This window comes from Pseudoxanthomonas sp. J35 (genome assembly GCF_000513995.1).
In the GTDB taxonomy this organism is placed as follows: Bacteria; Pseudomonadota; Gammaproteobacteria; order Xanthomonadales; family Xanthomonadaceae; genus Pseudoxanthomonas.
The window spans coordinates 1-56,701 of record NZ_AZVB01000001.1 but is presented as its reverse complement, the minus strand read 5'-3'; the positions used below and the strand labels follow the sequence as shown (position 1 = coordinate 56,701).

The window sequence follows — 56,701 nt, the reverse complement described above, 5'->3', positions numbered from 1 at the left end:
CGAGAACATCGACGACTTCAAGGGCCTGAACGCGCGCAACCCGTGGATGGCTGGCCTGGTGCTGTGCATCATGGCCTCGCTGGCCGGCGTGCCGCCGTTCCTGGGCTTCTGGACCAAGCTGGCGGTGCTGGCCGCGGCGGTGCAGGGCGGGATGCTGTGGCTGGCCCTGCTGGGCGTGGTCTGCGCGGTGATCGGCGCGTTCTACTACCTGCGCGTGATCAAGGTCATGTACTTCGACGAGCCGGTCGGCGGCCCGCTGCCGGCGCACAACGACCGCGTGCTGGGCATCGTGCTGGGCGTCAACTCGCTGGCCCTGCTGGTCCTGCCGCTGGGCCTGAACCGCCTGCTCGAGTGGTGCCAGCAGGCCTTCATGTAAGGCCGCGCCGGCCACCGGTCGCATGGAAGCCCCCGCTTGCCGGGGGCTTCTCTTCTTCGGGCGGCGCCCGGCGGGCAGGGGGGCGCGGCGCCGTGCGGCCGGTCGCGTGCAACGGGCGAAGCACGCGGCACCGCATGGAACGGGTGCAGGCTTTCCGTGGCGGCGGTATACGCTGCATATCGTTCAGCGGGATTTGCATCGAGGGCTTGCAAAGATCCGCGCCGATCGCCATAATTCCGCCTCTGCTGCGGGGTGGAGCAGTCTGGCAGCTCGTCGGGCTCATAACCCGAAGGTCGCAGGTTCAAATCCTGCCCCCGCTACCACGTTTCGTGGTTCGGATGTCCCGGTTCCGCCGGGGTATCCGCAACCGCAAAGCCTGGGCCAGCAACGGCGCATGTTCCCGCCGTTGCGCCGATTCCAGCATCATTGGACGGGAAGCCCGGGAGGGCCACCCGTCGGACACGGGGCCCGAACGGGCCCTTTGTCGTTTCCGGGGGCCGGAAATTCCCGTCTTCCCGTTTCCTGCTTTCGAGTACCCGCCGCAATGAGCGAGAAGCACAGCGAAATCGCCGAGCTGCTGGGCCCGACCGTCGAGTCGCTGGGCCTGGAGCTGCTGGGCATCGAATACCTGCCCGCGCCGGGTGGTGCCACGCTGCGCCTTTACATCGACGTCCCGGCCGGCGAGGAATCGCGCACCGTGACCATCGAGGACTGCGAGGCGGTCAGCCGCGAGGTTTCCGCGCAGCTGGACGTGGCCGACCCGATCCCGGGCAACTACACCCTCGAGGTGTCGTCGCCGGGCCTGGACCGGCCGCTGTTCACCGCCGCGCAGTTCGCCCGCTTCGCCGGCGAACAGGCCAAGGTGGCGCTGAAGCTGCCGCAGGAAGGCCGCCGCCGCCTGCAGGGCCAGATCCTGCGGGTCGAGGCCGGCACCGTGGTGTTCGAGCTCGACGGCGCCGAATTCCCGGTCGCCGCGGACAACATCGACAAGGCGCGCCTGGTCCCCGACTGGGCCGCGCTGGGCCTGGCCCCGAACAAGTACGCGCCCGCCAACAAGGGCAAGCCCGCGCCGAAGCCCGGCAACGGCACGACTCCCAAGCACCCCTCCAACAAGCCGGCGGCCGGCAAGCCGCACGCGGAGTAACGAAGAGATGAGCAAGGAACTTCTTCTGGTAGTGGACGCGGTCGCCAACGAGAAGGGCGTGCCGCGTGACGTGATCTTCGAGGCGCTCGAAGCCGCGCTGGCTTCGGCCGCCAAGAAGCGCTACGTCGACCAGGACGTCGTCACCCGCGTCGCGATCGACCGCAAGGACGGCAGCTACGAGACCTTCCGCCGCTGGGAAGTGGTGGCCGACGACGTGGTCATGGAATCGCCCGACCGCCAGATCCGCCTGATGGACGCCATCGAGGAGGCCGACGGCGTCGAGGTCGGCGACTGGATCGAGGAGCAGATCGAGAACCCCGAGTTCGGCCGCATCGCCGCCCAGGCCGCCAAGCAGGTGATCGTCCAGCGCGTGCGCGAGGCCGAGCGCCAGCAGGTCGTGGACGCGTGGAAGGACCGCGTCGGCGAGCTGGTCACCGGCGTGGTCAAGCGCGTCGAGCGCGGCAACGTCTACGTGGACCTGGGCGGCAACGCCGAGGCCTTCATCCCGAAGGACAAGGGCATCCCGCGCGACGTGCTGCGCACCGGCGACCGCGTGCGCGGCTACCTGTACGAGGTCCGCAGCGAGCCCCGCGGCCCGCAGCTGTTCATGAGCCGTGCCGCCCCCGAATTCATGATCGAGCTGTTCAAGCTCGAGGTGCCGGAAGTCGGCCAGGGCCTGGTCGAGATCAAGGCCTGCGCCCGCGACCCGGGCGACCGCGCCAAGATCGCCGTCGTGGCCCACGACAACCGCACCGACCCGATCGGCGCCTGCATCGGCATGCGCGGTTCGCGCGTGCAGGCGGTGTCCAACGAGCTCAACGGCGAGCGCGTGGACATCGTGCTGTGGAACGAGAACCCGGCCAACTTCGTCATCAACGCGATGGCGCCGGCCGAGGTGCAGGCGATCATCGTCGACGAAGAGAAGCACTCGATGGACCTGGCCGTGGCCGAGGACCGCCTGGCCCAGGCGATCGGCAAGGGCGGCCAGAACGTGCGCCTGGCCAGCCGCCTGACCGGCTGGCAGCTCAACGTCATGACCCAGGACCAGGTCGCGGCCAAGTCCGAGGCCGAGCAGGCCGTGGCCCGCCAGCTGTTCATGGACAAGCTGGAGGTGGACGAGGAAATCGCCAGCATCCTGGTGTCCGAGGGCTTCAGCACGGTCGAGGAAATCGCCTACGTGCCGGTCGGCGAGCTGCTGGCGGTGGAGGGCTTCGACGAGGACATCGTCGAGGAACTGCGCTCCCGCGCCCGCGACGCCCTGCTCAACGAGGCCTTGGCGGTCGAGGAGCGGCTGGGCGACGAAGGCCCGGCCGAGGACCTGCTGGCGCTGGAAGGCATGGACGAGGACACTGCCTTCGCCCTGGCCAGCCATGGCGTCCGCACCGCCGAGGACCTGTCGGACCTGGCCGCCGACGAAGTGGCCGAGTTCGGCATCGAGGGCCTGGACGAGACTCGCGCCGCCGCCCTGATCCTGGCCGCCCGTGCCGAGGAGATCGCCCGCCTGGAGCGCGGCGAATGAGCCGGCGATGAACACCGCCCTGCATCGTCCAGGGCTTAGAATCCGCGTTTCCCTTGCTCTCGGCGAGGGGGCGCCAACAAGAGCATAGGATCCGAATGTCGCAGCAAACCACCATCCGCAAGCTCGCCGACCTGGTCAACACGCCGGTGGAGAAGTTGCTGGAGCAGCTGGCCGAGGCCGGCATGCACTTCAGCGACCCCGACCAGGTCGTGACCAGCGCCGAAAAGCTCAAGCTGCTCGGCTTCCTCAAGCGCGCCCACGGCAAGTCCGAGGCCCAGGCCGAGGACGTCGCCGCGCCGAAGAAGATCACCCTGGCCCGTCGCAAGGTGCAGGAACTGACCGTCGGCGGCGGCCGCAGCAAGACCACCGTCGCGGTCGAGGTCCGGCAGAAGCGCACCTACGTCAAGGCCACCGAGGCCCAGGCTTCGGCGCCGGCCCCGCAGGGTCCGGTCGACGACGAGCGCGCCGAGGTGCTGCGCAAGCTCGAGGAATCGCGCCAGCGCAACCTCGCCGAGCAGCAGCGCCTGGCCGAGCTTGACCGCCAGCGCGCCGAGGAGGCCGAGCGCAAGCGCCAGGAAGAAGAAGCGCGCCGCCGCGCCGAGGAAGAGGCGCGCAAGGCCGAGGAAGAGCGGCAGAAGGCCGCCGCCGCCCCGGCCCGCACCGAGGAGGCGCCTGCCGCCGCGGCGCGCCCGGCGCGCGCCCCGGCCCCGCCGCACCGCCCGGCCCCCGAGCGCGCGGCCGACGACGGCCGTGGCCACAAGCACAAGACCCGCGGCTCGCACGTGATGGTCGCCGGCATCGAGGACGACGACGCGGCCAGCCGCTTCGCCGGCCAGCTGCACCTGTCGGCCGCCGAGCGCGCGCGCCGTTCCAGCGCCCGTCCGGGCGGCAAGGCCAAGCCGCGCCGCCAGGAAGTCCGTGGCGGAGGATCCAGCGGCGCCGGTGGCTTCGAGCGCCCGACCGCCCCGATCGTGCGCGAAGTGGCGATCGGCGACTCGATCACCGTGGCCGACCTGGCGCAGAAGCTCGCGCTCAAGGGCGGCGACGTGGTCAAGGCGCTGTTCAAGATGGGCGTGATGGCCACCATCACCCAGACCATCGACCACGACACCGCCGCGCTGGTCACCGAGGAACTGGGCCACAAGCCGGTCCGCGCCGATTCCGACGACGCCGAGAGCGAACTGCTGGCGCACGTGGAGCAGGCCAAGGGCGAGGCGAAGCCGCGTCCGCCGGTGGTCACCATCATGGGCCACGTCGACCACGGCAAGACCTCGCTGCTGGACTACATCCGCCGCACCAAGGTCGCCCACGGCGAGGCCGGCGGCATCACCCAGCACATCGGCGCCTACCACGTGGAAACGCCCAAGGGCGTGATCAGCTTCCTGGATACCCCGGGCCACGCCGCGTTCACCTCGATGCGCGCCCGCGGCGCCAAGCTGACCGACATCGTGGTGCTGGTCGTGGCCGCCGACGACGGCGTCATGCCGCAGACCAAGGAAGCCATCCAGCACGCCAAGGCGGCCGGCGTGCCGATCATCGTGGCGATCAACAAGATCGACAAATCCGACGCCGACCCGCTGCGCGTGAAGAACGAGCTGCTGGCCGAGGAGGTCGTGGCCGAGGAGTTCGGCGGCGACACCCAGATGGTCGAGCTGTCGGCCAAGACCGGCCAGGGCGTGGACGACCTGCTTGACGCGATCTCGATCCAGGCCGAAGTGCTGGAGCTGAAGGCGGTGGCCGAAGGCAACGCCAGCGGCGTGGTCATCGAGTCGGCGCTGGACAAGGGCCGCGGCCCGGTTGCCACCGTGCTGGTCCAGCAGGGCCAGCTGAAGAAGGGCGACTACCTGGTCTGCGGTGTGCAGTACGGCCGCGTCCGCGCGCTGTTCGACGAGACCGGCGGCCAGCCGGCCTCGGCCGGTCCGTCGATCCCGGTGCAGGTCCTGGGCCTGTCCGGCGTGCCGGATGCCGGCGACGACTTCGTCGTGGTCAAGGACGAGCGCCTGGCCAAGGACGTGGCGCAGCAGCGCGACGCCAAGCGCCGCGAGTCGCGCCTGGTCCAGGCCGCGGGCAACCGCATGGAAGACATCATGGCCCAGATGGGCAAGGGCGAGGGCCAGCAGGTCCTCAACCTGCTGGTCAAGGCCGACGTGCAGGGCTCGGTGGAGGCGCTCAAGCAGTCGCTCACCGCGCTGTCCAACGACCAGATCCGGATCAACGTGATCAGCTCCGGCGTGGGCGGCATCACCGAGTCCGACGCCAACATCGCCGTGACCACCAAGGCCACCGTGATCGGCTTCAACGTGCGCGCCGACGCCTCGGCCCGCAAGATCATCGAGGCCAACGGCGTCGACCTGCGCTACTTCTCGATCATCTACGACGTGATCGACCAGGTGAAGCAGGTGGCTTCCGGCCTGCTGGGCGTGGAGATCCGCGAGGAGATCATCGGCATCGCCGAGGTGCGCGAGGTCTTCCGCAGCTCCAAGTTCGGCGCGGTCGCCGGCTGCATGGTCGTCGAGGGCGTGGTCAAGCGGAACAAGCCGATCCGCGTGCTGCGCGACAACACGGTCATCTTCGAGGGCGAGCTGGAATCGCTGCGCCGCTTCAAGGAGAACGTGGACGAGGTGCGCAACGGCACCGAGTGCGGCATCGGCGTCAAGGAGTACAACGACGTCAAGCCGGGCGACCAGATCGAGTGCTTCGAGCGCATCGAGGTCCAGCGCACGCTGTAAGCGCATGGCGCCGGCCCGCCCCGCGGGCGGCGCCGGCGCGTTGACGGGACGGCCCGCGCGGCCGTCCCGCCGTTTCCGGGGTGGGCCCCGCGCCGGCAGGCGCCCGGGGCGCGACCCGATCCATCGGGCCGCCACAGGCCCGGCAAGGAGTTGCACATGCCGACCAAATCCTTCCATCGCACCGACCGTGTTTCGGCGCAGCTGCGCCGCGAACTGGGCACGCTGGTCCACGAGGCCGTGCGCGAGCACGGGCTGCCGTCGGTGAGCGTGTCCGACGTGGAAGTCACCCGCGACCTGGCCCACGCCAAGGTTTTCGTCACCGCGCTGCTGCCGGAGCGTTCGGGCGAGGCGGTGAAGGCGCTGAAGGAAATGGCCCGCGACATCCGCATGGAGCTGGCCCGGCGGGTGAAGCTGCGTCACGTGCCGGAGCTGCACTTCCACTACGACGATTCGGTCGACCGCGGCGAGCGCATCGATACGCTGCTGCGCCAGAACCCGGTCGGCCCGACCGAGCCGGACGAGGCCTGAGGCGCCCGGGCCCGCCCGGCGCCACCGCCTGCCCGCGGCCCGCCACCCGACCGATGAACCGGCGACCGAAGATCCGCTTCCGCCCCCTCGACGGCATCCTCCTGCTCGACAAGCCGGGCGGGATGAGCTCCAACGCCGCCCTGCAGGCGGCGCGCCGCCTGTTCCGCGCCGAGAAGGGCGGCCATACCGGCAGCCTCGACCCGCTGGCCACCGGCCTGCTGCCGCTGTGCTTCGGCGAGGCGACCAAGCTGGCCGGCCTGCTGCTGGGCTCGGACAAGGCCTACGAGGCCGGCATCGTCCTGGGCACCACCACCGACACCGACGACGCCGACGGCCAGGTCCTGCGCCAGCGGCCGGTGCCGGCGCTGGACTGCGCCACCCTGGAGGCGGCGCTGGCCGGCTTCACCGGCGTGCTGCAGCAGCGCGCCCCGGTCTTTTCGGCGCTCAAGCAGGGCGGCGAGCCGCTGTACGCCCGCGCCCGCCGCGGCGAGGCGATCGAGGCGCCGGTGCGCGAGGTCGTGGTCCATGCCATCGAGCTGCTCGGGCACGAAGGCGGGCGCCTGCGCCTGCGGATAACCTGCGGCAGCGGCACCTACATCCGCAGCCTGGCCCGCGACCTGGGCGAGGCGCTGGGCTGCGGGGCGCACATCGCCAGCCTGCGCCGGCTGTGGGTGGATCCGTTCCGCGAACCGCTCATGTACACCCTCGAGCAGCTGGAGGCCCTGGCCGGCGACGAGGCGGCGCTGGACGCCTGCCTGCTGCCGCTGGCCGCCGGCCTGGCCGGTTTCCCCCGGGTCGAGCTGGACGCCGCCTTGGCGGTGCGTTTCGCCCAGGGCCAGCGCCTGCGCGGCGACTGGAGCCCGGCCGATCCGGTGGCCGTGTTCGGCCCCGGCGGCGCGCCGCTGGGCCTGGGCCGGGTCGGGGAGGGCGGGCGCCTGTCGCCGCAGCGCCTGTTCGTGCCCGCCGCGGCCTGAACCGGGTCAGGCCGGGCGGCGGTCCGGAACCTTGTCCCGGCTCTCTCCCGGGGGGTACAATTCGCGCGCCTTTTTTCCGGGCAAACCCTTTCCGTCCATCACCCCGCCAGCGCGGGGCGGGGCGGCCTTCCGCAAGCGGCGGGTCAGGCGGTGCGCACACGCGTTCCTGCAGGCCTCGCATCAAGAGAAAACACCATGTCCATCGATACCCAGAAAGTCATCGCCGAGCACGCCCGTGGCGCCAACGACACCGGCTCCCCGGAAGTCCAGGTCGCCCTGCTGACCGCCCGCATCGAGCAGCTGACCGAGCACTTCAAGACCCACAAGAAGGACCACCACAGCCGCCGCGGCCTGCTCCAGCTGGTCAACCGCCGCCGCAGCCTGCTGGACTACCTGAAGCGCAAGGACAACGAGCGCTACAAGGGCCTGATCGAGAAGCTCGGCCTGCGTCGCTGAAGCAAGACCCCGCCGCGGCGCAGAAATGCGCCGCGGTTTGCATTTCGGAACACGAATTCGCTGCACGTCGCCGGCCCCCGCCGGCACCGCAACACCCGCGGCCGGGCTCTCCGGCCACCCGCCTGTGGCAAGGGTCGCCGGCGGTCAATCGCAAGCAGAAACAGCATCCCCAAGGAACCGACGTGGCAAAAATCACCAAAACCTTCCAGTACGGCAAGCACACCGTGACCCTGGAGACGGGCGAGATCGCCCGCCAGGCCAGCGGTGCCGTCATCGTGAAGATGGACGACACCGTACTGCTGGTCAGCGCCGTCGCCGCCAAGAGCGCGCGCGAAGGCCAGGACTTCTTCCCGCTCACCGTGGACTACCAGGAGAAGTTCTACGCCGGCGGCCGCATCCCCGGCGGCTTCTTCAAGCGCGAAGGCCGTCCGACCGAGAAGGAAACGCTGATCTCGCGCCTGATCGACCGTCCGATCCGTCCCCTGTTCCCGGAGGACTACAAGAACGAGGTCCAGATCATCGCGACCGTCATGTCGCTGAACCCGGAAATCGACGGTGACATCCCGGCGATGATCGGCGCCTCGGCGGCGCTGGCCCTGGCCGGCACCCCGTTCAAGGGCCCGATCGGCGCGGCCAAGGTCGGCTACAAGGACGGCCAGTACATCCTCAACCCGACCACCAGCGAGCTGAAGGAATCGAAGCTCGAGCTGGTCGTCGCCGGTACCGCCAACGCGGTGCTGATGGTCGAGTCCGAGGCCCAGCTGCTGAGCGAGGAAGTGATGCTGGGCGCGGTCACCTTCGGCCATCGCGAGATGCAGAAGGTCATCAACGCGATCAACGAGCTGACCGTCGAAGCCGGCACCAAGCCGAGCGACTGGGTCGCCCCGCCGAAGAACGAGGCGCTGATCGCCGCGCTGAAGGAAGCGGTCGGCACCCGCCTGGCCGAGGCCTTCCAGGTCCGCGACAAGCTGCAGCGCCGCGACGCCATCGCCGCGATCAAGAAGGACGTGACCGAGCAGCTGGCCGGCCGCGTCGCCGAGGAAGGCTGGAACCCGGCCGAGCTGGCCAAGGAATTCGGCGAGCTGGAATACCGCACCATGCGCGACGCGGTCCTGGAGACCAAGGTCCGCATCGACGGCCGCGCCCTGGACACCGTGCGCCCGATCACCGTGAAGACCGGCGTGCTGCCGCGTACCCACGGCTCGGCGCTGTTCACCCGCGGCGAGACCCAGGCGATCGTGGTCACTACCCTGGGCACCGCCCGCGACGGCCAGATCATCGATGCCGTCTCCGGCGAGTACAAGGAAAACTTCCTGTTCCACTACAACTTTCCGCCGTATTCGGTGGGCGAGTGCGGCCGCTTCGGCGCGCCGAAGCGCCGCGAGATCGGCCACGGCCGCCTCGCCAAGCGCGGCGTGCTGGCGGTGATGCCGACCCTGGAAGAGTTCCCCTACACCATCCGCGTGGTCTCGGAGATCACCGAGTCCAACGGCTCCTCGTCGATGGCTTCGGTCTGCGGCAGCTCGCTGGCGCTGATGGACGCCGGCGTCCCGGTTAAGGCCCCGGTGGCGGGCATCGCCATGGGCCTGGTGAAGGAAGGCGACCGCTTCGTGGTCCTGTCCGACATCCTGGGCGACGAAGACCACCTGGGCGACATGGACTTCAAGGTCGCCGGTACCTCCGAAGGCGTGTCCGCGCTGCAGATGGACATCAAGATCGAGGGCATCACCGAGGAGATCATGAAGCAGGCGCTGGAACAGGCCAAGGCCGGCCGTCTGCACATCCTCGGCGAGATGGCCAAGGCCATCACCCAGCCGCGCGCCGAGCTGTCCGAGTTCGCGCCGCGCCTGCTGACGATCAAGATCCACCCGGACAAGATCCGCGAGGTGATCGGCAAGGGCGGCGCCACGATCCAGGGCATCACCAAGGAAACCGGCACCCAGATCGACATCCAGGACGACGGCACCATCGTCATCGCCTCGGTCAACGCCGCCGCTGCCCAGGCCGCCAAGGCCCGCATCGAGCAGATCACCTCGGACGTGGAGCCGGGCCGGATCTACGAGGGCAAGATCGCCAAGATCATGGACTTCGGCGCGTTCGTGACCATCCTGCCGGGCAAGGACGGCCTGGTCCACGTCTCGCAGATCTCCAGCGAGCGCGTGGAGAAGGTCTCCGACAAGCTGAAGGAAGGCGACCTGGTCAAGGTCAAGGTGCTGGAAGTCGACAAGCAGGGCCGCATCCGCCTGTCGATCAAGGCCGTCCAGGAAGGCGAGGGCGTCGCCGGCTGACAGCCGCGGCGTTCCAGCAGACCCAGGGAAAAGCGGGCTTCGGCCCGCTTTTCTTTTGCGCGCCAGCCAGCGTCCGGGCATCCGGTGCGGAGCACGCTCGACGGCAACGGCAACGGCAACGGCAACGGCAACGGCAACAGCAACAGCAACAGCGTTGGGTGCGTGGGCTCCGGACGGGGCCGCCGCTCCAAGGGGGTATGGCGCATCGCGCGGTTCCGCGTCCTGCTCCAACGCGCGACCGCGGCACATCCATGTGCCGCTTGCGCCATACCCCCTTGGGACGACGTCCTCGGGCGCGTTGAGGCCAGGGCTTCTATTGGCGGCGCGATACCAGAGCCTTCCCCCGGGAGAGGGGAGAAACCGGTCGTAGCCCGGGTAAGGCCGCAGGCCGCATCCGGGGGATGCGCTCGCCACGCTTTGGGGAGGCGCGGTCGGATGCCCGCCCCGGATGCTGAAGGCTAGTGGCGTCAGCAAACAGCCACAGCCACAGCCACAGCCACGGCAAAGGCAAAGGCAAAGGCGTTGGAGGCACGGGCTCCGGACGGGGCCGCCGCCCCACGGGGGTGCGGCGCATCGCGCGGTTCCGCCATCCATGGCTCCAACGCGCGACCGCAGGCCATCCATGGCCTGCTTGCGCCATACCCCCGTGGGACGACGTCCTCGGGCGCGTTGGGGTCATGGCTTCTTTCGACGTCGCGAAGAGCCCGTCATCCCGCAAGTCGCGCCGCCCTGTAGAGTCGGGCTTGCCCGACTCCCACGCCGGCTGGCCCAACGCCGGGGAAAGGCAGCGGGGCAAGCCCCGCTCTACCAGAAACGCGTCTAGCCCCTCGCTCACGGAGAGGGGTCGGGGGCATTCCAGCGCCGCGAGGACCCCGACCCTCACCCCCGGCCCCAAGGAGAGGGGAACAAGAACGAAGCCATGACCCGAACGCGCCCGAAGGCGCGGCAATGCGGGGGGATGCTGCAAGCGGCGCGTGGATGTTCCGCGGTCGCGAACGCAGTACGAGCGGTCAGGCTGCTGGCGCGTGGCGACGCGCCGGGCGTCACCAGCGCCCAGGCGCATTCCCGGCGCGGACGCGGAACCGCGCGATGCGGCATACCCCTCGCACTGCCGCGGCTCCGTCCGAAGCCGACGCGCCCACCGCCTTTGCTGTTGCTGTCATAGCCCAAGCCGAAGCCGAAGCTGGGAGGTACAGGGCGGTGAGTCCTTCAACGGCGCCGTCCCGGAGTCAGGCATGCGGCAGATTCACCGGAGGGTCGGCAGGGCGCGGGTGGCCGGAAGGTAGCAGCTGCGGCTTCCCGCGAAGCCAGACCGCAGGGCGATCCGGTTCGCCGGGATGGCAGCGGGGTCGTGCGAGGCGGGGAAGCGTCCCCGGCGGCTCAGGCCGCTTCGAGCGCCTTCAGCCCCGCCATGTCGAGGATCTCGACGCGGTAGGTGCCGGGCAGAGCGATCAGCCCGCGGGTGCGCAGGGTGGTCAGGCAGCGGCTGACGGTTTCCACGGTGAGGCCGAGGTGGTCGGCGATGTCCGCGCGCGGCATCGGCAGGAAGATCGACGGGCCGGGGTTGCCGGCGCGGGCCTGCTGCGCGGCCAGCTTGAGCAGGAAGTCGGCCATGCGCTCGGTCGGGTTCATGCGCGCCAGCGCCATCATCCGGTCGCGCGCCGAGTCCAGTTCCACGCAGGCGCGCTCCAGCAGCTTGGCCTGCAGGTGCGGATAGCGCGAGCCCAGCCGCTGCATCGCGTCCAGCGAGAACCGGCACAGCTCGGTGTCGGCCAGCGCCTCGATGTCGTGCTGGTAGCTGCTGGCGCCGCTGAGGCCGACGAAGTCGCCCGGCATGGCGAAGCCGGCGACCTGGCGGCGGCCGTCGGCGGACAGGCGCACCAGGCGCAGCGCGCCGCGGGTGACCGTGTAGACGTGCTTGCGCGGCTCGCCCTGGCGGGCCAGCACCGCGCCGGATTCCAGCACCTGCACGCTGGCGGCGGCTTCCAGGGCCTGCATCTCCTCGCGCGAGAGCACCGAGCAGACCGCCAGGTGGCGGACCTGGCAATGCAGGCAGGATCCGATCGGGCCGGCTTCTTCCGGCGGAGGCGTGAGGCAGGGACTGTCGAACGGAGGCCAGGACATGCGGATTGCCACTGAATCGGTGTGCATATGATACCGGTGCCGGGGCCGGTACCGGGGGCGGCCAAGGTAGAATTGCAGCCTGCAATGTTCCGCCAGGAGTCCCCCGCTTGATCAGGCCCCGCACCCCCGCCGGCGTCATGGAGCTGCTGCCCCGCGAGCAGATCGCCTTCCAGCGCATGCTCGACGTCATACGCCGGAACTACGAGTGTTTCGGCTTCCTGCCGGTGGAGACCCCGGTCTTCGAGCTGTCCGACGTGCTGCTGACCAAGTCCGGCGGCGAGACCGAGCGCCAGGTGTACTTCGTCCAGTCCACCGGCGCCCTGGCCAACGCCGCCGCCGAGGGCGCCGCGGCCGGCCTGCCGGAGATGGCCCTGCGCTTCGACCTGACCGTGCCGCTGGCCCGCTACGTGGCCGAGCACGAGCACGAGCTGAGCTTCCCGTTCCGCCGCTACCAGATGCAGCGCGTGTACCGCGGCGAGCGCGCCCAGCGCGGCCGCTTCCGCGAGTTCTACCAGTGCGACATCGACGTGATCGGCAAGGACACCCTGTCGATCCGCTACGACGCCGAGGTGCTGGCGGTGATCCACGCCGTGTTCTCCGAGCTGGGGATCGGCGCGTTCCGCATCCAGCTCAACAACCGCAAGCTGATGCGCGGCTTCTTCGAGGCCCAGGGCGTCACCGACCCGCAGCAGCAGGCGCTGGTCCTGCGCGAGGTCGACAAGCTCGACAAGCGCGGCGCCGACTACGTGCGCGAGACCCTTACCGGCCCGGATTTCGGCCTGCCGGCCGCGGCCGTGGAGCGCATCCTGGCCTTCGTCGAGGTGCGTTCGACCTCGCACGCCGACGCGCTGGCCCGCATCGACGCGGTGCTGGCCGAGGCGGGCGAGGGCGCCAGCGAGGTGCTGCGCGCCGGCGCCAGCGAGCTGCGCGAGGTGCTCGGCCTGGTCAAGGCCATGGGCGTGCCCGAGTCGACCTACTGCCTGAACTTCTCCATCGCCCGCGGCCTGGACTACTACACCGGCACCGTCTACGAGACCCAGCTGGTCGAGCACCCGGGCATCGGCTCGATCTGCTCCGGCGGCCGCTACGAGGACCTCGCCAGCCACTACACCAAGAGCAAGCTGCCGGGCGTGGGCATCTCCATCGGCCTGACCCGCCTGTTCTGGCAGCTGCGCGAGGCCGGCCTGATCGAGGGCATCGCCGAGAGCAGCGTGCAGGCCATGGTCGCGCTGATGGACGAGTCGCAGCTGCCGCAGGCGCTGGACATCGCCCGCCACCTGCGCGCCGGCGGCATCAACACCGAAGTGCAGATGGAAGCGCGCAAGGTCGGCAGGCAGTTCCAGTACGCCTCGCGCGCCGGCATCCGCTTCGTGGTCCTGGCCGGCGAGGACGAGCTCGCCCGCGGCGTGGTCGCGGTCAAGGACCTGGCCCGCGAGCAGCAGTTCGAAGTGCCACGCGAGGAACTGGCCGGCACCCTGCGCGTCGAACTGGAACAGGCCCGCGCCCTGGCCGGCCGCTGAGCCGGCCGCACCCGCACCACGGAACCCCTGCATGCAGAGCATCCGCCTCGACGGTCAGAGCCTGACCCGCGACCGCCTGGTCGCGGTCGCCCACGGCGCCAGGGTCGAACTGGACCCGCGCGCCCTCGAAGCGGTGCGCCGCGCCGCCGACTTCCTCGCCGAGCAGGTCCGTCGCGAGGAGCCGATCTACGGCGTCTCCACCGGCTTCGGCTCCAACGCCGACAAGCTGCTCGGCGCGCATCCGCTGCGCGACGAACTGCCCGGCGCCAGGCCCTCGGGCCGCTCCCTGCACGAGGAACTGCAGCACAACCTGATCGTCACCCATGCGGTGTGCGTGGGCGAACCGATGGCCGCCGACGTGGTCCGGGCGATGATGTGCATCCGCATCAACACCCTGCTCAAGGGCCACTCGGGCATCCGCGTGCAGACCCTGGAGGCGATGGCGGCGATGCTCAACGCCGGCATCGTGCCGGTGGTGCCGCAGCTGGGCTCGGTCGGCGCTTCCGGCGACCTGGCGCCGCTGTCGCACCTGGCCATCGTCCTGCTCGGCGGCGGCGAAGCCTTCTTCGAGGGCGAGCGCCTGCCCGGCGCCGAGGCCCTGCGTCGCGCCGGCCTGCAGCCGGTGTCGCTGTCCTACAAGGAAGGCCTGGCGCTGAACAACGGCACCGCGCAGATGCTGGCGATGGGCGTGCTCGCGCTGCACCGCCTGGAGCTCATGCTCGACACGGCCGACCTGGCCGCGGCGATGACCATCGACGCCTTCGCCGGCCGCCTTGGCGCCTTCGCCGGGGAAGTACACGCGCTGCGTCCGCACCCGGGCCAGGTGCAGGTGGCGGCGAACCTGCGCCGCCTGCTGTCCGGTTCGACCCTGGCCGACATCCCGTACCACCTGGTGCCGAAGTTCCGGCCGTGGCTGCCGTCGAGCTGGGACACGGACGAGTCGCGCGAGCTGCGCTTCGACATCGGCTGGGACTGGGTGCCGGCCGACCAGCGCCATGGCCGCGAGAAGTTCTACCGGCGCTTCCTGCCGTTCCGCGGCGGCAAGAAGCACCAGCCGCAGGACAGCTATTCGCTGCGCTGCATCCCGCAGGTGCACGGCGCGGTGCGTGACGCCGCCGCGCAGGCCGCCCGCGTGCTCGACATCGAGCTCAACGCGGTCACCGACAACCCGCTGGTGTTCCCCGACCGTACCGATGCGGCCTATGTTGAGGAACAGGTGATCTCCGCCGGCCACTTCCACGGCATGCCGCTGGCGCTGGCGCTGAGCTACCTCAAGGCGGCGATCCCGACCCTGGCCTCGATCTCCGAGCGCCGGCTCAACAAGCTGGTCGACCCGGCCACCAACGACGGCCTGCCGGCGTTCCTGATCGGCAACGAGGACGGCACCGAGTCGGGCCACATGATCGTGCAGTACACCGCCGCGGCGATCGTCAACGACCTGGCCAGCCGCGCGCATCCGGCCTCGGTGTTCTCGGTGCCGACCAGCGCCAACGCCGAGGACCACGTGTCGATGGGTGCCAACGAGGCGCGCCACGTGCTGGCCATGGTCGAGGACCTGGGCAAGGTGCTGGCGCTGGAGCTGTACACCGCCGCGCAGGCGCTGGACCTGCGCCGGGACATGATCAACGCCGCCCGCGCGCTGGCCCGCCGCGCCGACGCCGACGCGCTGGCGGCCAAGGTCCAGGGCGGCCCGCCCGCCGACGCACCGGCGCGCGGCCGCTTCCTGGAAGAGGTCGAGGCGCTGCGCACGCAGCTGGCCCAGGCCGATGCCTTCCATCCGGGCGTCGCGGTGGCTGCCGCGCACGCGCGCATCCGCCAGGAAGTGGCCTTCCTCGAGCGCGACCGTGCGCTCGATGGCGAGGTCGCGGCGATGGTGCGGCTGGTCGCCTCCGGCGCGCTGCTGGAAGCGCTGCCCCGCGCCTAGCCGCTAGCCGCCGGCGACGTGGACCTGGTCGCGGCCGGCGGACTTGGCCGCGTACAGCGCCGTGTCCACCACCTGCAGGGCCAGGTCGCTGGCGATGCCGGGGCTGGGGTCGGCGGTGTCGACCACGTGTACGCCGATGCTGGCGGTGACCATCACTTCCGGTCCGCGCGTGCGGATCGGTCCGGCGCGCAGGCGTTCGCAGATCTCCTCGGCCAGCTCGCGGGCGCGGTGCACGTCCATGCCGGGCAGGGCGGCGATGAATTCCTCGCCGCCGTAGCGCGCCACCAGAGCGTGGTGCGGGCGCAGCACCGCCTCGACGATCCGTGCGCAGCGGCGCAGGCAGTCGTCGCCGACCAGGTGGCCGTGGCGGTCGTTGATCGCCTTGAAATGGTCCAGGTCGACCATCAGCAGCGACAGCGGCTGCTCCTGCAGGCGCGCGGCTTCCAGCAGCGACTCGAATCGCTCGCGGAACCAGCCGCGGTTGTACAGGCCCGTGAGCGGGTCGTGGCGGCTGGCCTCGCGCAGCCGCGCGTGCGCGGTCTCCAGCTGGGCCAGGGCGTTGCGCAGCTCGCCGGTGCGTTCCAGCACCTGCGATTCCAGCTGCAGCTTGGCGCGGCGCACGATGCGTTCGTTCTCGTTGCGCAGCGAGGCGTAACGGTAGCTCAGCGCCACCGACAGCAGCAGCATTTCCAGGGCCGAGCCGATCTGCACGCCGTACCCGGTCAGGAACGACTTCGGCAGCAGGCCGAAGGCCAGCAGGGTGAACATCGCCGTGCCCAGCAGGAACGTCGCCCAGGCCAGCAGGAACAGCCGCGCCGAGCGGTCGCCGCGGCGCATCGCCACCAGGGTGACGGTGAGGATCCAGCCGATGCTCAGGAATACCGACGCCGACGCCAGTGGCGTGGCGATGCGGTAGGGCAGCCAGACCGAGGCGATGCCCAGGGCCATGAAGTAGGCGATGCAGCCGATGGTCACCCGGTCGCCGGCCGGCCAGGCCGTGCGCAGGCGCAGGAACACCCGCGCGAACTGCTGCATGCCCACCTGCGCCAGGCAGATCGACAGCGGCACCGACAGGTCGGCCAGCCACGGCGAACCCGGCCACAGGTACTCGAAGCCCAGGCCGTTGAGGGTCAGCAGCACCAGGCCGAAGGCGCCGATGTGGAACAGGTACCAGAAGTAGCTGGCGTCGCGCAGCGCCAGCCACAGCACCAGGTTGTAGAAGAAAAGCGCGACCAGGATGCCGTAGTAGATGCCGATGGCGAACTGCGCGTCGCGCGACAGCTCGATGAACGTCGCCGGCGTGTACAGGGTCAGCGGCACCTGCATCGAGCTCTGGCTCTGCACCCGCAGCAGCAGGTCGGCGCGCTCGCCCGGCGGCAGTTCGAGCATGAAGTTCGGGTAGCGGTAGCGCACGGCGCGCGCGTCGAACGGCAGGTGATCACCGCCGGCATGGTGTTCGACCCGGCCGTCGGCGTGGCGCACCCACAGGTCCAGGCGGTCGCTGAGCGGGTATTCCTGCACCAGCAGCCACTGCCGCTGGCGCGTGTCCTGGTTGCTCACCGGGACGTGGAACCAGAACGCGCCGTGCTGGAAGCCGAAGGCCGCGCCGGTGGCGGGCAGGGCCTCGAAGCGGCCCTGGTCCACTTCGCGCCAGGCATCGGCGACATCCATCGTGCCGGTCCCGTCGTGCAGGTAACGGGTGTGCGGGGCCAGCGCGAGCTGGCCGTGGTTGCGGTCGAGCAGCGCCTGCGCCAGCGCCGGCGCGGCCAGGACGAGTCCCAGCACCGCGCCCACCCAGCACCAGAGCCTGCCGTGTTTCCGTTGCGCCATCCGCCCCCCGGAACCCGTCCACCCTTCCGGCAGTGTAGGCGTCCGCGGACAGCCCTGCACCGCAACGCCTCGGCCGACGAGTTGGTACATCGAGCCGAGAAGACCTGGTGAAAAGCCTCTGAACCCTCCCCGCGAGGATCCGGCAGGGGCGAAACATTCCCCGCATTCCACCCGGTCCGGGCGGTCGAGGGCCACGCTCCCGCGCTTGGACGGGGACCCGAAGCCCATCAACTGAGCAGGGCCAAGAGGGGCGGCGAGGCACCGGTGCCGTGGCAAGGCTGAACGGTCCTGTTCCGTTCCCGCCCCGGCGATTGACCGATGCTGCGCTGCGGCGTAATGTATTAGCACGCTAATACGTTGATACGTCATGAAGCCCCGTCCCACTCCCGCTTCCGCCCGCCCCTCCGACCAGGCGTTGCAGGTGCTGGCCGATGCCATCGCCTCGCTGCAGACCGGCGAGGAGGTCGCGGCCTTCCTGCGCGACCTGTGCACCCCGGCCGAGCTGGAGGCGATGGTCGACCGCTGGGGGGTGGTGCCACTGCTGCTGAAGGGCGTGCCGTATCGCGAGATCTACGAGCTGACCGGGGTCAGCGTCACCACCATCGGCCGGGTCGCGCGCACGCTGGAGCGCGGTGCCGGCGGCTATGCACTGGCCCTGGGCCGGAGCCTCACCTCCAGCGCGGAAACGACACGATGACTCCCCCCCTGGGATCGGCCACCCGCGACCGCCTGCGGATCGCCATCCAGAAGAGCGGCCGCCTGGCCGAGCCGGCCCGCGCCCTGCTGGCTTCCTGCGGACTGAGCTGGCGCGAGAGCCGCGACAAGCTGTTCTGCTACGGCGAATCGCTGCCGGTCGACCTGCTGCTGGTCCGCGACGACGACATCCCCGGCCTGATCGCCGACGGCGTCTGCGACCTGGGCATCGTCGGTCGCAACGAACTGGACGAACAGGCCGGCGCCCGCGCGCGCATCGGCCTGGCCCCGGCGTACCGCGCGCTGCGCGGCCTCGGCTTCGGCCAGTGCCGGCTGATGCTGGCGGTGCCGGACGAATGGGAATGGACCGGCCCGGAACAGCTGCAGGGCACGCGCATCGCCACCAGCTACCCGGCGATCCTGACCGAGTGGCTGGAGGCGCGCGGCATCGCCGCGCAGGTGGTGGAGCTGTCCGGTTCGGTCGAGATCGCGCCGCGGCTGGGCACCGCCGACCTGATCTGCGACCTGGTCTCCAGCGGCGCCACCCTCAGGGCCAACCAGCTCAAGCCGGTGGAGACCCTGCTGGAGAGCGAGGCGGTACTGGCCGGCCCGGCCGGCAGCTTCGACGATGCCCGCGCCGACCTGGCGCAGATGCTGCTGCGGCGCATGGATGGCGTGCTGCAGGTGCGCGAGCGCAAACTGCTGATGTTCAACGCCGAGCGCGAGGCGCTGCCGGCGCTGGAACGGCTGCTGGCCGATGCGGGCCCGCTGGTCCAGCTGCCTTCGTCCAATGGCGTGCTGACCCTGCAGACCATGTGCGGCGAGGGCACCGTGAGCTGGCAGCGGCTGGAGGAGCTGGAACGCGCCGGTGCGCGCCAGCTGATGGTCCTGGGCGTGGAGAGGTCGCTGGCATGAGCGCCGTGGGAAGCAATGCAGTGCGGCCGGCCTGGAACCGCCTGCAATGGTCCGGGCTGGACGCGGCCGCGCGCAGCCGCGCGCTGACCCGCCCGGTGCAGGTCGTCGCCGACGCCACCCGCCAGGCCGTGGCCGCCGTGCTCGACGCGGTGCGCGCGCGCGGCGACGAGGCGCTGCGCGAACTGACCGCGCGCTTCGACAAGGTCGAACTCGAACGCTTCGAGGTCACCGCCGAGGAATTCGCCGCCGCCGAGGCCGCGGTGGCGCCGGAACTGCGCCAGGCGATGGCCGAGGCCGCCTCGCGCATCGAAGCCTTCCACCGCGCCGGCATGGGCCAGGGTTACAGCGTGGAGACCGCGCCGGGCGTGGTCTGCGAACGCATGATCCGCCCGGTCCCGCGCGTGGGCCTGTACGTGCCGGCCGGCAGCGCGCCGCTGCCGTCGACCGCGCTGATGCTGTGCGTGCCGGCCGCGCTGGCCGGTTGCCGGCAGGTGGTGCTGTGCACGCCGCCGCGCGCCGACGGCAGCGCCGATCCGGCCGTGCTGGTGGCCGCGCGCCTGGCCGGCGTCGGCCGGGTGTTCAAGCTGGGCGGCGCCCAGGCGATCGCCGCGCTGGCCTTCGGCACCGCCAGCGTGCCCAAGGTCGACAAGATCTTCGGCCCCGGCAACAGCTACGTCGACGAGGCCAAGCGCCAGGTCGCGCAGTCCGGCGCCGCGGCCATCGACATGCCGGCCGGCCCCTCCGAGGTGCTGGTGATCGCCGACGACGGCGCCGATCCGGCCTTCGTCGCCGCCGACCTGCTGTCGCAGGCCGAGCATGGCCCGGATTCGCAGGTGCTGCTGCTGTCCGACAGCGCCGGCCTGATCGACCGCGTCGAAGCCGAACTGGCGACGCAGCTGGTCGCGCTGCCGCGCGCTGCGATCGCCAGCCGCGCGCTGGCCTCCTCGCGCCTCATCCAGACCGGCTCGATCGAGGAAGCCTTCGCGATCAGCAACGAATACGCGCCCGAGCACCTCATCCTGGCGCTGCGCGAGCCGCGCCGGTGGCTGGACCGCGTCGAGGCCGCCGGCTCGGTGTTCCTCGGCGACTGGACCCCGGAGGCGCTGGGCGACTACTGCAGCGGGACCAACCATGTGCTGCCCACCAATGGCGCGGCGCGCGCCTGGAGCGGGGTGAGCGTGGCCAGCTTCCAGAACTTCGTCAGCGTGCAGGCGGCCAGCCGCAAGGGCATCCAGGCGATCGGCGGATGTGCGGTGACCCTGGCTCGGGCGGAGCGGCTCGATGCACATGCCAACGCGGTCGCGCTGCGACTGAAGGCGGCCGGCGCATGAACGGCCAGCCCCCGAACGAAGAAGACGCGCTGTTGCGCCTGGTCCGCGAGGACCTGCGCGGCTTCGGCGGCTACAGCTCCGCGCGCAGCCACGCCTTCAGCGGCGAGATCTGGCTCAATGCCAACGAGAGTCCCTGGGCCAATCCGGCCGACGCCGGCAGCCGTTGCCGCCGCTATCCGGAACCGCAGCCGCCGGCGCTGCGCGAGGCGCTGGCGCGCCTGTACGGGGTCGGCGAGGAGCAGCTGCTGGTCGGCCGCGGCAGCGACGAGGCCATCGACCTGCTGGTGCGCGCGCTGTGCGTGCCGCGGCGCGACGCGATCGTGACCACGCCGCCGGTCTTCGGCATGTACGCGGTCAGCGCCCGCCTGCAGGACGCGCTGCTGCGCGAGGTGGCGCTGGTCGACGGCCCGGACGGCTTCGGCGTGGACCTCTATGCGGTGGCCGCGGCGGCGGAGCAGGGCAGCGCCAGGCTGGTGTTCCTGTGCAGCCCGTCCAATCCCACCGGCGCCGACGTGCCGCTGGCCGGGATCGCCGCGCTGGCCCGGCGCCTGGCCGGGCGCGCGCTGGTCGTGGTCGACGAGGCCTACGGCGAGTTCTCCGAGCAGCCCTCGGCGACCACGCTGATGGGCGAGCACCGCAACATCGCCGTGCTGCGCACCCTGTCCAAGGCCCACGCCCTGGCCGCAGCGCGGATCGGCACGCTTATCGCCGATCCGGCCCTGGTCCGGGTGCTGCGCGCCTGCCAGGCACCGTACCCGATCCCGACGCCATGCGCGGACCTGGCTGTCGCCGGCCTGTCCGACGAGGCCCTGGCCCGCACCGCCGAACGCGTGGCCGTGGTGCGCAGCGAGCGCACGCGGCTGGCCACGGCGCTGGCCACGGTGCCCGGCGTGCGCCGGGTGTATCCGTCCTCCGGCAACTACCTGCTGGTGCGCTTCGCCGATGCGCAGGCCGCGTTCGACGGCCTGCTCGCCGCCGGCGTGGTCGTGCGCGACCAGCGCGCCGCGCCGCAGCTGGGCGACGCCCTGCGCATCACCATCGGCAGTCCCGAACAGAACGATCGCGTGCTGGCCGCGCTGGCCGCACAGGAAGCAGCAGCATGACCCCGATCCTTTTCATCGACCGCGACGGCACCCTGATCGAGGAGCCGGAGGATTTCCAGATCGACGCCTACGGGAAGCTGCGCTTCGTCAAGGGCGTGATCCCGGCGCTGCTGAAGCTGCGCGATGCCGGCTACCAGTTCGTGATGGTGTCCAACCAGGACGGCCTCGGTACCGAAAAGTACCCGCAGGAGAGCTTCCAGGGCCCGCACGACCTGATGATGCAGGTGTTCGAAAGCCAGGGCATCGCCTTCCGCGACGTGCTGATCGACACCAGCTGGCCGCACGAGAACAAGCCCACGCGCAAGCCCGGCATCGGCCTGGTGCTGCCGTACATCCAGGACCGCTCGATCGACTGGAAGCGCTCGGCCATGGTCGGCGACCGCCCGACCGACAACGAGTTCGCCGCCAACCTGGGCATCCGCGCGTTCCAGCTGAAGACCCCTCAGTTCGGCGGCGAGTGGGACTGGGCCGGCATTGCCCACGAGCTGGCCGACGCGCCGCGCCGCGCGGTGGTCCAGCGCAACACGAAGGAAACGAAGATCCGCGTCGCCGTCGACCTGGACCGCGCCGCCGATCCGAGGATCCACACCGGCCTGCCGTTCTACGACCACATGCTCGAGCAGATCGGCAAGCACGGCGGCTTCGCCCTGGAGATCGAGGCCGAGGGCGACCTGCATATCGACGAGCACCACACCATCGAGGACACCGCCCTGGCCCTGGGCCAGGCGCTGCGCGAGGCGCTGGGCGACAAGCGCGGCATCGGCCGCTACGGCTTCACCCTGCCGATGGACGAGACCCACGCCAGCGCGGCGCTGGATTTCAGCGGGCGTCCGTACCTGGTCTACCAGGGCAGCTTCGCCCGCGAGCGCGTGGGCGACATGCCCACCGAGCTGGTGCCGCACTTCTTCCGTTCGCTGTGCGACGCGGCGGGCCTGAACCTGCATATCACCGTTACCGGCGACAACGACCACCACAAGATCGAAGCCAGCTTCAAGGCGCTGGCGCGCGCGCTGCGCCAGGCCACCCGCCGCGAGGGCGACGCGCTGCCGTCGACCAAGGGGGTGCTGTGAGCGACGTCGCCATCATCGATGCCGGCGGGGCCAACCTCGGCTCGGTCTGCTACGCGCTGGAACGCCTGGGCGTGAGCCCGCGGGTGGTGCGCGACGCGGCCGGGCTCGAAGGCGCCGACCGGGTGATCCTGCCCGGTGTCGGCGCGGCCCCGGAAGCGATGCGCCGGTTGCGCGCGCAGGAACTGGTGGAACCGTTGCGCCAGCTGCAGGCGCCGCTGCTGGGCATCTGCCTGGGCATGCAGCTGCTATACGAAGGCTCGGAAGAGGGCGATGTCGAATGCCTGGGCCTGCTGCCGGGCGTGGTCCGGCACATGCGTCCGGCGCAGTGCATCCGCATCCCGCACATGGGCTGGAACGGCCTGCGCATCATGCGTCCGTCGGCGCTGCTGGACGGCGTGCCGGAAGGTGCCAGCGCCTATTTCGTGCACAGCTATGCGGCGCCGGTCACCGCGGACACGGTCGCCGCCAGCGACCATGGCAGCCTGTTCACCGCGGTGGTCCAGCGCGGCCGCCATTGCGGCGCGCAGTTCCACCCGGAGCGCTCGGCCGCCACCGGCGCGCGCATCCTGCGCAACTTCCTGGAGATGGATTTCTGATGGGCTTCACCGTTTACCCGGCGCTGGACATCCGTGGCGGCAAGGTCGTGCGCCTGGCGCAGGGCGATTACGCGCGCGAGACGCAGTACGGCGACGACCCGCTGCCGCGCGCTGCGGCGTTCGCCGCCGCCGGCGCGCGCTGGATGCACCTGGTCGACCTGGACGCGGCCCGCGCCGGCGGCTACACCCTGGCGCCGCTGCTGGCGGCGATCAGCCGCGACACCGGGCTGCAGGTGCAGACCGGCGGCGGCGTGCGTTCGCGCGACGACGTCGCGCGGATCCTCGATGCCGGTGCCGCGAGGGTAGTGGTCGGCTCGCTGTCGGTGCGCGAGCCGGAGACCGTGCTGGCCTGGCTGGACGAGTTCGGCGGCGAGCGCATCACCGTGGCCCTGGATACCCGCCAGGACGAGGCCGGCACCTGGCAGCTGCCGGTGCACGGCTGGACCGAGAACGCCGGGGCGAGCCTGGACGCATTGCTGCCGCGCTACGTCGAGGCCGGCCTGCGTCACCTGCTGTGTACCGACATCGCCCGCGACGGCATGCTGTCCGGGCCCAACCTGGATCTGTACGCGCACCTGCATGCGCTGGCGCCGGCCGTGGCCGTGCAGGCCTCGGGTGGCGTGCGCGACGCCGCTGACGTCGCCGCCGCGCGCCAGGCCGGCTGCGCCGGAGCGGTGCTCGGCCGCGCCCTGCTGGAAGGTCGCCTGGCGCTTGCCGACGCGCTGGTGCTGGAGAAGTCCGCATGCTGAGCCGCCGCATCATTCCCTGCCTGGACGTGCGCGACGGCCGCGTGGTCAAGGGCGTGCGCTTCCGCGACCACGTCGACATGGGCGACATCGCCGGCCTGGCGATGCGCTACCGCGACGAGGGTGCCGACGAGCTGGTTTTCTACGACATCAGCGCCAGCCCGCAGGGCCGCTCGGTCGACCATGCCTGGGTCGAGCGCGTGGCGCGGCTGATCGACATCCCGTTCTGCGTGGCCGGCGGCATCCGCGACGTGGAGACCGCACGCCGCGTGCTGCATGCCGGCGCCGACAAGATCTCGATCAACTCGCCGGCGCTGGAGCGGCCGGCGCTGGTGTCGGAACTGGCCGACGCCTTCGGCGTGCAGTGCGTGGTGGTCGGCATCGACTCGATCCGCGAGGCCGACGGCCAGTGGCGGGTGCGGACCAATACCGGCGATCCTTCGCGGACCCGCGAGCCGGGCGTGCGCACCCTCGACTGGATCGTGGAGGCGCAGCGCCTGGGCGCCGGCGAGATCGTGCTCAACTGCATGGACAGCGACGGCGTGCGCCGCGGCTATGACATCGTCCAGCTGCGCGAGGCGCGCGCGGCCTGCCACGTGCCGCTGGTCGCCTCCGGCGGCGCCGGCGAGATGCAGCACTTCGCCGAGGCCTTCGAACTTGCCGACGTCGACGGCGCGCTTGCCGCCAGCGTATTCCACAGTGGCACCATTGCCATCCCGGAACTCAAGCGTTTCCTGCGTCGGCGGGAAATCGAGGTGAGAGATGTCTGAGCCCGCTTCCGTAGCGCCCCGCGTGCATGGCCCGACCCTGCTGTGCGAGTCCCTCGACTGGGACAAGGGCGACGGCCTGCTGCCGGCGATCGTGCAGGACCCCGACAGCCTGCGCGTGCTGATGCTCGGTTACATGAACCGCGATGCCTTCCGCGCCACGCTCGACACCCGCCTGGTGACCTTCTACAGCCGCAGCAAGCAGCGGCTGTGGACGAAGGGCGAGACCTCCGGCCATGTGCTGGAGCTGGTCGGGATCGACACCGACTGCGATTCGGACACGCTGCTGGTGCTGGCGCGCCCGCGCGGGCCGACCTGCCACCTGCAGCGGGCCAGCTGCTTCGCCAGCGCGCCGGCCCAGGCCGAGGCACCGCTGCCAGCCTCGGGCGATGTCGCCTTCCTCGGCGAACTCGACGCACTGGTCGCGCGGCGCGCGCGCGAGCGGCCCGAGGGCAGCTACACCACGCGCCTGTTCGAGTCCGGCGTGCGCCGGATCGCGCAGAAGGTGGGCGAGGAGGGCGTGGAGACCGCGCTGGCCGGCGTGGCCCAGAACGACGAGCAGCTGCTCGGCGAGGCCGCCGACCTGGTCTACCACCTCACCGTGCTGCTGCATTCGCGCGGCCTGTCGCTAGCCCACGCGGTCGAGGTGCTGGAGCGGCGCCACCGCGGCTGAGCGCCGCGGTCGCCGGCGGCGGGGGCGACTACAATCGCGGTCCCGTTCCTTTCCCTGGTGACGCGATGTTCCAGCGCGCCTTCGCTGCCCTGATCCTTGCGGCGTCCATCCTGCCGGCCGCGGCATACGCGGCCACGACCGTCGCGGTAAGCGGCCAGGTCTACCTGGAACAGGACGGGCGTCCCGGGCGCACTGCCGGCGATGCCGTGCTGGCGGACGTGGCCGTCTCCGACGGCGAGCGCATCGTGCGCACCGACGCGCAGGGGCGTTACCGCATCGACGCCCGCCCCGGCGCCCACGTCTTCGTGGTCAAGCCCGCGACGCTGCGCTTCGCGCCGGCGGCCGACGGCCTGCCGGCGTTCTGGCGCGCGGTGCCGGCGAAGGGTCGCCTGCAGGCCGACTTCGCGCTGCTGCCCGCTGCGGATGCGACCTCTGCGGGCACCGAAGTGCTGGTGTTCACCGACAGCCAGGTGAAGAGCCGGCGCGACATCGACCATTACCGCCGCGACATCGTCGAACCGATCATCGGCCGCCACCCGGCTGCGCTGGGCGTGACCCTGGGCGACCTCGTCGACGACGAGGTGGAGCTGTACGCGGAGCTCAACGCCGTCACCACCCGGCTGCAGGTGCCCTGGTTCCACGTGCCGGGCAACCATGACGTCGAACCCGGTGCGAAGGACGACGCGGCCTCGCTGGCGAGCTGGCACGCGGTCTACGGCCCGGACACCTACGCGGTGGAGGAGGGCAGCGCCGCCTTCGTGTTCCTGGACGACGTGGTCGTGCAGCCGGGCCACGGCCCCGGCTACGTCGGCGGCCTGCGCGAGGACCAGTTCCGCTTCCTCGAGGCCTACCTGGCCGGGCTGTCGGCCGAACGCCTGCTGGTGCTGGGCATGCACATCCCGGTGTTCGACACCGGCGGCCGCCAGACCTTCCGCGCCGCCGACCGCGCCCGCCTGTTCGCCCTGCTGCGCGACCGTCCGCGCGTGCTCCTGCTCAGCGGCCACAGCCACGTGCAGCAGCACTACTGGCATGGCGAAAAGGATGGCTGGCAGGGCGCCGCGCCGCTGCACGAGTACAACGTGGGCGCGACTTGCGGCGCATTCTGGTCGGGCGTGGCCGATGCGCAGGGCATTCCCGACGCGACCATGGCCGACGGCACGCCGAACGGCTACGCCACGCTCTCGATCGATGCCGACGGCGGCTACGCGCTGGCCTACCATCCGGCCCGCGTGGGCGACGACGATCCGGGCTTCACCCGGGCCATGGCCCTGCACACGCCCAAGGTGCTGCGGAAGGGGGCGTATCCGGCCTGGGGCGTGTTCGCCAACGTGTTCATGGGCGATGCCTCGACCCGCGTCGAGTACCGCATCGACGGCGGCGCGTGGAAGCCGATGAAGCGCGTCGAGCGCGCCGACCCGCGCCTGCTGGTGGAGAACGTGGCCGACGACCTGGCGCCGGCGTTGCGCGGTTTCGACCGTTCCCCCGAGGCGGTGGATTCCACCCACCTGTGGCGCGGCGCGCTGGATACGGCATTGGCTCCCGGCGTGCACCGGGTCGAGGTGCGCGCCTTCGACCGCTGGCAGGGCGAGGTGCTGGCCTCGACGGAATACCGGCTGCAGGAAGCCGCCGGGGAATAGGGCGCCGGTGCGATGTCCCGCGGCTGGCTGGCGAAGGCTGGCTGGCGGCGGATGCGTGACTGGCGCGCGAAGCGGCTGGTTGCGTGGCGCGCAGTCTAGCCAGCCGGCGCGGCGCGCGTTCAAACGCGAACCATTCCCGGTTCGGCGCCTCCGCGGCGCCGGCATGGGTCAGAACGGCAGCTCGACCTCGAGGAAGCTGGACACCCGGGTGTGGCCGTGCGCGGCATCGCCGGCACGCGGCTGGGCGTAGTCCGCCGGCCGGTCGACCAGCACGGTGTGCAGGCCGGCGGCACGCGCGGCATCCAGTTCCTCGACCACGTCGGACAGGAACAGGATGTCGTGCGGGGCGACGCCGATCTCCGTGGCGATGCGCGTGTAGCTGGCCGCCTCGCGCTTGCCGCCGACCTCGGTGTCGAACCAGCCGGAGAACAGCCCGGTCAGGTCGCCGGCATCGCTGTGGCCGAAGAACAGCTTCTGCGCCGGCACCGAGCCGGAGGAATACACGTACAGCGGCAGGCCGAGCGAGTGCCAGCGCCGCAACGTCTGCGCCGCGTCCGGGTAGACCGGTGCGGTGAAGTCGGCGTTGCGGTAGCCGGCTTCCCAGACCATGCCCTGCAGCGCCTTGAGCGCGGTGTGCTTGCGGTCCTGGTCGATCCAGCCCTGCAGCGTCTCCACGATCATCGCGTCCTGGCACAGGCCGCCGGCCTCGACCGCGACCACGTCCAGCCAGCGCCGCACCTCCGGCTCGTGCCCGTGCGCTTCGACGAAGCCGGGCAGGGCGCGCCGCGCATAGGGGAACAGCACGTCGCGCACGAACGAGATGCTGCTGGTGGTGCCTTCGATGTCGGTGAGGATTGCGCGGGTCATGTCGGTCACAAAACGAGCGCCCCTCCAGTGAGGGGCGCGGGATCGGGAAGGGGATTGAAGATCAGGCGGCTTCGGGCTCGTAGCGCGGGAAGCGGCCGGCGATGTCGGTGCCGGTGAAGTGGCCTACCCAGCCGTCCGGCTCGGTGAAGAAGCGGATCGCCACGAAGTTCGGCGACTCGCCCATGTCGAACCAGTGCTTCGTGCCGTCCGGCACCGCGATCAGGTCGTCCTTCACGCACTCGACCTCGTAGACCTTGCCATCCACGTGCAGGGTGAACAGGCCGGAGCCGGCGACGAAGAAGCGGACCTCGTCTTCCTTGTGGAAGTGCTCGTCCAGGAACTTCCTGCGCATTTCCACGCGGTTCGGGTTGTCCGGGGCGATGCTGACCACGTCCACGGTGCGGAAGCCGCGCTCGGCCACCAGCCGGTCGATGTCGGCGCGGTAGGCCTCCATCACTTCCTCCGGGGACGCGCCGGGCTCGACCGGCTTGCTGGCCTGCCAGCGCTCGAAGGTCACGCCGATCTTCCCCAGCTCGGCGGCAATGGCCTCCCCGTCGCGGCTGGCGAACAGGGGCTGGCCGGGATCGTTCTCGTCGAAGATGCGCAGTCGGCTCATGGGGGCGTTCTCGCGGCGTGGCGCACCAGGCGCCGGGGACCGCCTAGGGTACCAGCTGCGCCGCCGCCCGCCGGCAACGCCAGCGCAACGGCGGCCTGCGGCGCTGGAACGCCGCGGCTCAGCGGGCGCCGAGCTTGCGCAGCTCCAGCTCGCAGCCGAGCAGGAACTCGAACGCCTCCAGGTGGCGGCGCGCCTCGGCCATGTCGCGGCCCCAGGCGTACAGGCCGTGGCCGTCGATCAGGTAGCCCCACATGGCCTGGCGGTCGAGCAGGGCGTCCACCTGCGCCGACAGCACGGTCATGTCCTGGGTGTTGGCGAACACCGGCACGTCCACCGCGGTCTCGTGGGTGCTGTTGCCATGGAAGGCCTTGAGCAGCTCGTAGCCTTCCAGGCGCACGTGGCCCTGGCGCGCGTACAGGCGCGAGGCCACGGTCTGCACCGGCGAGTGCGTGTGCAGCACGCAGCCGACCTCGGGGAAGCGCCGGTACAGCCGCGTGTGCAGCAGGGTCTCGGCGGACGGCCGCAGCGGCCGGCCGACGGCCTGGCCGTCGAAGTCGACGACCATGATGTCGTCCTCGACCAGCCGGCCCTTGTCGCGGCCGGACACGGTGATCGCCGCGTGGCGGTCGTCCAGGCGGTGCGAGAAGTTGCTGGACGTGGCCGGCGTCCAGCCCAGCTGCGCAAGCTCGCGGATGTTGTCGATCAGCAGCCGGGCCAGCGTGCCGAGGCGGGCCGGGTCGTAGGGAACCTGGGGGGTGTTCATGCCGCGCAGTTTAACGCGCCGCGGCTTCCTTCCGGCTGAAACCGCGGAAGGCCGCCCACGCCAGCAGCGCGATCACAAGTCCGCCGACCAGGGTCTTGCCCGGCGTCGAATAGACCAGCAGGCCGCAGGCCACCAGCGCGCCCATGCCCAGCACCTTCTCGCGGTGGCTGGACGGACGCCCGCGGGTGCCCAGCAGCAGGGACAGGCCCGCCGCGACATAGGCCATCACCACCAGCACCACGACCATCTCGATCAGCACCTCGAACTGGCCGGACACGGTCGGCGCCAGGGTGAGGAAAGCCAGTGCGGTCATCGACAGCGAGATGATGAACAGGCCGGTGGCGGCCGAACCGTTCGGTCGCAGGTGGCCGAACACCGATGGCAGGAAGCCGCGCTGCGCCGCACGCGCGCCGGATTCGCCGGTGACCAGCATCCAGCCGCCAAGGGTGCCGGTGGCCTTGACCGCGGCGGCCGCCGCGATGATCGGCATGGCCCACGGCCCGAACATGTTCCCCGCGACCAGCGCGAAGGGCGCGCCGGACTGGGCAAGTTCGGCAGCCGGCACGATGCCCATCATCAGCACCGAGGACACCAGGTACACCGCGCCGGCGATGGCGATGCCGCCGAGGGTGGCGCGCGGCACGTTGCGGTCCGGGTCGTCGACCACGCCGGCGATCATCGCGCCGGTCTCCAGGCCGACGAAGGCCCAGAAGATAGGCGCCAGCGACTGCATCACCACGGTCACATCGGACTGGCCGGAGACGTTCCAGGAGTCGCGGTACACCGTCGGATCGAAATAGGCCCAGCCGGCGGTGAGGATCAGCGCCACCGGCAGCAGGCCCAGCACCACGCACAGCGACTGGAAGCGCGCGATCGGCCGCGGACCCATCAGGTTCAGCGCGAACATCAGCCAGATCAGCGCCACCTGGCCGCCCAGGCGCACGCCCGGCCCGTCGCCGATCGGCAGCCAGGTCTGCAGTACCACCAGCAGGTAGCCGAACGCGGCCACGGCGATGGCGTTGTTGCCGATCCACGACGACACCCAGTACATGGTCGTGGCCAGGAAGCTGACGTCGCGGCCCAGCGAGGGCCGCACGTAGTCGTCGGGCGACTCCAGGCCCGGATGGTGCCGCGCCAGGCGCGCGAAGGCGCCGCCCAGCATCATCGCCAGTGCCGTGCACACCAGCCAGGCCAGCGCGGTGACGCCGCCGGACTTGGCCAGCGTGGCCGGCAGAAGGAAGAACCCCGAACCGATCATGTTGTTGGCGACCACGAAGGTCGCCAGCACCGGACCGATCTTGCGTGCGGACGTTGCGCCCATCTTTGCGCGTTTCCCCTGGGTGGAACGAAGCGGCCGGCGCAGGACGCCGGCCGCGTGCGGATCGTGGTCAGCCGGCCTTGCGCAGCTTGCTGTGGCGGTAGCCGTAGGCGAAGTAGATGACCTGGCCGAGCACGGTCCAGCCCACGAAGATCTTCCAGTGCTCCATGAACGACTGCAGGAACAGGAACAGGCAGGCGACCAGGCCGAGCGGGCAGATCAGCCAGAACATCGGCACGCGGAACGGGCGGGGCAGGTCGGCGCGGGTGAAGCGCAGCACGAACACGCCGACGCACACCGTGGCGAAGGCCAGCAGGGTGCCCATCGAGACCAGCTCGCCCAGCACGCTCAGCGGCATGAAGCCGGCCAGCATGCAGGCCAGCACGCCGACGATGATCGTGCCCACGTACGGGGTCTGGAACTTCGGGTGGACCTTGCCGAACAGCTTCGGCAGCAGGCCGTCGCGCGACATCGAGTAGAAGATGCGCGGCTGCGCCATCAGCATTACCAGGATCACCGAGGACAGGCCGGCGATCGCGCCGATCTCCACGGCGGTCTTCAGCCAGCCCACGCTGGCGCCCGGGTCGGCCTTGAGCACTTCCTCCAGCGCGGTGGCCACCGGCTTGGCGGTGCCCAGCAGCGAGTAGTGGGTCATGCCGGTCAGCACCGCGCACACGGCGATGTAGATGACGGTGCACACCGCCAGCGAGCCGAGGATGCCGATCGGCATGTCGCGCTGCGGGTTCTTGGCCTCGCCGGCGGCGGTGGATACCGCGTCGAAGCCGATGTAGGCGAAGAACACGATGGTGGCGGCGCGGTACACGCCTTCCAGGCCGAACTGGCCCGGGCCGGTGTTCTCGGGGATGAACGGGGTCCAGTTGGACGGATCCACGTACTGGATGCCGAAGCCGAGGAAGGCGGCGATGACCACCACCTTGATGGCGACGATGATCGCGTTGACGAAGGCCGACTGGGTGATGCCGACGTAGCACAGGCCGCTGACCGCGGCGACGATCAGCACCGCCGGCAGGTTGATGATGCCCTCGGTGGCGACGAAGCGGCCCTCGCTCCAGGTCAGCGGCGCCGAGGCCAGTTCGGCGGGGAAGGGCAGGCCCAGCGTCGAAGTCAGGAAGCTGACCAGGTAGCCGGACCAGCCCACCGCGACGGTGGATGACGCGAACAGGTACTCGAGCACCAGGCACCAGCCGATGAACCAGGCCACCGCCTCGCCCAGGGTCGCGTACGAATACGAATAGGCGCTGCCGGAAACCGGCATCATCGAGGCGAACTCGGCGTAGCACAGGCCCGCCATCGCGCAGGCGAAGCCGGCCAGGACGAAGCTGAGCATGATCGCCGGGCCGGCGTGGTTGGCCGCGGCCTGGCCGGTGAGCACGAAGATGCCGGCGCCGATCACCGCGCCGATGCCCAGCAGCACCAGGTGGCGTGCGGTCAGCGTGCGCTTGAGTTCCGATTCCCCATGCAGGCTGCCCTCGAACGGTTCGCCCGCATCGACATGCCCGGCCGGTTCGACCGGTTTGACGATGAAAAGTCCCTTGGACATTGCGTAGTGTTCCCCTGTTGCCGCCGTCCGGATGGCTGTGGTCTGGTATGCCGCATACGCCACCGGCGCGCAGCTCAAGCGCCGTACCTTGCCAAAGGGGCATGAGGACCACAAGCTGTGCCGCGGCATTCCCGCAACGGCGCCTGCCCCGGCGGTTGGCGGGCGCGCCCATTCATGGAAGGACGCGATGCGTTTCAGCGATTTCCGCCGGCAACTGCTCGACTACCGCCGGCGCCATCCCGGGGAAGCCGCCACCGTCGACGCCTTCGCCGCCCTGCTGGACGATCCGCAAGACCCGTTCCTGCGCGCGCGCCTGGAGGGCCACTTCACCGGCTCGGCCTGGGTGGTCAGCGCCGACGGCGGGCGCGCGCTGCTGACCCACCACCGCAAGCTGGACCGCTGGCTGCAGCCGGGCGGGCATGCCGACGGCGACGTCGACCTGGCGCAGGTGGCGCTGCGCGAGGCGCAGGAGGAAACCGGCGTGCCGGGGTTGCACCTGGAGGACGGCGAGCTGTTCGACCTGGACCGGCACTGGATCCCGCAGCGCGGCGATGTCCCGGGCCACTGGCATTACGACGCGCGCTACGTGGTCCGCGCCGGCGCGGACGAGCGCTTCGTGGTCAGCGAGGAATCGTACGACCTGGCCTGGCGCGAGGTCGCCACGATCCACGCCACGTCGGACGACGACTCGATGCGGCGGCTGGCCGGCAAATGGCTGGCGCGGCGATCCGCCGCGCCCTGAGCGGCCGTCAGTACAGGACGCGGGTGCGCAGCGTGCCCGGGATCGCCGCCAGTTCCTCGCGCAGCAGCGCGCCCTGGGCCTCGTTGGCGGCCACGTCGATCACCACGTAGCCGACCTTCGGGTCGGTGCGCAGGAACTGGCCGTCGATGTTGAGCGCATGGCGGCTGAAGATCTCGTTGATCTTCGACAGCACGCCCGGCACGTTGCGGTGGATGTGCAGCAGGCGCAGGCTGCCCTCGTGCTCGGGCAGGGTGACCTCGGGGAAGTTCACCGCCGACAGGGTGCTGCCGTTGTCGCTGTAGCGGACCAGCTTGGCCGCCACCTCCACGCCGATGTTCTCCTGCGCCTCCAGCGTGCTGCCGCCGATGTGCGGGGTCAGGATCACGTTGTCGAAGCGGGTCAGCGGCGAGACGAAGGGATCGTTGTTGCCCTTCGGTTCGACCGGGAACACGTCCACCGCGGCGCCGCCGAGGTGGCCCGATTCCAGCGCCGCGGCCAGCGCGTCGATGTCGACCACGGTGCCGCGCGAGGCGTTGATCAGGTGCGCGCCGCGCTTCATCGCCGCGATCTGCGTCGCGCCGAACATGTTCTTCGTGGCCGGGGTCTCCGGCACGTGCAGGGTGACCACGTCCGCGTGCGCCAGCAGGTCCTCCAGGCTCTGCGCGGCGCGCGCGTTGCCCAGCGACAGCTTGGTCTCGATGTCGTGGAAGACCACGTTCATGCCCAGCGCCTCGGCGAGCACGCCGACCTGGGTGCCGATATGGCCGTAGCCGACGATGCCCAGGGTCTTGCCGCGCGCCTCGTGGCTGCCGGCGGCGGACTTGGACCAGCCGCCGCGGTGGCATTCGGCGTTCTTCTGCGGGATGCCGCGCATCAGCATCACCGCCTGCGCGACCACCAGCTCGGCCACCGAGCGGGTATTGGAGTAGGGCGCGTTGAACACCGGGATGCCGGCCAGCTCGGCGGTCTCCAGGTCGACCTGGTTGGTGCCGATGCAGAAGCAGCCCACCGCGATCAGGCGCTTGGCCTCGGCCAGCACGTCGGCGCTCAGGTGAGTGCGCGAGCGGATGCCGACGATGTGGGCCTCGGCGATGCGCGCCTTCAGCTCGTCCTCCGGCAGCGACTTCTCGTGGAACTCGATCTGGCTGTAGCCGGCCGCCCGGAAGGTCTCCACCGCGGTCTGGCTGACGCCCTCCAGCAGCAGTACGCGGATGTCCGATTTCGGGAAGGAGGTCTTCTTGGGCGACATGCGCGCGGCTTCCGGGAAACTGGGGCGGGGAGCCCACAACTATGCCAGAAGCGTCCACCGTTTTCCGCAGCGCATCATGCCGTTTCGCGCAACAGCGGCGGGCGCCCGCGCAACGACCCGCGCAGGCGAAAGTTGCCGCTGAAACAGGCGTTTGGCCGCGGCGGGCCCCGCCAGCGGCACGGCCGCCGGCGCGCTGGACGCGACCGGCCCGGGACTGGCACGCTTGCAGGCTCCCGCACGTCCCGTCCTGCCGCTCCCATGACCGATCCCCGCCTCGCCGACCTGCAGCAGTCGGCGCCCGACCTGCGCCTGAAGACCGACCCGGCCGACCTCGAGCACTACGGCCGCGACTGGACCCGGCGCTGGACCCCGGCGCCGCTGGCGATCGCCCTGCCGGGCTCGCTGGAGGAGGTGCAGGCCGTGGTCCGCTGGGCCAACCGCCACAAGGTCGCGATCGTCCCGTCCGGGGGCCGCACCGGCCTGTCCGGCGGCGCGGTGGCCGCCAACGGCGAGCTGGTGCTGAGCCTGGAGCGGATGAACAAGGTGCTGGAATTCGACCCGGTCGACCGCATCCTGACCGTGCAGGCGGGCATGCCGCTGGAGGCCGTGCACAACGCCGCGGCCGAGCACGGCCTGGTGTATCCGGTGGACTTCGCCGCGCGCGGGTCGTGCTCGATCGGCGGCAACATCGCCACCAATGCCGGCGGCATCCGCGTGATCCGCTACGGCAATACCCGCGAATGGATCGCCGGCCTGACCGTGGTCACCGGCGCCGGCGAGGTGCTGCGGCTCAACCGCGGCCTGCTGAAGAATTCCAGCGGCTACGATTTCCGCCAGCTGATGATCGGCTCGGAAGGCACCCTGGGCATCATCGTCGAGGCGACCCTGCGCCTGACCGACCCGCCGCCGCCGACCAACGTCATGCTGCTGGCGCTGCCCTCGTTCGAGGTGCTGATGCAGGTGTTCGCCGGGTTCCGCGGCCGCCTGCGCCTGGAGGCGTTCGAGTTCTTCACCGACCGCGCGTTGCGCCACGTGCTGGCGCACGGCGCGCAGAAGCCGCTGGAGGACGAGTACCCCTTCTACGTGGTCACCGAGTTCGCCAGCAACGATGAAGCCACCGAGGCGGCGGCGATGGCCGCGTTCGAGCACTGCATGGAGCAGGGCTGGGTGGCCGACGGCGTGATCAGCCAGTCGGAGGCCCAGGCGCAGCAGATCTGGCGCCTGCGCGAGGGCATCACCGAGGCGGTGGCCAGGTACAAGCCGTACAAGAACGACGTGTCGGTGCGGATCTCGGCGATGCCGGCGTTCCTGGCCGAAACCCAGGCGCTGCTCGGCGAGGCCTACCCGCACTTCGAGGTGGTCTGGTTCGGCCACATCGGCGACGGCAACCTGCACATCAACGTGCTCAAGCCCGACGACACCACCGACGCGGATTTCGTCGCCCAGTGCGAGCACGTGACCAGGCTGCTGGCGCAGGCCCTGCAGAAGCATGGCGGCAGCATCTCCGCCGAACACGGCATCGGCCTGGTCAAGAAGCCGTACCTGGGCAGCACCCGCAGCGAGGCGGAGATCGCCCTGATGCGCGGGGTCAGGCAGGTCTTCGATCCCAACGGGATCCTGAATCCGGGCAAGCTTTTCGACTGAGTGCGCGGAAACGCGCGGCGGCTCCGGTTAGTCTTGGGCTTCCGCCGCGCCGCGGCCCATCCGCCTGCAGAACGATGAAGCACTACCTGCTCACCGCCACCCTGGTCCTGCTCGGCATCGCCGCTTCCCACGCCCTGGCCGCCAGCTTCGCCGGAACTTCGGCCGGCGCGTCCTCGGCCGGTTCCTCGGCTTCCTCCGGCAGCACGTCGGGCGACGACAAGCTGGTGCGCGAGGCCCGCGAGGACGCCGCCGGTTTCGTCGCCAGCGATGGCCGCCTGCGCAGCGCCCGGCTGGAGGCGGCGCTGCGGGTGATACGCGAGCGCGACCCCGCCGCCGCCCGCGCCAGCGACCTGGCGCTGGCGCGCCGCATCCTCGCGCAGGACTGAGCGCGCCAACCATGCGTCGCTGGCGGTGCCTGGCCGCCGCGCTGGCGCTGGCCGGGGCCGCGGTCCCGGCCGCGCACGCCGCCGCCCTGCAGTTCCGCCTGGAAGAGGGCATGCCGCCGGGGGAAGCGGCGGCCACGCGGCAGCTGCTCGACGAGGTGGTCGCGCGCCTGCCTCCGACCTGGGCGGAGGCGCTGGGCCGCCCGGTCGCGTTCGCCTGGCGCGACGACCTGCCCGCGGGCGTGCACGGCCGCGCCCGGAACGGGCGCATCGGCCTGCGCCGCGACCTGCTCCAGGCCTGGCTGGCGCGGCCCGATGCGGCGGATGCCGCCGATCCGGCCACGCGCGCCGTGCTGGCCGCGGCGATCCACGAACTGGCCCACCTCTACGACCGCAGCCGCGCCGGCGGGCTGTCGCGCGATCCGCGGCTGCTCGACCTGGCCGGCTGGCAGGTCGCGCCGCTGCCTCCTGGCCGCCTCGGGCGCAATGACTTCCGCGACCGCAGCCCCGATCCCTACGAACTCCGGTCGCCGCGCGAATACGTGGCGGTGAACCTCGAGCACTACCTGCTCGACCCGGGCTACGCCTGCCGGCGCCCGGCGCTGGCCGCCTACTTCGACGCGCACTTCGGGGCCGCCACGGCGCGTGAGGCCTGCGCGCCGGGCCTGCCGTTCGTGCGCGACGCGGTGCGCGGCGGTGCCGGGCCGGAGCTGGTGGAACCGGAGCGCATCCATGCCGTCGACTACCTGCTGGCCGAAGGCAACGACCGGCCGATGAGCCGCTGGGGCCACAGCATGCTGCGGCTGGTGGTGTGCGCGCCGGGACGGCCGCGCGGACCGGACTGCCGGCTGGACCTGCAGCACCACCTGGTCCTGTCGTTCCGCGCCTTCGTCGACGACGTGCAGATCTCCAGCTGGCGCGGCCTGACCGGCTCCTACCCGTCACGGCTGTTCGCCCTGCCGCTGGGGCAGGTGGTCGACGAGTACACCAGGGTGGAACTGCGCGGCCTGCGCTCGGTGCCGCTGGACCTGCAGCGCGACGAGATCGAGGCGCTGGCCACGCGTGCGGCGCAGCTGCACTGGAACTACGACGGGCGCTACTTCTTCATCGGCAACAATTGCGCGGTGGAAACCTGGAAGCTGCTGCACGACGCCGTACCGCGGCTGGCCGCGATGGAGCTGGAAAGCATCACCCCGAACGGGTTGCTGGCGCGGCTGCGCCGGGCGGGTGCGACGGACGAGGCGGATATCCCGGCGGATGCGCAGGAGCAGGTGCGCCTGGGCTACTCCTTCGCCCCGGCGAATGCGGCATACGACGGGATGTACGCGGTGGTGCGCGAGGAGCTGGGCACGCCGCAGGCCGACGCCGCGGCCTGGCTGGAGCTGGATCCGGCGGCGCGTCGCGCGGTGCTGCCACGCGCCGGCCTGCGCGCCGCGGCGGCTTTGCTGGTGCTGGAATCGGCGGCCGTGCGCAGGCAGGAAGCGCTGGCGCGCGACGAGCTCAAGCGGCGCTGGCTCGCCGGGCCGCAGGCGCTGGCGGGAGCGGCGGAAATGGCGGAGACGCTGCGCGAATTCCTGCGCCTGGGCGGAGCCTTCAGCCGGCCGGCTTCGTGGCTGGACGGCGTGCCCGGTTACGGCCTGCCGCAGGCGGAGGAACGCGAGGTGCTGGCGCGGCGTGCGGCAGCCGATGCGGCGGCGCGCGAGCTGCAGGCGCAGGCGCTGGAAGCGGGCGTGCGCGGGCTGCTGTCGCCGCAACGGCGTGCGGCGCTGGAAGGCGCCGAGCGCAACCTCGAACTGCTGGGGGAGCGGCTGCGCGAGCTGGCCGGGGAGCCGTCGTGACAGGCACACAGGTGCCGCATCTGGATCCTGGTCCCGGGTGCGCTTCGCTTACCCGGGCTACGGGCTGGCCGGCGCCATAGACGGGCGTGCCCGCCGTTGCGGCGGGCACGGGTGGCGCGTCGCGCATCGGACCCGGGTGCGCTGCGCCACCCGGGCCGGGCTGCGACGCGCGGCCGGCGGTCAGTCGGCGCGGCCGCCGAACTCGCCGGTGGTGGTGTTGACCAGGATCTTCTCGCCGTTGGTGATGTACTCCGGGACCATGATCTCGATGCCGGTGTTGAGCTTGGCGGGCTTCGGGCGCTTGGTCGCGGTGCCGCCCTTCAGTTCCGGCGGGGTGTCGACCACTTCCAGGGTCACGTGCTGCGGCAGCTGCACGGCCACCGGCTGCTCGTCGATGATCTGCACGTAGCAGCCGCTCAGGCCGTCGGTGATGTAGCCGGCGGCGTCGCCGATCGCGTCCGGATCGAGGGTGTAGGGGGTGTAGTCCTCGTCGTCCAGGAACACGAACGCGTCGCCGTCCTTGTACGAGAAGGTGGCCTGGCGGCGCAGCAGCTCGACCTCGGTCAGGCTGTCGTCGGCGTCGAAGCTGGCGTCCAGCTTGGTGCCGCCGGGCACGGAGTACATGATGAAGCGGAAGCGGACGTTGCCGCCGCGGCCCTGCGGCGAGCTGCGCTCGATGTCGCGGATCTGGTAGACGCCGTTGTTGTACTCGACGACGTTGCCCTTCTTGATTTCGCTGGCTTTCATGGGGAATCCGTGATTCGTGATTGGTAGATAGTGATTCGATGCGGGTGACTGGGGATCCGCGACGGGTCTGGAGGGGCGCTGTTGTTGCTTCTTCCAATCACCAATCACGAATTGCCAATCACGGCTTACTTCGGCGCCAGCCTCGTCGCGCCGTCGAGGCGGATGGTCTCGCCGTTGAGGTAGCGGGTGCGCAGGATGAAGGCGACGGTGTCGGCGAACTCGTCCGGCTGGCCCAGGCGCGCCGGGAACGGGATGGTCGCCGCCAGCGACTGCTGCACCGACTCGGGCATGCCGTCGACCATCGGCGTCCAGAACACGCCCGGGGCCACGGTCATGACGCGGATGCCGAAACGGGCCAGTTCGCGCGCCATCGGCAGGGTCATGCCGACCACGCCGCCCTTCGAGGCCGAGTACGCCGCCTGGCCGATCTGGCCCTCGTAGGCGGCGACCGAGGCGGTGTTGACGATCACGCCGCGCTCGCCGTCCTCCCCCGGTGCGTTGTGCTGCATCAGCGACGCGGCGGCCTTGGCGACGTTGAAGCTGCCGACCAGGTTGACCATCACCGTGCGGGCGAAGCCGTCCAGCGGCATCGGACCTTCCTTGCCGAGCACACGCCCGGCGCCGAGGATGCCGGCGCAGTTCACCGCCACGTTGAGCCCGCCAAGGAACCGGCGGGCGGCCTCGAGGCTGGCGGCGACGCCGGCCTCGTCGGTGACGTCGGTGCGGAAGTAGCAGGCATTGGCCTCGCCGAGCAGGGCGACGGCTTCGGCGCCCTTGGCGTCGTTGACGTCGAGCAGGGCGACCTTGCCGCCATCGGCGACGATCCTGCGGGCCACGGCCAGGCCCAGGCCGGAAACGCCACCGGTGACGACGGCGCGGACGGTATCAGGCTGCATCGAAAGGTTTCCGGTGAAAGAAGCCGCCATTGTAGGCGGAGGCACCGGGATGGCGGCAGGGGCCGCCCGGCGGCGGCCCGGTTCCGGCCGATGGCGGCCCCGCGGTACCGGGCAGGCGGCCCGGCACGCGGGGCAGGGTTCCGGAGCCAGGCCCGCGACCCCCCGGGCCACCCGGCTCAGTCGCGCGGAACCGGCGGCGCCTCGCGCCAGGGCAGGACTTCGGGAACGCCGGCGTCGTACTGGGCGAGGACCTCGTCAAAGCCGAAGCGCGGGCGCCAGCCCAGGGTGCGCATCGCCAGGCCGGGGTCGTAGACCCGGTCGATCGAGGACGGCGGCAGCCAGCCACGCAAGGCCAGCGCCGACAGGAACGCCGGCGCGCGCCGGGCCAGCACCGCCGGCGCATCCGCCAGCAGCGCGGCGGCGTCCTCGCGCTCGAACGGAGTCGCACCGGAAACCACGAAGCGGGCCACGGCCGGGCCTTCGTGGCCGAGCGCGGCCAGGTGCGCCGCGGCCACGTCGCGCACGTCGATGCCGCGGTGCAGGCGGAACGCGGCCATGACCTGCACCGGTTCCGGGAAACAGCGCGACATGCGCAGGATGCGCAGCGGCGGCCCACCCTGCGCCGCGGCCTCGGCGAGCAGTTCCTCCGCTTCCAGCTTGGTGCGGTGGTAGATGGTCTGCGGCTGCGGCTCCAGCGCCTCGTCGACCCAGCCGGCGCGCCCGGGCGGCGTGGCCGCGGCCCCGTACAGCGCGGTGGTGCTGGTGAACACGATGCGCTGCACGCCGGCGCCGGTGGCGGTATCGAGCAGGCGGCGCGTGCCGTCGACGTTGATCCGCCGGAACGCCGCCTCGGGGAAGTACGGCACGTGCGGTGCGTGCAGCGCGGCGGTATGCACGACCGCCTCGATGCCGGCCAGGGCGCGGCCGAGCCCCCCCGGATCGGTGAGATCGCCGACGTGGTCGCTGGTCGAGGAAGGCGTGGTATCGATGCCGGTCACCTCGTGCCCGGCGCGGGCCAGCGCGACATGGATCGCGCGGCCGACGCGGCCGGCACTGCCGGTGACCAGCACCCTCACCGCACGGCTCCCGCGATGCCCGCGGTGGAGCCCGATGGCATCCGTCGCGGGCGGTTACTCGGGGTCATAGTCCAGGTTCGACGCCAGCCAGCGCTCGACCTGCGCCAGCGGCACGCCCTTGCGCTTCGCGTAGTCGGTCGCCTGGTCCTTGCCGACGCGGCCGACCACGAAGTACTGGCTGCCCGGGTGGCTGAAGTAGTAGCCCGAGACTGCCGCGGTCGGCAGCATGGCGAAGCTCTCGGTCAGCGACATGCCGGCGTTGGCCTCGGCGTCGAGCAGGCGGAACAGGGTGGCCTTCTCGCTGTGGTCCGGGCACGCCGGGTAGCCGGGCGCGGGGCGGATGCCGCGGTAGCGCTCGGCGATCAGCGCCTCGTTGTCCAGCGCTTCGTCCGGCGCGTAGCCCCAGAACCCGGTGCGCACGCGCTGGTGCAGGCGTTCGGCCAGCGCCTCGGCCAGGCGGTCGGCCAGCGACTTGAGCAGGATCGCGTTGTAGTCGTCGTGCGCGGCCTCGAAGCGGGCCACGTGTCCGTCGATGCCGATGCCGGCGGTGACGGCGAAGGCGCCGATCCAGTCCTGCACGCCGCGGCCTTCCGGGGCGATGAAGTCGGCCAGGCAGAAGTCCGGGCGCTCCACCGGCTTGTCGACCTGCTGGCGCAGGAAGTGCAGGGTGGCCTGGCCATCGGCGTGTTGCAGGACCACGTCGTCGCCGCGGCTGTTCGCCGGCCACAGGCCGTAGACCGCGCGCGCCGCCAGCCAGCGCTCGTCGACGATCCGCCGCAGCATCGCCTGCGCGTCGCGGTACAGTTCGCTGGCCTGCTGGCCGACCACTTCGTCCTGGAGGATCGCCGGGTACTTGCCGACGAGTTCCCAGGCCTGGAAGAACGGCGTCCAGTCGATCACCGGCAGCAGGTCTCCCAGCGGCCAGTCGAAGGCGTGCACGCCCGGCCGGTTCGGCGCCGGCGGCACGTACCTGTCCCAGCCGCCGTCGAAACGCTGGCCGCGGGCCTTGTCCAGCGACACCAGGCGCCTGGCGTCGCCGCGGTTGGCGTGGCGGGCGCGGATCTCGGCGTAGTCGGCGTCGTTGGCGGCGACGAAACGATCGCGCAGCTCCGGGCTGACCAGCGACTGGGCCACGCCCACCGCGCGCGAGGCATCCTTCACCCAGACGGTGGGCGCCTTGTAGTGCGGGTCGATCTTCAGCGCGGTATGCGCGCGCGAGGTGGTGGCCCCGCCGATCATCAGCGGCGTGCGGAAACCCTGGCGCTGCAGTTCGCGCGCCACGTGGCTCATTTCCTCCAGCGACGGGGTGATCAGGCCGGACAGGCCGATCAGGTCGGCGTTCACCTCGCGCGCGGTGTCGAGGATCTTCTGCGCCGGCACCATCACCCCCAGGTCGATGACCTCGAAGTTGTTGCAGGCCAGGACCACGCCGACGATGTTCTTGCCGATGTCGTGCACGTCGCCCTTGACCGTGGCCATGACGATGCGGCCGTTGTTCCTGCCGGCGTCGCCGGTGCGCAGCTTCTCCGCCTCGATGAACGGCAGCAGGTAGGCCACCGCCTTCTTCATCACGCGCGCGGACTTGACCACCTGCGGCAGGAACATCTTGCCGGCGCCGAACAGGTCGCCGACCACGTTCATGCCATCCATCAGCGGGCCTTCGATCACGTCCAGCGGCCGCGCGGCCTGCTGGCGGGCCTCCTCGGTGTCCTCTTCGACGAAGGCGTCGATGCCGTGGACCAGGGCGTGGGCCAGGCGCTCGCTGACGGGCTTCTGCCGCCAGGCCAGGTCCTCGGCCTTCTTCTCGCCCTTCTTCCCCTTGTAGCGCTCGGCGATCTCCAGCAGGCGCTCGGTGGCGTCGCGGCGGCGGTTGAGGACCACGTCCTCCACGCGCTCGCGCAGTTCCGGGTCCAGCTCGTCGTAGACCGGCAGCGCGCCGGCGTTGACGATGCCCATGTCCATGCCGGCGCGGATGGCGTGGTACAGGAACACCGAGTGGATCGCCCCGCGCACGGTCTCGTTGCCGCGGAAGGAGAACGACACGTTCGACACGCCGCCGGAGACGTGGCAGTGCGGCAGGGTCTGGCGGATGATCCGGGTGGCCTCGATGAAGTCCACCGCGTAGTTGTCGTGCTCCTCGATGCCGGTGGCGATGGCGAAGATGTTCGGGTCGAAGATGATGTCTTCCGGCGGGAAGCCGACCTCGTCGACCAGGATGCGGTAGGCGCGGGTGCAGATCTCGACCTTGCGCGCGCAGGTGTCGGCCTGGCCCTGCTCGTCGAAGGCCATCACCACCGCGGCCGCGCCGTAGCGCAGGATCTTGCGCGCGTGCTCGACGAACACGTCCTTGCCTTCCTTGAGCGAGATCGAGTTGACCACGCCCTTGCCCTGCAGGCACTTCAGGCCGGCCTCGATCACCTCCCACTTCGAGCTGTCGACCATCACCGGGATGCGGGCGATGTCCGGCTCGGCGGCGATCAGGTTGAGGAACCTGGTCATCGCCTTCTCCGAGTCGATCAGGCCCTCGTCCATGTTCACGTCGAGGATCTGCGCGCCGTTGTCGACCTGCTGGCGCGCCACCTCCACCGCCTCGGCGTAGCGCTGCTCCTTGATCAGCTTGCGGAACTGGGCGCTGCCGGTGACGTTGGTGCGCTCGCCGATGTTGACGAACAGCAGTTCGGGGGTGATGACCAGCGGTTCCAGGCCGGACAGCCGGGTGTAGCGGGGCGCCTCGCTCATGCCGCCTGCTCCAGTGCGCCCACCGGGATCCTCGGCGGCAGCCCGCGCACCGCTTCGGCGATGGCGCGGATGTGGTCCGGGGTGGTGCCGCAGCAGCCGCCGACCAGGTTGAGCAGGCCGGCTTCGGCGAACTCGCGCAGGGTGGCGGCCATTTCCTCCGGGGTCTCGTCGTAGCCGCCGAAGGCGTTGGGCAGGCCGGCGTTGGGGTGGGCGCTGACGTGGAACGGCGAGACGCCGGCCAGCGCTTCCACGTGCGGGCGCAGCTCGCGCGCGCCGAGCGCGCAGTTCAGGCCGATCGACAGCGGCCGCGCGTGCGCGAGCGAGGTGTGGAAGGCTTCGGCGGTCTGCCCGGACAGGGTGCGGCCGGAGGCGTCGGTGATCGTGCCGGAGATCATCACTGGCAGGCGCGCGCCGCGGGCGTCGAACACTTCTTCGATGGCGAACAGCGCGGCCTTGGCGTTGAGCGTGTCGAAGATGGTCTCGACCATGATCGTGTCGGCGCCGCCGTCGATGAGGCCTTCGACCGCCTCGCGGTAGGTCGCGCGCAGCTCGTCGAAGCTGGTGTTGCGGAAGCCGGGGTCGTTGACGTCGGGGCTGATCGAGGCGGTGCGGCTGGTCGGGCCGAGCACGCCGATCACGAAGCGCGGTTGGCCCGGCGTGCGTGCCTCGGCGGCATCGCAGGCCTCGCGGGCGACGCGCGCCCCGGCCCGGTTGAGCTCGTAGACCAGGTGCTCGAGGTGGTAGTCGGCCTGGCTGACCGAGGTGGCGTTGAAGGTGTTGGTCTCGACGAAGTCCGCGCCGGCCTCGAGGTAGGCCGCATGGATCCCGGCGATCACCCCGGGCCGGGTGAGCAGCAGCAGGTCGTTGTTGCCCTTGAGGTCGTGCCCGCACTGCGGGCCGTGGCCTTCGTGGGCCGCGTGGTGGCGGGCGTCGTAGCCTTCGGCGAAGCGCTCGCCGCGGTAGTCGGCCTCGGCCAGGCCCTGGCGCTGGATCATGGTGCCCATGGCCCCGTCGATGACCAGGATGCGTTCGCGCAGGCCGCGCTCGAGCAGGGCGACGCGTTCGGGATGCAGCCAGGGGAGGGGGCGGGTCATGGTTGGTACTCAGGGCTTCTGCGCGATCAGCGAGATCACTTCGAAATGCGGTGGCCGGCGCTCGCGGGTCACCGTCTCCAGGCTGGTCACCGCCAGCCCGGCCTTGTCCGCGAACCTGCGCAGTTCCTTGGCGGCGAAGCCGAGGTTGACGTGGCCGTAGGTCTCCACCACCGCCTTGTGCTCGTGCCGGGCCAGGCTGCTCAGCAGCAGGCGGCCGCCCTTGCGCAGCACGCGCGCCGCCTCGGACACGGCCTGCGCCGGCCTGGTCGAATAGGTCAGCGCGTGCATCAGCACGACCAGGTCGAAGCTGCCGTCGCGGAAGGGCAGGGCGTGCATGTCGCCCTCGCGGACCTCGACGTTCTCGAGCCTGCGCAGGCGCTCGCTGGCGGCAGCGACCACGCGCGCGCTGGTGTCGATGCAGACGTAGCGATGCGAATGCGGGGCCAGCAGTTCGGCCAGCACGCCGTCGCCGGAGGCGATGTCCAGCACATCGCCGGTATGCAGCAGCGGCAGCGCGCTGCGCGCCAGCGCTTCCCAGGTGCGGCCGGGGGAATAGTGGCGTTCCATGTCGCCGGCGACGCTGTCGGCCCAGTTCTGGTCCGCGGCGCGGGCGGCCAGCACGGTGGGCAGGCGCTCGGCGTCCTGGCGCAGCAGCGGATCGTCGCTGCCGGTGCTCAGCGCCTGCCACAGGGCGCGCTGGGCCGGGTCCAGCGCGGCCTCGTCGAAGCGGTAGTAGGCGGACACGCCGGCGCGGCGGTCGCGCACCAGGCCGGCTTCCTTGAGCTTGGCCAGGTGGGTGGAGACGCGCGGTTGTGCCAGGCGGGTGATCGAGGACAATTCGGCCACGGTCAGCTCCTCCAGCTCCAGCAGCGCCAGCAGGCGCACCCGGGTGGCATCGGCAAAGACCTTCAGCCGGACCGACCAGTCCTCCAGATCCATAAATATCTTCCTATCGCGATATAGCGATAATTGTTGCCCGGGCCCCGTCGGCGGTCAAGCGGCATACGCCGCCGAATGGCGAGGTGGTTACAATGGGAAGCATCGCCAGACCGGAGAGGGGTCGCCCCGTGGATTTCAGCTTTACCGAAGAACAACTGATGCTGCAGGACGCGGCGCGCCGCATCGCCCAGGACGTGATCGCGCCGAGTGCCGAGCACCATGACCAGACCGGCGAGTTCCCGCTGGCCAACATCCAGCTGCTGGGCGAGAACGGCCTGATGGGCATCGAGGTGCCGACCGAGTACGGCGGCGCCGGCATGGACCCGGTCAGCTACGTACTGGCGATGATCGAGATCGCCGCGGGCGACGCCGCGCACTCGACGATCATGTCGGTCAACAACTCGCTGTTCTGCAACGGCATCCTCAAGTTCGGCACCGAGGAGCAGAAGCAGAAGTACGTGCGCGCCATCGCCGAGGGCCGCGAGATCGGCGCCTTCGCACTGACCGAGCCGCAGTCCGGTTCCGACGCCACCGCCATGCGTTGCCGCGCGGTCAGGCAGGCCGACGGCAGCTTCGTCATCAACGGCAAGAAGAGCTGGATCACCAGCGGCCCGGTGGCCAGGTACATCGTCCTGTTCGCGATGAGCGATCCGGAGAAGGGTTCGCGCGGCATCACCGCGTTCATGATCGACACCGACAAGCCGGGCTTCCACCGCGGCAAGACCGAGCCGAAGCTCGGCATCCGCGCCTCGGCCACCTGCGAGATCGAGTTCGCCGACTACGTGGTCGGCCCGGAAGACGTGCTCGGCGAGGAAGGCCAGGGCTTCAAGATCGCCATGGGCGTGCTCGACGCCGGCCGCATCGGCATCGCCTCGCAGGCCATCGGCATCGCCCGGGCCGCCTACGAGAAGACCCTGGAGTACGTGCGCGAGCGCAAGGCCTTCGGCGCGCCGATCGGCACCTTCCAGATGACCCAGGCCAAGGTCGCCGACATGAAGTGCAAGCTCGACGCGTCGCTGCTGCTGACCCTGCGCGCGGCGTGGCTGAAGGGCCAGGGCAAGCCGTTCTCGGCCGAGGCCGCGATCGCCAAGCTGACCGCCTCCGAGGCGGCGATGTGGATCACCCACCAGGCGGTGCAGATCCACGGCGGCATGGGCTACTCGAAGGAGATGCCGCTGGAGCGCTACTTCCGCGACGCCAAGATCACCGAGATCTACGAGGGCACCTCGGAGATCCAGCGCATGGTGATCGCCCGCGCCGAGACCGGGCTGCGCTGAGCAGCAGGCTTTGCAGGGGATGGAGACGGGGCCGCGAGGCCCCGTTTCCTTTTGGGCATTGGCGCGCCATGGCAGCGATGGGGGAGGCGGGGCAAGCCCCGCTCTACCAAGCGTGCGGCGGATGGCTTCAAATGGCCGCATGCGAGCGAAGCGATGGCGATGAGGCAGGAAGGCAAGGGCGGACCGCACAGGGTCATGCGCCACGCATGGCCGTGGCTGCGCTGGGGCACGGTGGCCGTGCTGCTGGCGGTGCTCGTGCTCGACCTGGCCTTCCCGCCGCCGCTGCCGCGCGCCTCCGGCAGCGCCACGGTGGTCACCGCCGCCGACGGCACCCCGCTGCGCGCGTTCGCCGATGCGGAAGGTGTGTGGCGCTACCCGGCCACGCCGGAATCGGTGTCGCCGCTGTACCTGCAGGCCCTGCTGGGCTACGAGGACCGCTGGTTCCGCCACCATCCGGGGGTGAACCCGGCGGCGCTGGCGCGCGCGGCCTGGCAATGGCTGCGCAGCGGCGGGATCGTCTCCGGCGGTTCGACCCTGACCATGCAGGTGGCGCGCATCCTCGAGGGCGGCGATACCCGCAGCCTGTCGGGCAAGCTGCGGCAGATGGCGCGCGCGCTGCAGCTGGAGGCGCGCTTGTCCAAGGACCAGATCCTGCAGCTGTACCTCGAGCGCGCGCCGTTCGGCGGCACCATCGAAGGTGTGGAGGCGGCCAGCTGGGCCTACCTGGGCAAGCCGGCGTCGCGGCTGTCGCATGCCGAGGCGGCGCTGCTGGCGGTGCTGCCGCAGGCGCCGAGCCGGCTGCGGCCGGACCGCCATGCCGGGGCGGCGCGCGCCGCGCGCGACAAGGTGCTGGAGCGGATGCGCACGCTGGGTACGTGGAGCGCGCAGGACGTGGAGGATGCGCGGATCGAGCCGGTGGTCGCCCGTTCCCTGCGCGTGCCGGTGCATGCCGCGCTGCTGGCCCAGCGCCTGCGCCAGGAGCAGCCGCGTGCGCGCCATATCGCCACCACCATCGACGCCGACCTGCAGCACGCCCTGGAGGAACGCGTGGCCGGCTACTTCGCCGCGCTGCCGCCGCGTACCTCGGCGGCGTTGCTGGTGGTCGACAACCGCGACATGCAGGCGCGCGCCTACGTCGGTTCGGTGGAGTTCGGCGACCGCGAACGGCAGGGCCACGTTGACATGGTCCGCGCCTGGCGCTCGCCCGGCTCGACGCTCAAGCCGTTCCTCTACGGCATGGCCCTGGACGATGGCCTGATCCATTCGGAAAGCCTGCTGGTCGACGCGCCGCAGGATTTCGACGGCTACCGCCCGGGCAACTTCGGCGAGGCCTTCAACGGCCCGGTCGGCGCGGCCACCGCGCTACGCCTGTCGCTCAACGTGCCGGCGGTGGACCTGCTGGACCGGATCGGCCCGGCGCGGTTCACCGCGCGCCTGGACCATGCCGGTCTGCCGCTGCGCTTCCCGCGCGGGGCGAAGCCGAACCTGGCGCTGATCCTGGGCGGCACCGGCGTGCGCCTGGAGGACCTGGTCGGGGCCTTCGCCGCGTTCCAGCGCGGTGGCCTGGCCGCGCAGGTGCGCTACACGCCGCAACAGCCGCTGGTCGAGCGCCGGCTGCTGTCGCCGGGCGCGGCGTGGATCGTCCACGAGATCCTGCAGTCCAGCCCGCGGCCGGGCCAGCCGCCGCTGGCCTTCGATACCGCCACGCGGCCACGGGTGGCGTGGAAGACCGGCACCAGCTACGGCTTCCGCGATGCCTGGGCGGTGGGCGGCACGCGCCGCTACACCGTCGGCGTCTGGGTCGGGCGGCCCGACGGCACGCCGCTGCCGGGCCAGTACGGCGCGATCACCGCGCTGCCTCTGCTGCTGGAAACCATCGACAGCCTGCCGCGCGAGCGTGGCGATACCGATCCGCTGCCGCGGCCGGCGACGGTCGACGCGGTGGACGCGTGCTGGCCGCTGGGCCTGGCCGCCGGGGACACGCCGCCGGGGCTGTGCGCGCGGCGCCTGCGTGCCTGGCGCCTGGACGGGGCAATGCCGCCGACCCTGGCCGAGCGCGGCGCGCGCCTGTGGAGCGCCGGCCGCGAACGCTTCCTGGTCGATGCCGATACCGGCCTGCGGCTGTCGGCGGACTGCGCGCGTCCGCACGCCGCGCGGCCGGCGGAGATCGCGCACTGGCCGGCGCTGCTGTCGCCGTGGCTGTCGGCGGCCGAGCGCCGTGCCGCGCAGCTGCCGCCGCTGGCGCCGGATTGCGCGCCGGACGGGCGCGATGCGGTCGCTGCTCTGCGCATCGAGGGCATCGCCGACGGCGCGACGTTGCTGCCGGCGCCGGGGAGCGGACGCGGCCTGCGCGTGCGGGTCCGTGCGCTGGGCGCCAACGGCCCGGTGCAGTGGCTGCTGGACGGCCGCCCGCTGGCGCATGGCGACGGCGTGGCCGGCTTCGAGCACGACTACGCCGGCGCCGGCCGCGGCGAACACGTGCTGACCGCGCTGGCCGGCAGCGGCGCCTGGGCGCAGGTGCGGTTCCGCGTCGCCGGCGTGGACGATGGCGGCAGCGGCGTGCTCGTACGCGCCGGCGCCGGCCGCTGACCCGGCCGCGCGCCGCGGGAAGCCACGCCGCTATCCTGTACGCCCCTCCAAGCCACGGCGCCTGCGATGACCGCCTATCCCGTGATCGCCACTGACCTGGCCGCCGCGATCGGCCATACGCCGCTGCTGCGCCTGCGCCAGGCCTCGGAACAGACCGGCTGCGAGATCCTCGCCAAGCTGGAATCGGCCAATCCCGGCGGTTCGATCAAGGACCGCACCGCGCTGGGCCTGCTGCTGGACGCCGAACGCCGCGGCGCGCTGCGCCCGGGCGGCACGATCGTCGAGGGCACCGCCGGCAACACCGGCATCGGCCTGGCGCTGATTGGCGCCAGCCGTGGCTACCGCACCATCATCACCATGCCGCAGACGCAGAGCCGCGAGAAGATCGACGCGCTGCGCGTCACCGGCGCCGAGGTGCGGCTGGTGCCGGCCGTGCCGTACGCCAATCCCGACCACTACGCCCACCAGGCGCGGCGCCTGGCCGAGGCGATGAACGCCGCCGATCCGGGCAGCGCCTGGTTTGCCGACCAGTTCGACAACACCGCCAACCGCGACTTCCACGAGGCCACCACTGGCGTGGAGATCTGGGAGCAGACCGATGGCCGCGTCGACGGCTTCGTCTGCGCCACCGGCACCGGCGGCACGCTGGCCGGGGTGGGGCGCGCGCTGAAGCTGTTCAAGCCGTCGGTGACCATCGCCCTGGCCGATCCGGCCGGATCGGCGCTGGCCAGCTACATCAACACCGGCGAACTGAAGGCCGAGGGCGGCTCGATCAGCGAAGGCATCGGCTCCAGCCGGGTGACCGCCAACTTCGCAGGCGCGCCGGTCGACCTGGCCTGGTCGATCCCGGACACCGAATCGGTGCCGTGGGTGCATGCGCTGATGCACGAAGAGGGCATCAACGCCGGCGGTTCCAGCGGGGTGAACGTGGCCGGCGCGGTGCGAATGGCCCGCGCGCTGGGCCCAGGCCACACCATCGTCACCGTGATCGCCGATGCCGGCACGCGCTACCAGGCCAAGCTGTTCAATCCCGGATTCCTGCGCGACAAGGGCCTGCCGGTGCCGGAATGGCTGGAACGCGCGTTTCCCGGCTGAGCCTGCTCAGCCCAGGTGCTCGAGCACGTAGTCGGCCGAAGACACCTTGAACTCGCCTGGCGCCTCGACGAACAGCTGCCGGACCACGCCGTCCTCGGCATACAGCGCGAAGCGCCGCGCGCGCAGGCCCATGCCGTAACCGCTGGCATCCATCTCCAGGCCCAGGGCGCGGGTCAGGTCGGCATTGCCGTCGGAAACCAGTTGCAGGCCTTCCGGCGCCTGCAGGGTGCGGCCCCAGGCCTGCATCACGAACGGGTCGTTGACCGCCATGCACACCACGTCGATGCCGCGGCTGCGGAAATCGTCGAAGCGGTTGATGAAGCCGGGCAGGTGCTTCTCCGAGCAGGTCGGGGTGAACGCGCCGGGCACGGCGAACAGCAGCACCTTGCGGCCCCCGAACAGGGTCGGGGTGTCGACGCTCTCCACGCCGTCGCGGATGCGCTTGAGCACGACTTCGGGGATGAGGTCGCCGATCTGGATGGTCATGTACGGACTCCGGGGGAAGGGGCGCGGCGGGACGCCGAGGCTGAACGGAGTCTAGCCGCAGGCGCGTGTCGGCGGGGTGTGCGGTGCTTGAACCGCGCACGGCAGCACCCATTTTCCGGGCAACGCCGCGGGACACAGCCGCGGCCACGACGACCGACGACACAGGAGGATTGCATGGCTATCGTCCGTTACAACAGCTTCCCCGGCCGCAGCCTGCAGGAGGAGTTCCGGCAGGTGTTCGAGCGTCTCATCGGCGACGCCGGGACCGATCCGTCCGACGTGGTGACCAGCCAGTGGGCGCCGCGCGTGGACATCCGCGAGGAGGCCGAGCGCTTCGTCATCTTCGCCGACATCCCGGGCGTGGATCCGAAGGACATCGAGGTGCAGATGGACAAGGGCATCCTCAGCATCAAGGGCGAGCGCGCCGACGAGAGCGCTACCGAAGGCGAGGGCTGGTCGCGCCGCGAGCGTGCCTGGGGTGCGTTCCATCGCCGCTTCGCGCTGCCGGACAGCGCCGATCCGGACGGCATCACCGCCACCGGCCGCAACGGCGTGCTGCGCATCGACATCCCCAAGCGCCCGCAGGCGACCCCGCGCCGCATCCAGGTGCAGTAACGCCGCGCCGCACACCGTCCGGGGGGACGCCGATCGCAGCCGACCGGCATGCGATCGGCGGGACGCTCACTCCGGCAGGCATAGAATGGGCCCGTGGCGTCCGCGTCACGGGCCTTTCATGTTTCCAGGCCCGCGCAACGTCCGCGTGCGCGGCATCGCAGGGTGAATGATGGAATTCAAGGATTACTACGCGATCCTCGGCGTCGAGCCGAGTGCCGGCGAGGCCGAGATCAAGTCGGCCTACCGCCGGCTGGCCCGCAAGTACCACCCCGACGTGAGCAAGGAGCCGGACGCCGAGGAACGCTTCAAGGCGGTCGGCGAGGCCTACGAGGCGCTGCGCGACCCGCAGAAGCGCGCCGCCTACGACCAGCTGCGTGCGCGCGGTTACCGCCCGGGGCAGGAGTTCCACCCGCCGCCGGGCGGGTTCGACGGCGGCGGTTTCGACTTCGACGAGATCTTCGGCGACCTGGGCGGCCGCGGCGGTGGCGGCGGCTTCAGCGACTTCTTCGAGAGCCTGTTCGCGCGCCAGCGCGGCGCAGGCCCGCAGCCGCGCGGGGACAGCCGCGCGCGCCTGTCGGTGCCGCTGGAGGCGGTCTACCGCGGCGACAGCGTGCGCATCAACCTCAACGGGCGCCAGCTGGACGTGAAGGTGCCCAAGGGCATCCGCGCCGGCCAGGCGATCCGCCTGGCCGGGCAGGGTGCCGGCGGCGGCAACCTGCTGCTGGAGATCGAGTACAAGGCCCACCCGCAGTTCGAGGTGGACGGGCGCAACATCCTCTACACCCTGCCGCTGCCGGCCTGGCAGGCGGCGCTGGGCACCACGGTCAGCGTGCCCACCCTGGGCGGGCCGGTGGAGCTGAAGATCCCGGCCGGCTCGGATGCCGGGCGCAAGCTGCGCCTGCGCGGCCGCGGCCTGCCCGGCGATCCGCCGGGCGACCAGATCGTGGAACTGGAAGTGCAGGCGCCGGCGCCGGCCAGCGAGGCGCAACGCCAGGCCTATCGCGACCTGGCGCGCGCGTTCGGCGACTGAGGGCGGCTCAGGCCTCGGACGCGGCCGGGGCCTCGCCACCGCCGCCGAGCAGGCGGCCGATGACGTCGAGCAGGTCGGCCTCGGCGAACGGCTTGGTCAGGTAGGCGCGCGCGCCCTGGCGCATGCCCCACATCCGGTCGGTGTCCTGGTCCTTGGTGGTCACCAGGACCACCGGGATGTCGCGGGTGCTGGCTTCGCGGCTGAGCTGGCGGGTGGCCTGGAACCCGTTGAGGTTCGGCATCACCACGTCCATCAGGATCAGGTCGGGCAACTCGGCCTTGGCCAGTTCCACGCCGGCGGCGCCGTCCTCGGCGGTCAGGGTCTCGTGACCCAGCTTTTCCACGATGCGCTGGATCCCGATCAGCTGGGAGGGCGAATCGTCCACGATCAGGATACGTGCCATCTGCGTCCCCGGTGTTTTTTCCCCGCGCCGGAGTGTAGACGCTGGATGCGGCCGCAGGAAGCCTTCCCCAGGGCGGAGGGGGTGCCGGGGCGGACCTGCGGGCGATGGCGCGGGGTGAACGGCACGCTGGCGCCAGGCCCGCAGGGGCCTCCTGGCGGGGCGGAGAGGCCTGGAACGGCGCCGTCCCGCCCGTTCGGCGGAGGGGCGACGCCCGCCCGGGTCAGGGCAGGCGCACCACCGTGCGGCCCAGCGAGCCGCCGGCCAGCATGGTGGCGAACACGTCCGGCAGGTCCTCCAGCGTGGCTTCGCGGGTGCAGATCGCGTCCAGCATCGCCGGCTTCCATTCGCCGGCCAGCAGCGCCCAGATGTCGTCGCGGATGTCGCGGGCGGTGCCGGCCGAGCCGATGCCCAGCAGCGACACGCCGCGCAGGATGAAGGGCATCACCGTCAGCGCGTCCAGCGACGGGGTCGCGGCCAGGCCGGCCGCGGCGACGTTGCCGTAGGGCGCCGTCTGCGCCAGCAGGCTGACCAGCATCGGCCCGCCGACATTGTCCAGGCCGCCGCCGAAGCGCACCGATTCCAGCGGCCGGTTCGCGGCCAGCGCTTCGCGGCCGAGCACTTCCGTCGCGCCCAGCGACTTGAGGTACCCGGCCTGGTCTGCCTTGCCGCTGATCGCGTGCACTTCGTAGCCGGCCTTGCTGAAGATCGCCACGGCCATCGAGCCGACGCCGCCGGTGGCGCCGGTCACCGCCAGTGGGCCCAGCTCCGGACGCTGGCGGTTCTCGCGCATGCGGTAGAGGGCCAGCGCGGCGGTGAAGCCGGCAGTGCCCAGCACCATCGATTCGCGCAGCGACAGGCCGCGGGGCAGGGCGATCACCCATTCGGCCGGCAGTCGCGCATAGGCGGCGTAGCCGCCGTCGCGGGTTTCGCTGAGGCCGCAGCCGGTGACCAGCACCGGGTCGCCTTCGCGGAACTTCGGGTCGGTGGAGGCCACCACGTGGCCGGCCACGTCGATGCCGCCGACCAGCGGGAAGCGGCGCAGGATCTTGCCCTTGCCGGTGCCGGCCAGTGCGTCCTTGTAGTTCACGGACGACCATTCGGCCTTGATCACGACTTCGCCGGCAGACAGCTGGTCCAGCGCCAGCGTCTCGATGCCGGAACGGTAGCCGGCGTCGTCGTTGTGGATGCGGAAGGCGGGGAAGCTGTCGATGGCGGCCATGGTCGTGCGTTGCGACTGCGGATGCTTCGACTTTATCCGCCGCCTGCGCACGACGCCAGCGCGGCGCAAGTCTCCTCGGCGCGCACGGCCGCGAATAGAATCACGTCATGGAAATGCAAGTGCGCTCCAGCGGAGCAAAGGCCAATGCGGGCTACGCGGCCACGGCCGGGGAATGGAAGGGGTTCATCGACGGGGTCGACGCGAAGGTCCGCCGGGCGGCGGCACGCATGGTCGAGGAAGCGGCAAGCCATTGCGTGGACGTGTTCTACGCGGCGTTGCTGGCGCATCCGGATTCCCGCGGACTGATCTCCAGCGAGATGGTCGACAGCCGGCTGCGCCACTCGCTGCGTTGCTGGCTGCTGGACCTGTTCGCCGCCGACGCGCCGGACATGGAGAAGCTGGTCGCCGACCAGATCCGCGTCGGCCAGCTGCACGCGCGGATCCGGGTGCCGGTGCACGCGGTGCTGCATGGCGCGCGCCTGCTCAAGCGCGAACTGGCGCGACGGGCCGACGGCGAGGTGGAGCTGCACGGGGCGCCCGCGGCGGCGGTGCGGCAGTACTGCTACGTGATGGTCGACCTGGCGGTGGAGGTACTGAGCCACGCCTTCGGCGACGACATGCAGGAAGCGGCGGAGAACGTCGGCATCTACCAGGCCATGACGATTTCCCAGGACATGGCGCTGGAGCGCGAAACGCAGCGTGCGGCGCTGCTGGAATGGGGCCAGCGCCTGCTGTTCGACATCTGCCGCGGGCTGCAGCCTTCCTGCGGGCGGCTGGCCGATTCGAGCTTCGGGCTGTGGCTGCGCCACAAGGGCAGCCTGCTGTTCGGCGGGCTCGGCGAAGATGGCCAAGGTCAACGCGCTCATCGACCGTGTCGACGGCGCGCTGCTGCCGGCGCTGCGCCCCGGCGAGGCGGGCACCGGCAACGTGCTGCATGAGCTCAACAGCGCACTGGGCGACATCGGCTACCTGGTCGACGGGATGTTCGGCATCCTGGAGAACATGGAAGGCGGTCGCGACCCGCTGACGCGCACGCTCAACCGCCGCTTCCTGTCGACGATCGTCGGCCGGGAAATCGGCGCAGCGGCACGCACGGGCGCGCCGTTCAGCGTGCTCATGATCGACGTGGACCACTTCAAGTCGGTCAACGACAACGGCGGGCATGCGGCCGGCGACGCGGTGCTGCGCCACGTGGCCGACATGCTCCTGCAGTGCACGCGCAGCAGCGACTTCGTGTTCCGCTATGGCTGCGAGGAGTTCGTGGTGGCGCTGGTCGAGACCCCGCTGGCCAGGGCGGTCGAGGTGGCCGAACGGATCCGGCTGCGGATCGCGGAGACGCCGTTCACGCTGGGACGCGGCCTGGCCGACCTGCGGATCACGGTGTCGATCGGCGTGGCCCAGTTCCAGGGGCACCCGGACTACGCGGTGCTGCTGGAGGCGGCCGACCAGGCGCTGTACCGGGCCAAGCGCAACGGCCGCAACCGCTGCGAGGTCGCCGCGCCGCACGGCCGCGCGCAGGCTTCCTGGCTGCAGCGCGGCGGCGGCCCCTAGCTGTGATGTTTCAAGAGGTTGTTCCCCTCTGACCGGAGGTGGAAGCTGATGTCGCCAAACACCCAGTTTCCATCCGCGAAGGGAACAACCATGCACAAGAATGCGCGTCTGACCCCGAAGGGTCGAGAGGTCTTGGTCCATCGCCTTCAGTCAGGCCAGCGCGTGGCCGAGGTGGCGCAGGCGATGGGGCTGTCGGAAACCACGGTGCGCAAGTGGTGGCGCCGGTTCTGCCAGGGCGAAGGCCTGGCTGATCGCAGCAGCCGGCCTCACCACAGTCCGCAGGCCATCACGGCCGAGCGGCGGGCGCAGATCGAAGCGCTGCGACGACAACGCCGCACCGGGCGCCTGATTGCCGAGCAGACGGGTCTGTCGGCGGCGACGGTCTCCCGCGTGCTGCGCCAGGCCGGCCTGAGCCGCTGGCGCGAACTGGAGCCGCAGCCGCTGGCGGTGCGCTACGAGCGGGCGGCGCCCGGCGAGCTGGTCCACATCGACATCAAGAAGCTGGGGCGGATCGAGCGCCCCGGCCACCGGGTGACGGGCGATCGCCGGGATCGGGTTCGTGGCATCGGCTGGGAGTTCGCCCATATCGCCATCGACGACCATTCGCGCACGTCGCTGGTAACGATGGCCGAGGACGAGCGCAAGGAGAGTGCGGTCGCATTCCTGGAACAGGTCGTGGCGTACTACCGGGCATGCGGCGTCACCGTGCAGCGGGTGATGACCGACAACGGGCCGGCCTACCAGTCCCGCGCTTTCGCGGCCGCCTGCCGGCGCCTGGGCGTGTGCCACCTGCGCACCCGGCCATACACACCGCAGACCAACGGCAAGGCCGAGCGCTTCATCCAGACGGCCTTGCGCGAGTGGGCGTATGCCGCGACCTATCAGACGTCAGCCCAGCGCCGCCACGCCTTGCAGGATTGGCTGCACCACTACAACTGCCACCGCCCGCATAGCGCCCTCGGCGGCCGGCCGCCCATCAGCCGACTGCCGCTCGGGCAAAACAACCTATTGAAGCTCCACA

At 71.1% G+C, this 56,701-nt stretch carries 49 protein-coding genes and 1 tRNA gene (1 of these 50 cut by a window edge); 33 read left to right on the top strand and 17 right to left on the bottom strand.

Going from position 1 to position 56,701, the window contains the following annotated elements; all coding sequences use genetic code 11:
- The 9 genes from nuoN to pnp form a co-directional block, all read left to right on the top strand.
- On the top strand, positions 1–376 hold the final stretch of the coding sequence (nuoN, locus tag PSEJ35_RS0100250) for an NADH-quinone oxidoreductase subunit NuoN (RefSeq protein ID WP_028916020.1). It extends 1,073 nt beyond the left edge of the window; only the last 376 of its 1,449 coding nucleotides appear in the window; its start codon lies beyond the left edge, outside the window; it ends in the stop codon at positions 374–376.
- 246 nt (positions 377–622) lie between these two features.
- A tRNA-Met gene (locus PSEJ35_RS0100245) sits at positions 623–699 on the top strand.
- 221 nt (positions 700–920) lie between these two features.
- Complete coding sequence (gene rimP / locus PSEJ35_RS0100240; RefSeq protein ID WP_028916019.1) at positions 921–1,520, top strand: ribosome maturation factor RimP; 600 nt, start codon at positions 921–923, stop codon at positions 1,518–1,520.
- Positions 1,521–1,527: 7 nt separating this feature from the next.
- Entirely contained in the window at positions 1,528–3,039 is a 1,512-nt protein-coding gene (gene nusA, locus PSEJ35_RS0100235; RefSeq protein WP_028916018.1) for a transcription termination factor NusA, read from the top strand.
- Positions 3,040–3,134: 95 nt separating this feature from the next.
- Positions 3,135–5,768, top strand: coding sequence for a translation initiation factor IF-2 (gene infB, locus PSEJ35_RS0100230; protein ID WP_028916017.1), 2,634 nt, complete (start codon positions 3,135–3,137; stop codon positions 5,766–5,768).
- 156 nt (positions 5,769–5,924) lie between these two features.
- Positions 5,925–6,296 (top strand): 30S ribosome-binding factor RbfA, encoded by a 372-nt coding sequence (gene rbfA, locus PSEJ35_RS0100225; RefSeq protein ID WP_028916016.1) that lies wholly within the window; start codon positions 5,925–5,927, stop codon positions 6,294–6,296.
- Between the two features lie 53 nt (positions 6,297–6,349).
- Positions 6,350–7,270, top strand: coding sequence for a tRNA pseudouridine(55) synthase TruB (gene truB, locus PSEJ35_RS0100220; protein ID WP_028916015.1), 921 nt, complete (start codon positions 6,350–6,352; stop codon positions 7,268–7,270).
- A gap of 195 nt (positions 7,271–7,465) precedes the next feature.
- Entirely contained in the window at positions 7,466–7,726 is a 261-nt protein-coding gene (gene rpsO / locus PSEJ35_RS0100215; protein WP_028916014.1) for a 30S ribosomal protein S15, read from the top strand.
- 182 nt (positions 7,727–7,908) lie between these two features.
- A complete protein-coding gene (gene pnp, locus PSEJ35_RS0100210) occupies positions 7,909–10,014 on the top strand; it encodes a polyribonucleotide nucleotidyltransferase (RefSeq protein WP_028916013.1) in 2,106 nt (701 codons plus the stop codon).
- Between the two features lie 1,380 nt (positions 10,015–11,394).
- Here the strand turns inward: pnp and PSEJ35_RS0100205 are convergent.
- Positions 11,395–12,138 (bottom strand): Crp/Fnr family transcriptional regulator, encoded by a 744-nt coding sequence (locus tag PSEJ35_RS0100205; protein WP_028916012.1) that lies wholly within the window; start codon positions 12,136–12,138, stop codon positions 11,395–11,397.
- Between the two features lie 107 nt (positions 12,139–12,245).
- Between PSEJ35_RS0100205 and hisS the strand changes: the two genes are divergently transcribed.
- Both hisS and PSEJ35_RS0100195 read left to right on the top strand, forming a co-directional pair.
- Entirely contained in the window at positions 12,246–13,658 is a 1,413-nt protein-coding gene (hisS, locus tag PSEJ35_RS0100200; protein WP_028916011.1) for a histidine--tRNA ligase, read from the top strand.
- A 31-nt stretch (positions 13,659–13,689) separates the two neighbouring features.
- On the top strand, positions 13,690–15,582 hold the full coding sequence (locus tag PSEJ35_RS0100195; RefSeq protein WP_028916010.1) for an aromatic amino acid lyase: 1,893 nt from the start codon (positions 13,690–13,692) through the stop codon (positions 15,580–15,582).
- Between the two features lie 3 nt (positions 15,583–15,585).
- Here the strand turns inward: PSEJ35_RS0100195 and PSEJ35_RS0100190 are convergent, their stop codons facing one another.
- On the bottom strand, positions 15,586–17,367 hold the full coding sequence (locus tag PSEJ35_RS0100190) for a diguanylate cyclase (RefSeq protein WP_198014129.1): 1,782 nt from the start codon (positions 17,365–17,367) through the stop codon (positions 15,586–15,588).
- A gap of 412 nt (positions 17,368–17,779) precedes the next feature.
- Here PSEJ35_RS0100190 and PSEJ35_RS0100185 point away from each other — a divergent pair, with 412 nt between their 5' ends.
- The 10 genes from PSEJ35_RS0100185 (at position 17,780) to PSEJ35_RS0100140 (ending at position 26,943) form a co-directional block, all read left to right on the top strand.
- Positions 17,780–18,109, top strand: a complete 330-nt coding sequence (locus PSEJ35_RS0100185; RefSeq protein WP_028916008.1) for a YerC/YecD family TrpR-related protein — start codon at positions 17,780–17,782, stop codon at positions 18,107–18,109.
- On the top strand, positions 18,106–19,020 hold the full coding sequence (gene hisG, locus PSEJ35_RS0100180) for an ATP phosphoribosyltransferase (protein WP_028916007.1): 915 nt from the start codon (positions 18,106–18,108) through the stop codon (positions 19,018–19,020). The genes PSEJ35_RS0100185 and hisG overlap by 4 nt, the downstream gene beginning before the upstream one ends.
- A complete protein-coding gene (gene hisD / locus PSEJ35_RS0100175) occupies positions 19,017–20,351 on the top strand; it encodes a histidinol dehydrogenase (RefSeq protein WP_037081924.1) in 1,335 nt (444 codons plus the stop codon). The genes hisG and hisD overlap by 4 nt, the downstream gene beginning before the upstream one ends.
- Complete coding sequence (hisC, locus tag PSEJ35_RS0100170) at positions 20,348–21,454, top strand: histidinol-phosphate transaminase (RefSeq protein ID WP_028916005.1); 1,107 nt, start codon at positions 20,348–20,350, stop codon at positions 21,452–21,454. Before hisD ends, hisC begins: the two co-directional genes overlap by 4 nt.
- Complete coding sequence (gene hisB, locus PSEJ35_RS0100165) at positions 21,451–22,524, top strand: bifunctional histidinol-phosphatase/imidazoleglycerol-phosphate dehydratase HisB (RefSeq protein ID WP_028916004.1); 1,074 nt, start codon at positions 21,451–21,453, stop codon at positions 22,522–22,524. The genes hisC and hisB overlap by 4 nt, the downstream gene beginning before the upstream one ends.
- Positions 22,521–23,120, top strand: a complete 600-nt coding sequence (hisH, locus tag PSEJ35_RS0100160; RefSeq protein ID WP_028916003.1) for an imidazole glycerol phosphate synthase subunit HisH — start codon at positions 22,521–22,523, stop codon at positions 23,118–23,120. The genes hisB and hisH overlap by 4 nt, the downstream gene beginning before the upstream one ends.
- Entirely contained in the window at positions 23,120–23,869 is a 750-nt protein-coding gene (hisA, locus tag PSEJ35_RS0100155; protein ID WP_028916002.1) for a 1-(5-phosphoribosyl)-5-[(5-phosphoribosylamino)methylideneamino]imidazole-4-carboxamide isomerase, read from the top strand. Before hisH ends, hisA begins: the two co-directional genes overlap by 1 nt.
- The gene (gene hisF / locus PSEJ35_RS0100150; RefSeq protein WP_028916001.1) at positions 23,863–24,636 is read left to right on the top strand and encodes an imidazole glycerol phosphate synthase subunit HisF; all 774 of its coding nucleotides are present in this window, start codon (positions 23,863–23,865) and stop codon (positions 24,634–24,636) included. The genes hisA and hisF overlap by 7 nt, the downstream gene beginning before the upstream one ends.
- Positions 24,629–25,306, top strand: a complete 678-nt coding sequence (gene hisIE / locus PSEJ35_RS0100145) for a bifunctional phosphoribosyl-AMP cyclohydrolase/phosphoribosyl-ATP diphosphatase HisIE (RefSeq protein WP_037081921.1) — start codon at positions 24,629–24,631, stop codon at positions 25,304–25,306. The genes hisF and hisIE overlap by 8 nt, the downstream gene beginning before the upstream one ends.
- A 65-nt stretch (positions 25,307–25,371) precedes the next feature.
- Complete coding sequence (locus PSEJ35_RS0100140; protein WP_028915999.1) at positions 25,372–26,943, top strand: calcineurin-like phosphoesterase family protein; 1,572 nt, start codon at positions 25,372–25,374, stop codon at positions 26,941–26,943.
- Positions 26,944–27,111: 168 nt separating this feature from the next.
- Here the strand turns inward: PSEJ35_RS0100140 and mtnC are convergent, their stop codons facing one another.
- The 5 genes from mtnC to PSEJ35_RS0100115 all read right to left on the bottom strand — a co-directional run bounded on the left by mtnC (position 27,112) and on the right by PSEJ35_RS0100115 (position 32,068).
- Positions 27,112–27,810 carry an acireductone synthase gene (gene mtnC / locus PSEJ35_RS0100135; protein ID WP_037081919.1) on the bottom strand — a complete coding sequence of 233 codons (699 nt, stop codon included), beginning with the start codon at positions 27,808–27,810 and terminating at the stop codon, positions 27,112–27,114.
- 61 nt (positions 27,811–27,871) lie between these two features.
- Positions 27,872–28,426, bottom strand: a complete 555-nt coding sequence (locus PSEJ35_RS0100130) for an acireductone dioxygenase (protein WP_028915997.1) — start codon at positions 28,424–28,426, stop codon at positions 27,872–27,874.
- Positions 28,427–28,544: 118 nt separating this feature from the next.
- The gene (locus PSEJ35_RS0100125; protein WP_028915996.1) at positions 28,545–29,189 is read right to left on the bottom strand and encodes a methylthioribulose 1-phosphate dehydratase; all 645 of its coding nucleotides are present in this window, start codon (positions 29,187–29,189) and stop codon (positions 28,545–28,547) included.
- 10 nt (positions 29,190–29,199) lie between these two features.
- Complete coding sequence (locus tag PSEJ35_RS0100120; RefSeq protein WP_028915995.1) at positions 29,200–30,510, bottom strand: amino acid permease; 1,311 nt, start codon at positions 30,508–30,510, stop codon at positions 29,200–29,202.
- A 67-nt stretch (positions 30,511–30,577) separates the two neighbouring features.
- Positions 30,578–32,068 (bottom strand): amino acid permease, encoded by a 1,491-nt coding sequence (locus PSEJ35_RS0100115; RefSeq protein ID WP_037081917.1) that lies wholly within the window; start codon positions 32,066–32,068, stop codon positions 30,578–30,580.
- Positions 32,069–32,255: 187 nt separating this feature from the next.
- Here PSEJ35_RS0100115 and PSEJ35_RS0100110 point away from each other — a divergent pair, with 187 nt between their 5' ends.
- On the top strand, positions 32,256–32,810 hold the full coding sequence (locus tag PSEJ35_RS0100110) for an NUDIX hydrolase (protein WP_028915993.1): 555 nt from the start codon (positions 32,256–32,258) through the stop codon (positions 32,808–32,810).
- 7 nt (positions 32,811–32,817) lie between these two features.
- Here the strand turns inward: PSEJ35_RS0100110 and serA are convergent, their stop codons facing one another.
- A complete protein-coding gene (gene serA / locus PSEJ35_RS0100105) occupies positions 32,818–34,059 on the bottom strand; it encodes a phosphoglycerate dehydrogenase (protein WP_028915992.1) in 1,242 nt (413 codons plus the stop codon).
- A gap of 258 nt (positions 34,060–34,317) precedes the next feature.
- On the opposite strand from serA, the gene PSEJ35_RS0100100 reads away from it, so the two are divergent.
- The 3 genes from PSEJ35_RS0100100 to PSEJ35_RS17795 all read left to right on the top strand — a co-directional run bounded on the left by PSEJ35_RS0100100 (position 34,318) and on the right by PSEJ35_RS17795 (position 37,924).
- On the top strand, positions 34,318–35,703 hold the full coding sequence (locus PSEJ35_RS0100100) for an FAD-binding oxidoreductase (protein WP_028915991.1): 1,386 nt from the start codon (positions 34,318–34,320) through the stop codon (positions 35,701–35,703).
- A 74-nt stretch (positions 35,704–35,777) separates the two neighbouring features.
- Positions 35,778–36,089, top strand: a complete 312-nt coding sequence (locus tag PSEJ35_RS0100095; protein ID WP_028915990.1) for a DUF2388 domain-containing protein — start codon at positions 35,778–35,780, stop codon at positions 36,087–36,089.
- An 11-nt stretch (positions 36,090–36,100) separates the two neighbouring features.
- Positions 36,101–37,924: a DUF4105 domain-containing protein gene (locus PSEJ35_RS17795; protein WP_028915989.1), complete on the top strand. Its 1,824-nt coding sequence runs from the start codon at positions 36,101–36,103 to the stop codon at positions 37,922–37,924.
- Positions 37,925–38,104: 180 nt separating this feature from the next.
- On the opposite strand, the gene yeiP is transcribed toward PSEJ35_RS17795, so the two are convergent.
- From yeiP to PSEJ35_RS0100055, 6 genes are all read right to left on the bottom strand, one after another.
- Entirely contained in the window at positions 38,105–38,671 is a 567-nt protein-coding gene (gene yeiP / locus PSEJ35_RS0100080) for an elongation factor P-like protein YeiP (protein WP_028915988.1), read from the bottom strand.
- Positions 38,672–38,796: 125 nt separating this feature from the next.
- Positions 38,797–39,567 (bottom strand): SDR family NAD(P)-dependent oxidoreductase, encoded by a 771-nt coding sequence (locus tag PSEJ35_RS0100075; protein WP_028915987.1) that lies wholly within the window; start codon positions 39,565–39,567, stop codon positions 38,797–38,799.
- 176 nt (positions 39,568–39,743) lie between these two features.
- The gene (locus PSEJ35_RS0100070; RefSeq protein WP_028915986.1) at positions 39,744–40,643 is read right to left on the bottom strand and encodes an NAD(P)-dependent oxidoreductase; all 900 of its coding nucleotides are present in this window, start codon (positions 40,641–40,643) and stop codon (positions 39,744–39,746) included.
- A gap of 54 nt (positions 40,644–40,697) precedes the next feature.
- On the bottom strand, positions 40,698–43,382 hold the full coding sequence (gene metH / locus PSEJ35_RS0100065; RefSeq protein WP_028915985.1) for a methionine synthase: 2,685 nt from the start codon (positions 43,380–43,382) through the stop codon (positions 40,698–40,700).
- Positions 43,379–44,476, bottom strand: a complete 1,098-nt coding sequence (locus PSEJ35_RS0100060) for a homocysteine S-methyltransferase family protein (protein WP_028915984.1) — start codon at positions 44,474–44,476, stop codon at positions 43,379–43,381. The genes metH and PSEJ35_RS0100060 overlap by 4 nt, the downstream gene beginning before the upstream one ends.
- A gap of 9 nt (positions 44,477–44,485) precedes the next feature.
- The gene (locus PSEJ35_RS0100055; protein WP_028915983.1) at positions 44,486–45,415 is read right to left on the bottom strand and encodes a metalloregulator ArsR/SmtB family transcription factor; all 930 of its coding nucleotides are present in this window, start codon (positions 45,413–45,415) and stop codon (positions 44,486–44,488) included.
- A 128-nt stretch (positions 45,416–45,543) separates the two neighbouring features.
- On the opposite strand from PSEJ35_RS0100055, the gene PSEJ35_RS0100050 reads away from it, so the two are divergent.
- From PSEJ35_RS0100050 to PSEJ35_RS0100040, 3 genes are all read left to right on the top strand, one after another.
- Positions 45,544–46,692: an acyl-CoA dehydrogenase family protein gene (locus tag PSEJ35_RS0100050; protein ID WP_037081915.1), complete on the top strand. Its 1,149-nt coding sequence runs from the start codon at positions 45,544–45,546 to the stop codon at positions 46,690–46,692.
- Between the two features lie 195 nt (positions 46,693–46,887).
- Positions 46,888–49,281, top strand: coding sequence for a penicillin-binding protein 1C (pbpC, locus tag PSEJ35_RS0100045; protein WP_232207548.1), 2,394 nt, complete (start codon positions 46,888–46,890; stop codon positions 49,279–49,281).
- Between the two features lie 66 nt (positions 49,282–49,347).
- A complete protein-coding gene (locus PSEJ35_RS0100040; protein ID WP_028915980.1) occupies positions 49,348–50,376 on the top strand; it encodes a cysteine synthase A in 1,029 nt (342 codons plus the stop codon).
- A 6-nt stretch (positions 50,377–50,382) separates the two neighbouring features.
- Here the strand turns inward: PSEJ35_RS0100040 and PSEJ35_RS0100035 are convergent, their stop codons facing one another.
- A complete protein-coding gene (locus PSEJ35_RS0100035) occupies positions 50,383–50,862 on the bottom strand; it encodes a peroxiredoxin (protein ID WP_028915979.1) in 480 nt (159 codons plus the stop codon).
- Positions 50,863–51,036: 174 nt separating this feature from the next.
- Between PSEJ35_RS0100035 and PSEJ35_RS0100030 the strand changes: the two genes are divergently transcribed.
- Positions 51,037–51,477, top strand: coding sequence for an Hsp20/alpha crystallin family protein (locus tag PSEJ35_RS0100030; protein WP_028915978.1), 441 nt, complete (start codon positions 51,037–51,039; stop codon positions 51,475–51,477).
- A 169-nt stretch (positions 51,478–51,646) separates the two neighbouring features.
- Entirely contained in the window at positions 51,647–52,507 is an 861-nt protein-coding gene (locus tag PSEJ35_RS0100025; RefSeq protein ID WP_028915977.1) for a DnaJ C-terminal domain-containing protein, read from the top strand.
- A 7-nt stretch (positions 52,508–52,514) separates the two neighbouring features.
- Here the strand turns inward: PSEJ35_RS0100025 and pilH are convergent, their stop codons facing one another.
- Positions 52,515–52,910, bottom strand: coding sequence for a twitching motility response regulator PilH (gene pilH / locus PSEJ35_RS0100020; RefSeq protein WP_028915976.1), 396 nt, complete (start codon positions 52,908–52,910; stop codon positions 52,515–52,517).
- Between the two features lie 220 nt (positions 52,911–53,130).
- Positions 53,131–54,129, bottom strand: coding sequence for a YhdH/YhfP family quinone oxidoreductase (locus tag PSEJ35_RS0100015; RefSeq protein WP_028915975.1), 999 nt, complete (start codon positions 54,127–54,129; stop codon positions 53,131–53,133).
- Positions 54,130–54,236: 107 nt separating this feature from the next.
- Between PSEJ35_RS0100015 and PSEJ35_RS16500 the strand changes: the two genes are divergently transcribed.
- From PSEJ35_RS16500 to PSEJ35_RS0100005, 3 genes are all read left to right on the top strand, one after another.
- A complete protein-coding gene (locus PSEJ35_RS16500; protein ID WP_051412377.1) occupies positions 54,237–55,067 on the top strand; it encodes a protoglobin domain-containing protein in 831 nt (276 codons plus the stop codon).
- Positions 54,973–55,680, top strand: a complete 708-nt coding sequence (locus PSEJ35_RS16495) for a GGDEF domain-containing protein (protein ID WP_051412376.1) — start codon at positions 54,973–54,975, stop codon at positions 55,678–55,680. Before PSEJ35_RS16500 ends, PSEJ35_RS16495 begins: the two co-directional genes overlap by 95 nt.
- Positions 55,681–55,770: 90 nt before the next feature.
- On the top strand, positions 55,771–56,701 hold a 931-nt coding region (locus PSEJ35_RS0100005; protein WP_028915974.1), incomplete at its 3' end, for an IS481 family transposase.

Excerpts from the sequence above, each read along its gene's own strand:
- rimP (WP_028916019.1), top strand. The coding sequence starts at position 921 with ATGAGCGAGAAGCACAGCGAAATCGCCGAGCTGCTGGGCCCGACCGTC.
- nusA (WP_028916018.1), top strand. The coding sequence starts at position 1,528 with ATGAGCAAGGAACTTCTTCTGGTAGTGGACGCGGTCGCCAACGAGAAG.
- infB (WP_028916017.1), top strand. The coding sequence starts at position 3,135 with ATGTCGCAGCAAACCACCATCCGCAAGCTCGCCGACCTGGTCAACACG.
- rbfA (WP_028916016.1), top strand. The coding sequence starts at position 5,925 with ATGCCGACCAAATCCTTCCATCGCACCGACCGTGTTTCGGCGCAGCTG.
- truB (WP_028916015.1), top strand. The coding sequence starts at position 6,350 with ATGAACCGGCGACCGAAGATCCGCTTCCGCCCCCTCGACGGCATCCTC.
- rpsO (WP_028916014.1), top strand. The coding sequence starts at position 7,466 with ATGTCCATCGATACCCAGAAAGTCATCGCCGAGCACGCCCGTGGCGCC.
- PSEJ35_RS0100205 (WP_028916012.1), bottom strand. The coding sequence starts at position 12,138 with ATGTCCTGGCCTCCGTTCGACAGTCCCTGCCTCACGCCTCCGCCGGAA.
- PSEJ35_RS0100195 (WP_028916010.1), top strand. The coding sequence starts at position 13,690 with ATGCAGAGCATCCGCCTCGACGGTCAGAGCCTGACCCGCGACCGCCTG.
- PSEJ35_RS0100185 (WP_028916008.1), top strand. The coding sequence starts at position 17,780 with ATGAAGCCCCGTCCCACTCCCGCTTCCGCCCGCCCCTCCGACCAGGCG.
- hisG (WP_028916007.1), top strand. The coding sequence starts at position 18,106 with ATGACTCCCCCCCTGGGATCGGCCACCCGCGACCGCCTGCGGATCGCC.
- hisD (WP_037081924.1), top strand. The coding sequence starts at position 19,017 with ATGAGCGCCGTGGGAAGCAATGCAGTGCGGCCGGCCTGGAACCGCCTG.
- hisC (WP_028916005.1), top strand. The coding sequence starts at position 20,348 with ATGAACGGCCAGCCCCCGAACGAAGAAGACGCGCTGTTGCGCCTGGTC.
- hisB (WP_028916004.1), top strand. The coding sequence starts at position 21,451 with ATGACCCCGATCCTTTTCATCGACCGCGACGGCACCCTGATCGAGGAG.
- hisA (WP_028916002.1), top strand. The coding sequence starts at position 23,120 with ATGGGCTTCACCGTTTACCCGGCGCTGGACATCCGTGGCGGCAAGGTC.
- hisF (WP_028916001.1), top strand. The coding sequence starts at position 23,863 with ATGCTGAGCCGCCGCATCATTCCCTGCCTGGACGTGCGCGACGGCCGC.
- hisIE (WP_037081921.1), top strand. The coding sequence starts at position 24,629 with ATGTCTGAGCCCGCTTCCGTAGCGCCCCGCGTGCATGGCCCGACCCTG.
- PSEJ35_RS0100140 (WP_028915999.1), top strand. The coding sequence starts at position 25,372 with ATGTTCCAGCGCGCCTTCGCTGCCCTGATCCTTGCGGCGTCCATCCTG.
- mtnC (WP_037081919.1), bottom strand. The coding sequence starts at position 27,810 with ATGACCCGCGCAATCCTCACCGACATCGAAGGCACCACCAGCAGCATC.
- PSEJ35_RS0100130 (WP_028915997.1), bottom strand. The coding sequence starts at position 28,426 with ATGAGCCGACTGCGCATCTTCGACGAGAACGATCCCGGCCAGCCCCTG.
- PSEJ35_RS0100125 (WP_028915996.1), bottom strand. The coding sequence starts at position 29,189 with ATGAACACCCCCCAGGTTCCCTACGACCCGGCCCGCCTCGGCACGCTG.
- PSEJ35_RS0100120 (WP_028915995.1), bottom strand. The coding sequence starts at position 30,510 with ATGGGCGCAACGTCCGCACGCAAGATCGGTCCGGTGCTGGCGACCTTC.
- PSEJ35_RS0100115 (WP_037081917.1), bottom strand. The coding sequence starts at position 32,068 with ATGTCCAAGGGACTTTTCATCGTCAAACCGGTCGAACCGGCCGGGCAT.
- PSEJ35_RS0100110 (WP_028915993.1), top strand. The coding sequence starts at position 32,256 with ATGCGTTTCAGCGATTTCCGCCGGCAACTGCTCGACTACCGCCGGCGC.
- serA (WP_028915992.1), bottom strand. The coding sequence starts at position 34,059 with ATGTCGCCCAAGAAGACCTCCTTCCCGAAATCGGACATCCGCGTACTG.
- PSEJ35_RS0100100 (WP_028915991.1), top strand. The coding sequence starts at position 34,318 with ATGACCGATCCCCGCCTCGCCGACCTGCAGCAGTCGGCGCCCGACCTG.
- PSEJ35_RS0100095 (WP_028915990.1), top strand. The coding sequence starts at position 35,778 with ATGAAGCACTACCTGCTCACCGCCACCCTGGTCCTGCTCGGCATCGCC.
- PSEJ35_RS17795 (WP_028915989.1), top strand. The coding sequence starts at position 36,101 with ATGCGTCGCTGGCGGTGCCTGGCCGCCGCGCTGGCGCTGGCCGGGGCC.
- yeiP (WP_028915988.1), bottom strand. The coding sequence starts at position 38,671 with ATGAAAGCCAGCGAAATCAAGAAGGGCAACGTCGTCGAGTACAACAAC.
- PSEJ35_RS0100075 (WP_028915987.1), bottom strand. The coding sequence starts at position 39,567 with ATGCAGCCTGATACCGTCCGCGCCGTCGTCACCGGTGGCGTTTCCGGC.
- metH (WP_028915985.1), bottom strand. The coding sequence starts at position 43,382 with ATGAGCGAGGCGCCCCGCTACACCCGGCTGTCCGGCCTGGAACCGCTG.
- PSEJ35_RS0100060 (WP_028915984.1), bottom strand. The coding sequence starts at position 44,476 with ATGACCCGCCCCCTCCCCTGGCTGCATCCCGAACGCGTCGCCCTGCTC.
- PSEJ35_RS0100055 (WP_028915983.1), bottom strand. The coding sequence starts at position 45,415 with ATGGATCTGGAGGACTGGTCGGTCCGGCTGAAGGTCTTTGCCGATGCC.
- pbpC (WP_232207548.1), top strand. The coding sequence starts at position 46,888 with ATGCGCCACGCATGGCCGTGGCTGCGCTGGGGCACGGTGGCCGTGCTG.
- PSEJ35_RS0100040 (WP_028915980.1), top strand. The coding sequence starts at position 49,348 with ATGACCGCCTATCCCGTGATCGCCACTGACCTGGCCGCCGCGATCGGC.
- PSEJ35_RS0100035 (WP_028915979.1), bottom strand. The coding sequence starts at position 50,862 with ATGACCATCCAGATCGGCGACCTCATCCCCGAAGTCGTGCTCAAGCGC.
- PSEJ35_RS0100030 (WP_028915978.1), top strand. The coding sequence starts at position 51,037 with ATGGCTATCGTCCGTTACAACAGCTTCCCCGGCCGCAGCCTGCAGGAG.
- PSEJ35_RS0100025 (WP_028915977.1), top strand. The coding sequence starts at position 51,647 with ATGGAATTCAAGGATTACTACGCGATCCTCGGCGTCGAGCCGAGTGCC.
- pilH (WP_028915976.1), bottom strand. The coding sequence starts at position 52,910 with ATGGCACGTATCCTGATCGTGGACGATTCGCCCTCCCAGCTGATCGGG.
- PSEJ35_RS0100015 (WP_028915975.1), bottom strand. The coding sequence starts at position 54,129 with ATGGCCGCCATCGACAGCTTCCCCGCCTTCCGCATCCACAACGACGAC.
- PSEJ35_RS16500 (WP_051412377.1), top strand. The coding sequence starts at position 54,237 with ATGGAAATGCAAGTGCGCTCCAGCGGAGCAAAGGCCAATGCGGGCTAC.
- PSEJ35_RS16495 (WP_051412376.1), top strand. The coding sequence starts at position 54,973 with ATGGCCAAGGTCAACGCGCTCATCGACCGTGTCGACGGCGCGCTGCTG.